Raw genomic sequence first — 57,671 nt, 5'->3', positions numbered from 1 at the left:
CAAGCTTTTTTAGAAAAAATTATTAATTTATGTTTTATCTGGGTATCGATTTTGGGACTTCTGGTGCTAGGGGTGTGGTGATTTCCTTGGAAGGCAATATGCTTTTAGAGGTGCGGTATCCTTGGGAAATGTCAAATGAAGGTAACTTGACGACTTGTTGGCAAACAGCTTTGTTTACCTTATTAGAACAAATCCCCTCAGAATTGCGGCTTAAAATCAAGGCGATCGCCATCAATGGAACTTCCTCTACCGTCTTGCTCTGCGATGCCGCTGGAAAGCCTGTAGACGCCCCGCTGTTGTACAATGATGCGCGGGGTGCAGTCATGCTGGAACGCTTACGTAACGTTGCACCCGCAAATAACACCGTATTAAGCGCTACTTCTAGTTTGGTTAAACTTTTGTGGATGTCTTTACAACCATCTTTCGCAGAAGCTAGATATTTCATGCATCAGGCAGATTGGTTGGCGTTTCTTTTGCATGGAAAGTTGGGTATAAGCGATTACCACAACGCTTTGAAGTTGGGTTATGACGTGGAAAATTTTAGATACCCAGAATGGTTAGAAGAACTGCAAATACCAATTCATCTACCTAAAGTAGTAACTCCAGGAAGTGCGATCGCTCAATTACTTCCAGAAGTCGCGGCTAAATTCGGTTTCAGAGAAGATTGTTTAGTGTGTGCTGGTACAACTGATAGTATTGCCGCTTTTATCGCCAGTGGTGCAAAATTACCCGGTGATGCGGTGACTTCTCTGGGTTCCACGTTGGTGTTAAAGCTGTTGAGTCGTACCCGTGTGGAAGATGCGCGATATGGAATTTACAGCCACCGTTTAGGCAATTTGTGGTTAACTGGGGGTGCTTCCAATACTGGAGGTGCGGTGCTACGGAAATTTTTTACGGTTGCTGAGTTAGAAAGATACAGTCGTGAAATTGATGTAAGCAAATATTGCGGGTTGGATTATTATCCCTTATTGAAAACTGGCGATCGCTTTCCAATTAATGACCCAAATTTACCACCGCGATTAGAACCGCGTCCAGATAATCCTGTGGAATTTTTACATGGATTATTGGAAAGTATGGCACGCATAGAAGGGCGGGGGTATGAATTACTACAGCAACTTGGAGCAGATAAGTTAAACCGTGTTTACACCGCTGGAGGTGGTGCGGCAAATGACACTTGGACGGCAATTAGGAAACGGTATTTAAAGGTTAGAGTGATGCGTTCTGATAATACTGAAGCTGCCTATGGGACAGCGCTTTTAGCGATGCGGGGAGTGGAAGAAAGTTGAGAGTTAAGAATTTCGCTCGTGATGTACCGCCAATACGGTTCGGATAAGATTTTCTGATGATGATTATAGATCACAAAGACGCGATAAATCGCCGTCTTTACAATTGTAGAGACGGCGATTTATCGCGTCTCTTGCCTTAACCGAACCGTATTGGATGATATCCTTCCTCGTTAATTGATTAAATTTAGTCAGAACGAACCGCAGAGGCGCCAAGAGCGCAGAGAGAGTTAAGAAGAGAGGATAATGCGTTTGATGCCTTGTTTAAGGATGGGGACGTTGAAGTTGATGAGGAGGGTATAAAAATCAGTAATTCTCGAAATATGCTGAACTCAAGGGGTAGTAATAGAGAAATGTGGTAATAATTATTCCAAGTAAGCTCTGCTCTTGAGTCTCCTACATGAAAAAGCTGCTGAAAAAACCAGTATTTTTGGCTGTTAGCATTGCGATCGCTAGCCTTATCATTGGCTATATCGGCAACCAATTACCAGCGCTGAAAGATTTACTGCAAGCAAAGAATTCCCAGGATGTTGCAAAAATCTTTGCTGAAAACAGGATTGCGATCGCTCTTTTTATTATCATGGCGCTGGTATTTATCTGGCTCACCTACCAGCAAATAAAGCAACAACCGGAAGATGCACCTGCAAATATCGATCCCACAATTCGTCCCAGGTTACTCGAAGCGGAAGCAACTAAGGTAAAACAACGGTTGCACGATTCCTTGCATAATTTGTTAATGCTGGATTTGATGCGGGAGGAGCAACCCCAACAAGTTGGTAGAAAGCCGTTACAAACTTTATATACAGTCTCGGTTAACAATACTACGAGTCAGCCCCAGATACTCGACAAGATGGTGGATGTATTGCGACGGGGTGATATTAGCGGACGTTTATTAATTTTAGGGCAACCGGGAGGCGGAAAAACTACGACTTTGTTGAATTTGGCAAAGGAATTACTCGATATAGCCAAACAGGACGACAAAGAACCGATACCGATGATTTTTGAGCTTTCGACTTGGCGGGATGATAGTGTGAGTATTTTAGATTGGATGATTTTGCAACTCAAGCAGGAATATAACCTCGCACCAGGGATAAGTCGGGTTTGGTTACAACAGGGTGAGATTTTACCCTTGTTGGATGGGTTGGATGAGTTGGGTTTGGAAAAACAGAGAAAATGTATTCGAGCTATTAATCAATATTTGCAGGAAGATGCAACACGGGATTTGGTGGTTTGCTGTCGGCAGGAGGAATATCTTGCGGGGGAGGAAATACTTTCGACGTTACATGGTGCGGTATGTTTGCAAGAATTATCAGATAGACAAATTCAGGATTATTTAACCCAGTTGCAGCGAGGGGATTTGTGGCAAAGTATTCAAAATAATGCGGAGTTTTTGGAGTTGGCAAGGACTCCTCTGTTATTGTCGATGATGTTAGTTGCCTATCAAGGAAGGGCAATACAGACGAAGGAAGAATTATTTGATGCCTATATTGAGCGTAGATTTGAGTTGTTGCCTGTAGGGAAAGGGGAACCACAGCGCAGGAAGATTATGCATTTTTTGGTGTTTTTAGCGAAACAATTGCGAGGGACACAAACGGAGTTTTTAATTGAGAATATGCAGCCGAATTGGTTGCAGAATCGTCAGCAAAAATTGATTTTTTCGCTGATTTCTGGACTGTTTATTGGGCGGATTTTTGGGTTGATTTTTGGGCGGATTTTTGGGTTGATTTTTGGGCTGATTTATGGGCTGATTTTTGGTTTACTGAATCTTGAATTTGAAATGCTGGAAACAATTCAATTTTCATTCACAGTTACGGCACTCAGAGAATTTATTAAAAATTTTATTTCTTGGCTGATTATTGGATTGATTATTGCGTTGACTTATGGACTGATTTATGGACTGATTTATGGGTTGATTTTTGGGCTGATTTATGGGCTAAAAGGTGAGATTGTCAACAAATCAATTCCCAATCAAGGTATTAGGGCTTCTGCTAAAAATATGGTTGTGCTGACAATTTTATTTAGCTTTATTTTTATCTTTGGACAAATTTGGTTAAAACCATTTTTACTTCAAGTTATTTCAGCAAAGGAAGTCACTATAGTTTTAATTCGTTCTCAAACTTTGATAGTTTTTCTGCCATTTTGGCATGGTGGTGGAATTGCCTGTATACAACATTTTTCCCTTCGTTTAGTACTTTGGTATAACCGCTACATTCCCTGGAATTATGCCAAATTCCTTAGTCGTGCGGCAGAACGTCGGATTATCCAACAAATCGGTGGTCGCTATCGTTTTATCCACCGCTTGCTACTCGACCACTTTGCTGACATGCGTGTTTAATCAACTCGTTGATAAAAAGACGAAATATACATATAAATATTAACCTAAATCAACCCCCAATACGGTTCGGTTAGGGCAGGAGACGCGATAAATCGCCGTCTCTACAAAGGGCTTATTATTGTAAAGACGGGGATTTATGGCGTCTTTGTGATCTATAATTTTCATCAAAAAATCTTATCCGAACCGTATTGAATCAACTCCATCATCAAAACTGCGTAGAAGCTCTGCTTCTTGTTGCCAGACATGGCTTATTTGGCAAAGTTGCAAAGTGTGCGATCGCCTTTATGATTTTAAAGCGAGAATTCACTAGGTAAGTTAATAAATTTTGCAAAATTTTCTTGTAAATACAAATTTATAGATAGTAATTGGGATTATCGGTGATGAGTTTTTCGGCTTGAGCAACTGCTAGCAAGCGTTCGTCAGCGGTGAGAAATGTAAATGTTATCGTATTTGTCCCAGAGAGTTGAGGTAAAATGCATAGTGCAGAAGCCAGTTGAACAGCATCATAAGCTCTCAGGGGATGACGAATGACAAGTTGTCCTGCCATTTCAGTCACTACTGGCAACAATTCAACTTTTTGATACTGAGTATCGAAGTGGTAACGAAATGCTTGCAAAATTTGGTTAGTCTGATTAGCAGAAATACTGCCCTCTCGCTGACGACGAGCCAATGCACTAAAAACTTCAACCCAGACAATTCGGGTAACGACCAATAAATTACCAGTTTCTTGAGCAGTTAACGATTGAATCCAAGCAGTTCCTGTCTCTGGAACATATCGTTTAAGCAAAGCACTGGTATCTAAAAAATATGCTGCTACCACTCACCTCGATCCTCAATGATTGTTTCTGAAAGTGGTTGACCAGCAACATGAATAGACTCTACCATTGCTACCAAATCAGCGTCAGAAATCGGGGGAGCATCAGAGGAAGTTGGAGGAGTAAGTAAACCAGACTCGTAGAGAGGTTCAAGCAAAGGCAAAAGTTCAGTCGTGGTTTGTTCGGGTAACACTTGTAGCCAAACAGTTTGGCGCTCAGAAAAATTTACTGGAGCCAAGGGACGCAACACTCCATTTTCGTAAATTGCCGGAATTGCCTTAGCCATTGAAATTAATTGACTTTTAGTTTTAAGGCTATTTTATGCCAAGTCTGTTGGTAGTTGTTAGCCATCCATAAAGTACAAATGTCCGCAATGCCGAAACAGTGGATTGCATTAGAATATTCAAAAGCGATACGCGTAGCGTCAAGCCTCCGGCTTATCGCCTTACGGTGATTGCAAAGGTGTCACTGCCCAAAGGGCGATCGCCTCATTAACCCCATCATCACAAGTGCGATCGCCTAAATCAACCTCATCACCAGAAATGCGATCGCTGATTTGACACATTTGCTAACAATGCGATCGCCCACATCAACTCCATCATCAGAAGTGCGATCGCCTACATTAACCCCATCATCAAAACTGCTGCATCTACGCCCGTTGTAGACATCGCTGATTTGACATAATTGCTAAGAGTGCGATCGCATAAATTTACAGTGATGTATATGATAGATTTTATTGTTGGCAATATGCCGTTCGCGTAGCGTGCGCTTTGCGCTTAGGCATTAAGCTTCGCTTATCGCTTCTTTGCGAGAGTTGGCTACTTACTTTACTCGTAAAAGAATGGGAAAAGTTGTTCTTCAGGAATGTATTTACTTGCCTGTCTAAAAATAGCTTTGCAAGTTCCTGTATCTAACTGCCGATGTAATGGTACTGTTAAAGTCTCTTTTTGTTCTACACCAGAACGACGCAACTTAATATGACTACCCTTTTGGCTGTGTACCTCAAAGCCAAACTCGCCCAAAATTCCAACAACCTCAGCACTTGATAATCTTTTGAGTCTAGGCATATTCTAGTTGGAGTTCAAAAGTTACCAGTAGAGAAGGTTTATCTACTAAGCCAAATTGAGTTGGATCTTCGTCTTCTAAATGCAAAGCAACTGCTTCACGAAGGTTATGAACAACTTCATCCAGAGTCTCTCCCTGAGTTACCACGGAAACTTCTAGACATTCTGCTACGTATCCGTGTTGTTCACCTGGATGAATGACTGCTCTAATATTCTGCTTCAACTCCATAAGCCATCTTAAAAATCCAAGAAGTCTATTAAGTTAGGTTATGCTTTTATGCTACACCATTAACTATAAATAATTCGTATCCGCAACAAATCAGTGCGATCGCCCACATTAACCTCATCACCAAAAGTGCGATCGCCCACATCACCCCATCATGAGAAGTGCCATAGCATATTTGACAAAGTTGCTTAGAATGCGATCGCCCACATCAACCCCATCACCAGAAGTGCGATCGCAGTTTGTCAATTGGGAATTTAGTTTTGGCGAAAAATTGCAGTGCGATCGCTTTTAAGTCTTTGACTAGGAATTTTATGATAGCGTATATGCTACCATGTATACATGGCGATTAAAATTGTAGTTGATACCAGCGTTTTTATTAGTGCGCTGATTAGCTCTAAAGGTTCTAGTAGAGAACTAATCCGACGCTGTTTGAAAGGAGAATATCAGCCTTTAATGGGGAATGCTTTGTTTTTGGAGTATGAGTCAGTCATTCATCGCTCAGAAATTATCGCCAAATGCTCTTTAACTACTGAAGAAATTTCTGCTTTACTTGCATCATTCATGAGCGTAAGTCAATGGGTTTATATCTATTATTTATGGCGACCTAATTTAAAAGACGAAGCTGACAATCACTTAATTGAATTAGCAGTTGCCGGAAATGCTCAAATGATTGCCACTCACAATGTCAAAGATTTCCAAAATACTGAATTGTTATTTCCTAACTTATCAATATTAAAACCTGAAGAAATTATTAGGAGTTAAACAAAGATGGCAACTTTAACTATTCGTTTACCAGACGATAAGCATAATAGATTGAAAGAACTTGCTCAAGCCAAAGGCATCAGTGTTAATAAATTAATTGAAGAACTTTCTACCATAGCTTTAGCAGAATTTGATGCCCATACAAGATTTAAAGCTATGGCTGCAACTGGCAACGCAGAAGAAGGCTTAAGAATACTGGCTAAACTTGATACTCTTACAGAATAAGGCTTGTAGGACGATTATGTAAATACTAACCGGAAGGTGCTTTAATCCGAAATAAGATAATCCCGCAAGTTGCAGGCAAATGTGAACGAAAGGCAAGTTCACCAAAGTCTTTATCAAAGGTCAAAAGAATGCGCTCGTCACTTTGAGCGCGGTTTAAAACTTCGGGGTCAGTAATCCCAGGAGCATCAGTACGAATCCAAATAATATCGTGACCTCCATTGCAAAGAGCTTCTACAGCAGCGAGTAGCGTCAAGCCTCCGGCTTATCGCCTTACGGTGATTGCAAAGGTGTCATTGCCCAAAGGGCGATCGCCTCATTAACCCCATCATCACAAGTGCGATCGCCTAAATCAACCCCATCATCACAAGTGCGATCGCCTAAATCAACCCCATCATCACAAGTGCGATCGCCGACATCAACCCCATCACCAGAAGTGCGATCGCTTATTTGACACAATTGCGAAGAATGCGATCGCCTAAATCAACCCCATCACCAAAAGTGCGATCGCAGTTTGTCAATTGGGAATTTAGTTTTGGCGAAAAATTGCAGTGCGATCGCTCCCCAATCCATCCCTCAAATTGTAAACGGCTCAATTTCCCGATGTCCCCACCGGCGCTGATACCACTCCGCAACCAAAGGACGGATAATAAACTTAGGAGGATTACCATCTTTAACATCTATGCGTAAACACGAGTAAGGTCTGCGCTTTTGAGAACCTTGACCGTTGCGACCGATGAAAAGATGCGATCGCCCAATCAATCTATCCTCTTCCATCAAATCGGCTCCCTCACTTCGCTGACGTCGCAAGCTATACCCACTTCCCCCACAAATAATCCAGTTAATACCAGAATCAGCACCTCCGGTTTCCACTGTCTGAATGTGTTCCAAACAGTGTGCGTGACCATTTAACACCAAATCTACCAAAGGACGCCCTTGAACGCCATCACCGACCGCTTTAGCTACCGCATTAAACACATTACGCAAACGGCTACGAATCGCTAAAGTCTGTCCCTGTTGCCATTTTGTTGCCTCAGTTACGTAGGGAGGATGATGAAAATAAATTACCCTTCCCCGCACTTCCGTAGTATTCCAAGACTCAATTAATCTCTGCTTCAACCATTCCAATTGTTCGATATCAGTTACCGTCGTGGTTTTATCAGCGGCTAATTGCTTATCAATATCAACAATAATCTCCTCAATTTGTGTCAGCTTGGCTTGCAAATCGTCAAGTTGATCGGCTTCGCTTGGATTCTCAGGATTGAGTTGGGCTATGGTTTCCATGATTTGCTGGTTTTCTTGCTGTAATTCCTCCCGGCGTTTTTGCAAAACTTGGCGATGAACTTCGCCTTCTTTCGTCGAGGCTAGCGGCAGCGGATCGTTAAATGTGTTAGAATCTAAAGCGAAAAAGTCAATACCCCCATAGCGGAAAGTATAGTAACGATTCGGAAGGCGGGTAAATTTTCCAGGCTGGTAGCTAAGACAACGCCCTGTATCCGTCCTTTGGGTATAATGCTCATCTAAATGACGAGCTAAATCACCTGGAAGCTTAAATGCCTGGAGATAGTCCAAAAACGCTTTTGCGTAGGCATCACCTTTTCCTGAACCATGCAAACCCACGTCAATATCTAATTTGGACTGGAGTAGACGACGGATTGGCAGTGTTGTCCAAGAGACTAAGCCTAATAGAATCGGCAAGTTATAATAATCGTGATTTCCTGGTATGGGTAGAATTGGCAGCTTGAAAACCATCTCGTCATAAGCGATATGCTTAGGATGTTCGCCACCTACAAGGAATTCACGATAAGGGTTGATGAAGTTTTGCTGGTAGTACTCGCTCGACCCGACTAAATAGATAACGTCACCGGTATGTAGCATAAAACGGCTTTCGTCGTGATGAGGCAGCATTAGTTCAGCTATCTTTCGTTGGGGATTGTGTCCTCGATGCGATCCGGAACCGCTATCACCTACAACCAAAAATGAGAACTCTCGATCTGTGAAACGATTATCATCCAACACCATGCGAGTTTGGTCAATGCCCCGCTCGACAATTGCCGGATCTTGCCATCGTACCCGCTGATTCATCTTACGAATTTTGTCGGCGATCGCCGTATCGGATACAAGTTTCAAAGCAACTCACTCCCTAATTTTCATGAAGGACGCACCTTTTAAGATAGTCGAAGAGGGTATTTATAATAAATAAAATATTTCTAAGGCAAAACGATTCACGCACGTATAACAGTAATAGAGCGTTTATTTTTTGTCATGACAATTTGCGTTGATAAACGTTCTTCGATTGGTAGTGCATTTTGACGTCGGTCAAACACAAATAACCAACCAAAGTTTAATCCTAACCGTGCTAAATATGATTCTAATTGCTCAATTCCTTCAGCTTGAGGGTCACGTTTTTTATCACGCCATACTTTTAATTCTATTCCTAACGTAACGCTTCTATATCTTAGGCATAGATCCATGCGATCGCTTCCAATTGCATATTCGCGTTCCAGAGTGCCACCACCGTTAACGACACGATGTAAGAAAGCCATTAATACTAAATGTGGTGCTATTTCGTGGTAAGCAGTACTACCTAATAATGGTTCCCCGTGCTGCCGCCAAAATATAATAAAGGCTTTCAGCAAAGCATCTGTGTTTAATTTGCCTGACTGGGTTAACCAACTGGGACTAATGTGGGGTAAGCTGTCCTGGGTGCCTTGGACTAAAACACGGGGAATTACTTCGCGATAAATCGGGTTAGCAATTACGAGTCCCCCAGCAGGATCGCGTCGCAACAATCCTAAATCGATTAAATATTGTCGGTCATCGTTGGGGGTATCGCCTAAAGCAAGTCCAGCTAACATTGGTTCGATAATGTCTTTAACTCGTTTTTCTCGCAGTTTTTCTGCTAGAGAATCGAGATGGGTGTCTTGACGGGCAATTAATATTTCCTTAGCTTGTAAAATATGCTCTTTGGTAATAGCAATATTTCTATCCTTGACCATTTTTTCCACAACTTCCTTGGCAAGGGCATTTACTAACCAAGGCTGTCCTTGAGTTAAATCAAACGCTGTTGCTGTTGCTTCTGGGGTAAAAAGTTGTCCGGTTTCCTCTGTATGTTGCTGGTATAGTTCTTCCACCTCTGCGGCGTTGAAATTTCTGAGGGTGATGGAACTGACTTTAATATTAAAAGGACTGGCTGTATTTAATCTATCACTTCCACCCGATGCAACTTTATAATCGCGTACATCCCGCAATCCAATTAAACCAAGGGATGAAGGGAAGTTTTCCGGACGACTGCGATAACCATCACGTAATTGCCGCAACACGGAAATTAGGGTTTGGTCTTCTAAAGAGTCGATTTCATCAATAAATAGCACCAACGGACGCTCGATTGCTTGTGCCCAGGCTCTTAAATTTTCGTTAATTCTCTGTCCAGGAGCATTATAAATCCAAGTTGGAGGGTGTAGTTCTGGAGGTAAATAATCCTCAATTGTATTTTGCCAAGTTCCCAAAATTGCCAATTCTGCTGCACCAGGGTCATGATTAAATGCACTTCCCACCTCCACCGATACCATCACTGCTGCATAACGTCCAGTTGCGGTAAGCTGTTTTGCTAGGGATAGCATTGCGGTAGTTTTACCTGTTTGTCGGGGTGCATGAAGGACAAAATAACTCTCTTGTTCGATCGCCATTTCCAAGTCGGGTAAGCGACTTGTAGGTGACAGCATGTAGTGTTTGTCTGCTTTACAAGGACCAGCAATGTTGAACCAGCGAGGCATTTAGTGTTTGCTTCTATCGGATACTTTGAGTTTAGTGCGATCGCGCCAGATATTTCAACAATGAAGACTTTGTGAGAATATAGTTTTGTTGCCGAGCAGTTATCACCTATGATTACCACCGAGCGTCGCTACAATTTAGATGAATATCGGGCGATCGCTCGAAAAGCAGAAGGACGCAGCGAATATCGTGATGGAGAATCAGTTGGGATTGAATTAGCGATCGCCGAAATTTATCGCGGAGTTGTTTTTGAGTAACCCTATTAGAAATCTGGTGTGAAAAACAGACTATTCTGTGCTACGTCTAATCAAGGGTTTCAGATAATATTATGTCCTGATATTTAACATTAGTAAAAACATCGTAACCCTCGTAGAGACGTTCCGCCGGAACGTCTTTACAAAGGGTTATGTCCTGATATTTAACATTAGTAAAAACATCGTAACCCTCGTAGAGACGTTCCGGCGGAACGTCTTTACAAGGGATTCCGTATAAAGCATATTTAAATTCGGTCGATGTCTATTTTGCCGATAAAGTGCGGGGTAATTCCACCCGAAAAGTAGAACCCTGCCCTAAACTGCTTTCTACATAGATGGTTCCTTGCATTAATTGCACTAAAGCATCAGTAATTGCCAGTCCTAAACCTGTCCCTCCTTGGCATCTGGCTAAGGACTGATTTGCTTGGCGAAACTCTTGAAAAATCAACTTTAAATCTTTTTCACCGATGCCAATTCCAGTATCGACAACAGCGATCGCTAACTTATCTTTGGGCAGTTCGGTAAGTTCAATAACCACACTACCCGATTCGGTATACTTAATGGCATTATCTAACAAATTGGCAATAATTTGGTGCATCCGGCTGGGGTCATTGACTACAAAAATGCTCGGTTGAGCTAAATAAACCTGCAAATTGATATTTTTGTGTTCCGCTAGCGATCGCATTTCTTCAGCAGTCGTTTTCACCAATTCTGCCAAGTCAAACGTTTCTAACTCCAATTCCAAACGTTTGGCTTTCAGCTTGGTATAATCCAAAATATCTTCAACTAACGACAGCAAGTGCTTACTATTGCTGTATATGTTTTCCACCATGTTGAATGGTTGCTGCTCAACATTCGGGCGAAATCGGCGTAGCAGCACATGAGAAAATCCTAAAATCGCGTTTAAGGGAGTACGCAACTCGTGGGACATTATTGACAAAAATTGTGATTTGAGACGATCTGCTTCTACTAATTGCAAATTTTGCAGTTGCAGTTCCCGTAGTTGTTCTTCAGCTTGCTTGCGTGCGGTAATTTCTCGCAATTGCCAACGCAAAGCGATCGCCTTATTATTTCCATCATATACAGTCACCACCGTCATTGCCGCGTCGCAAACCGTATTGTCTCGTCTAGACAAACGTACTTCCCATTCTTGCAATCGCTTCATACCATAAAGTTGCGTCAGCATAACCCGAAAAGCTTGACGATCTGTCTCTGGAATGAAGCTAATCAGCTTTTTACCTATTAGATACTTTTGGTCGATGTTAAGCAACTTGGCAGCAGCATAATTTGCTTGGGAAATTGTACCCTTAATATCTGTTACTAAATATCCATCCGGTGCAAAGTTAAACAAATCTTGGTAGCGTTGTCGTTCTTCTTCTAAATACTTGTGAGTCGCTATCAATGCCTGATTTGAAGAACGCAATTCTTCCATTGCCGCACACTGTTCTTGTAACGCTGCCCAAAACGTCTTCAGAGTTTGATTCAATAACTGTAATTGTTGCCCGGTGAATACCACAAACTTCTTAGAGAATTGTTTGCCCGGTTGAGGAACTTTTAACTGTAGGTCAAGTGTTTGTTTAGAATTTTTCGCATTCATGAAGCCTCTTGTTAATTTTTTTTATTAATGAACCTAAAAAGTGAAATTTATGCTTAAATTAATTTTTCTTATGAATTTTATAAAAAAAATTAAATTCCCAAGGCAAACAATAAACGAATTAGTTTTTTCTTGTTTTAGTTGTGTTACATAAATTCCTGTTGTATTTGTATCAAACCAAATTTTGACAAACAATCTTTTGCCTGTTTGCTAATTTGTAAAGTACTTATTACAGCATACAAGTAGCAGGCATCACAATTTGATGTAACATTCCAACTTCTATAGTATTAAGCTGTTGTTAAAGTTGTATCTACATTAAGGTTGAGGTAAATTTATCCGAAAGTGGCAAATCAGAATTATCTTCGTTCTTTGCTTTGAAGTGTAAATTTATAATTAATTGGCATGGGTTTAGTAGTAAATTAAAACATATTATGACTCTGCGTTTAAAAAAGCTACGAAATTAATAGACAGAAGAAGTAGAGACGCGAAATTTCGCGTCTCTACAAGGGTTTTGGACAACGCATAGTTCATTTTCACTCCTATGTCAAATCCAAAAAGGTACTAAAGACTTTAACTTAAGTATCAGATGGGGTATCTTGTGTGTTTTTCATCTCAATTATCAAGTTAGGAAGTCCCTCTAATTTTTCCACAGGCACAACTTCTTCTTGCATCGGCACAAAAACCTTCAAACCTGCGGGAACACATTTAATCTCAATGGGAGTTGTTCCAACTAGTTCACCATCTAAGACAACCTTTTGGGGTGGTTCGGTGGTAATTTTGAATTGTTTAGAGCGCAGATAGCCGATGTCATTTCGCTCGACTGGGATACCCGCAGAAGCAGTTTGAAACAGATGAAGTGTTGCCGCGATCGCTCCGGCTTTATTAGCCGGCGCCACTATAGTTAAATCCAGTAACCCATCATCCACAATAATTCCCGCTGCTCCTTGAGCCAAAACTGAAGTAGGAGGTGCAGCATTTGCTACTGTCACCGCTACAGCTGAAGTTTTAATTATCTTCTCATCAGTTTCGATTTCTACATCAAAATTTTCTAAATTGCTTAATTCTTGCAGTCCTGCTAAAACATAAGCCATGATGCCAAAGCGATTTTTTGCATCTCGGTCAGCGCGTTCCACAGTTTCGGCTTCAAAACCAATACCTGCTAGCAAGACCATCGGGCGATCGTTGCAATAAGCTACATCTACACTCCGAGTTCCTCCTTGTAAAATACTCTCACAGGCTGCCGCGATGGAATCAGGAATTCCCAAAGCTGTAGCAAAAGCGTTTGCCGTTCCCCGTGAAATGATGCCAAAAGGAATATTAGTACCGATTACCGCATTAGCAGCAGCGGAGAGGGTGCCATCTCCCCCAGAAGCAATAATCGCATCTACCCCGCGCTCAACTGCTTGCTGTGCAAGCTTGTCAGCACCGATTTCTTCAGTTGTCAAGTAAATATCTAAGTCAATTTCTGGCTCTAATATTTCCCGGATTTGTGCCAGTTCTTGTTCTGGATTACCTTGACCAGCAACCGGATTAAAAATAAGACAAGCGGAACGATTCATAAAAATGAAAAACAGATTCTAAATCATAAGTATCCAATTATTACTAACGTTGCGGCAAAATGCAAACTTCCATCTCACGGCAGGTTTACCGATGATTGTGATTTGGCGTTTTCTTTATCGTCATAATTATCTCAAGTCTGAAAAAATGCGAACATCTGGAATGAGGTTCTATATTATAGCGGTTCTCATTTGAATCACATACATGTTCAAAAAATAAATGTAGAGACTTCGTGCGATCGCGTCTCTACATCGCGTATTGCACGCAACCGAAAAGCGCTATATACTGCGTTGCCCAAAATACGAGCGTAAAGACTAGCAAGTGCTACGTCTAATCAAGGGTTTGGGATAATGCATATTTAAATTCAGTCGATGTGTATCTAATCTGATCCACCTCCTTAAGAGCTAACCAGTTAACAAAAATTCATAAAGAAAAGTAAAAAACAAACTTAACTCGAATCAAGAAAATAGCCACACTTCAAGTCACGCACTGCGGTAGTCTAGATGAGAGTAAAATAATTGCCTGGTTTAACATACTGTATTTATGACATTATCTGTTTCCAGTCCCCCACGCACAATTCGCATCGGTACCCGCAAAAGCCAACTTGCTCTAGTTCAAACTCACTGGGTACAAGAACAACTTCAGAAACTCTTTCCTGATATCACTTTTGAAGTGCATTCCATGTCCACCCAAGGAGATAAAATCTTGGATGTGGCATTAGCCAAGATTGGGGACAAGGGACTTTTTACCAAAGAACTCGAAGTAGGAATGCTCAACCAGGAGATTGATTTTGCCGTTCATTCTCTTAAGGATCTACCGACTCGCTTGCCATCCGGGTTAGTACTGGCAACAATTACAGAACGGGAAAACCCCGCAGATGCTTTGGTAGTGCATGAAAAGCACAAAGATAAGCAGATTGATACTTTACCAGAGGGTGCGGTCATCGGTACATCTTCCCTGCGTCGGTTAGCACAATTGCGGCATCATTTTCCCCATTTTACATTTAAAGATATTCGAGGCAACTTGAATACCCGCATGGCAAAATTAGATGGGGGTGAATATGATGCGATAATTTTGGCGGTAGCAGGTTTAGAGCGATTGGGAATGAGCGATCGCATTCATCAAATTCTCCCCAAAGAAATTTCTCTCCACGCAGTTGGACAAGGTGCATTAGGTATCGAATGCCGTGCTGATGATACTGAGTTGATCTCGCTGCTTAAAGGTATTGAACATTCTCAAACACGCGATCGCTGTTTAGCTGAACGCTCTTTCTTACGTGAATTAGAAGGCGGTTGTCAAGTACCCATTGGTGTAAATACTGAATTAAATGGTGACGATTTAACATTATCTGGCATAGTTGCCAGCGTCGATGGCAAAAATTTGGTCAAAGATACCGTCACAGGTTCAGCATCCCAAGCCGAACAACTAGGCATCCAACTAGCACAACTGTTGCGGCAACAGGGAGCGCAGGAAATTTTGGATAAAATATTTACCGAGATTCAACGCGGTTCCTGAGCTGTTGTACAAGCAGATGTGATTAGATGAAGAAGTGCGATTCGTTGTACATAAGTAGGGTGGACGCCCATCCTACAGTGGAATTTTGATGTAGGCACGGGGAAAACAGAAATTACCATGCGGATTCTATTTGTTGCAGCAGAGGCAGCTCCCATTGCGAAAGTTGGTGGAATGGGTGATGTTGTCGGTGCTTTACCCAAATTCCTCAGACAAATGGGGCATGATGTGCGAATATTCATGCCCTACTATGGCATGTTGCCAGATAAAATGGAGATCCCCAAAGAACCGATTTGGTGGGGAGATGCGATGTTTCAGCACTTTGCAGTTTATGAAACAATTCTGCCCGGTACTGATGTTCCCTTGTATTTATTTGGACATCCAGCATTCATGCCTCGGCGCATTTATTCTGGAAATGATGAAGATTGGCGGTTTACATTGTTTGCTAACGGTGCAGCCGAGTTTTGCTGGAATTATTGGAAGCCAGAAATAATACACTGTCACGATTGGCACACGGGGATGATTCCGGTGTGGATGAATCAAGACCCTGATATTACCACGGTTTTCACGATTCATAACTTAGCGTATCAAGGTCCGTGGCGTTGGTATTTAGAGAAAATTACTTGGTGTCCTTGGTATATGCAAGGACATAACACGATGGCAGCAGCTGTACAATTTGCCAACAAGGTAAATACAGTTTCTCCCACCTATGCCGCGCAAATCAAAACACTTGAATACGGTGAAAAGTTAGAAGGTTTGCTGTCTTTTATTAGCGGGAAGTTATCTGGGATTATTAATGGGGTAGATACCGAGATGTATAACCCAGCAGATGATAAATACATCGCCCAAACTTTTACTCCCGACACATTAGAAAAACGCAAAGCGAATAAAATTGCTTTGCAAGAAGAAGTGGGATTAGAAGTTAATAGTAATGCCTTTTTAGTCGGGATGGTGACACGGTTAGTCGATCAAAAAGGCATTGATTTAACATTGCAAATTATGGATCGGTTTTTAGCATATACAGATGCCCAATTTGTATTGCTAGGAACAGGCGATCGCAATTATGAAACTCAAATGTGGCAAATGGCATCGCGTTATCCCGGACGCATGGCAACTTACCTACTTTATAACGATGCTTTAGCTCGCCGCATCTACGCCGGGTCTGATGCTTTCTTAATGCCAAGCCGTTTTGAACCTTGCGGTATTAGCCAAATGTTATCCTTGCGCTATGGTTGCGTGCCAATTGTCCGTCGCACTGGGGGATTAGTTGACACTGTAACCCACCACGACCCCACAAATGGAGCAGGCACTGGTTATTGTTTTGACCGCTATGAAGCGTTAGATTTATTTACCTGCATGATTCGCGCTTGGGAAGGCTATCGCTATAAACCGCAATGGCTGGAATTGCAAAAACGCGGTATGAATGAAGACTTCAGTTGGCATCAATCTGCGAAGCAGTATGTCAAATTGTACCGCTCAATTTACGGCTTGCCAGAAGAAGAGGAAGAAACCCAACAACTGGAGTCAAGCGTAAATGAACCAGTAGCTACTTCTAAATAATTGTTGCAAAACACTTGTTGCCTTCCCCTAGCTCTCTATCTTGTGGTACAGAGTTAGGGGATATATTTTTTGTTCAAATCTGAGACGTTCCGCCGGGTAGAGACGTTCCGCCGGAACGTCTCTACGTATATTTAATCACAACAAAATCTGCTGTATATTCCAACTTGCTGTTAAAGGTAAATGCGATCGCACTCTTTAGCTTTGATTAATTCCTGATACTACTGAGTTAAACCTGAAACAGCAAATAACTAGACTTATTGCGTTTATGTGCGTCAATAACCCCACCAAGCGCAAAAGTCTAATATAGGCTTTTTGAACCATTGTTCACTCAGGTATTTCAACTCATGAAAAAAGTTCCCATTGTTCGATTCTCTAGTTATACTTTGATGGGGTTAATCTGCTTAATTGCCGTACTCAGTACAAATACTTTCGCCTTAACTCAGACAGCAAGTAATTCTTCAATTCAACCAACTGATACTTCTTCTGAATTTATTTGGTCTGCTCAAGGTATTGTTTCTCAAGGCTTCCGTAAATATCAACATGAAGGAATTGATATTGCCAACGCATCTGGAACTCCTATTTTTGCGGCAGCAGCTGGTGAAGTGATAAAAGCTGGTTGGGATGATTGGGGATTAGGTAACGCCATACAAATTAAGCATCCCAATGGTAGTATGACAGTCTACGGTCACAATCGCCGTCTGTTAGTGAGTAAGGGTCAACAGGTTAGTCAAAATCAAATGATTGCTGAGATGGGATCTACTGGTAATAGTACAGCACCTCACCTACACTTTGAAATTCATCCCGATGGTCGTGTGGCAGTTAATCCCTTAAATATTTTGCCATCAACAGTTGCAGGTAAGATACCAGCACCGCAGATAACAACCCGCGCTTCTAGAGGTTCTCAAGAAAATAACCCTAACCAAGTTTCACCCCCGCAACCAATTTCCGTTAGTGTTGGCAATACCAAATGTAATGGAGTCACTGTCATACAAGGTGAGACAGCAAACGTTTGGGTCAAAGTTTGTCAAGAAAATGGTCAGATATTTTATATCGGGCAGTTAAAACAAGATCCAACCAAGTTAGTAAAAATACCCGCTTTCAATGAAGGTAATTATCGATACCGTGCTGATAATGGTAGTTTTTCTTACTACGTTAGCCCGGATAAAGTCGAAGTTTGGCGAAATGGTCGGCAGCTTCGTTCAGATATTTTTTACACTGTTAAGCAGTCTTAGAATTGCTTGAAAAAGCTGAACTGCTTTATTTGCAAGTATTTGAGTTATTTTTGTGGGAGCGATCGCGCCACCAATTTTGGTCTTTAATTATGCGATCGCCCTTCATCCGGAAAATTATCATAATTTTATCTTTTTTTAATTATTACTTAAGTAATAATTCTGTATTATTGTATGTAACCTAAAATACATTAGGTAAAAATTCGAGAAAAGCAAAGACTTTCTCGGCTAACACTCAACTTTCGATAAAAAGGAGACAATCATGGATTATCTTGCTTATTCCCACATGGCTATTGCCAATGAAGAGGGAACCGGAAGTACTGAATTAAATCTCCCTAAGTTTAAATTTAATTGGAAAAAGCATTTTAAATCTGCTTGCTTGGCAATAGCCGGAGTTGGTGTGTTATTTTCCGCTACTGTCAGCCAAGCTCATGCAGCTTATTCAGTGTTAGGATATGCCAGGACAAATGGCAATTGTTTAAGAGTGCGATCGGCTCCCAGCATCAAGGCACCCGTTGTCGGATGTCTTACCAATGGCTCACGATTAGCAATAGTTGTAGATACTGAGAACGGATTTTCTCGACTTTCATCGGGTAATTATGTAGCTACCAGGTGGATTGGCAACCGTCCTGGTACAGGGACTAGTAATTCTAATCTTGGCGTTGGTGGTCCAGTAATTCTCGGTTTAGGCTCTCAAGGTCCGGCTGTTGCCCAAGCTCAAAGAGCTATGGGAACCGTTGCATCTACTGGATTTTATGGCTATACCACAGAAAGAGCAGTGCGAAATTTTCAAGCAAGCAATGGCTTGATTGTTGATGGTAAAATTGGACCGCAAACTCGACTTGCTTTAGGATTGTAAAAAAATTCACCCAGAAGCTGTTTTAAGGCTCAGATTTTACATTGAAAGCCCACGCAGGTGGGCTTTGTACGTGTAGCCTCAGGCTTATAGCCTGTAGGCGTTTAATAAATTGGCGAACATATTACACAGCAGATTGCTTGCGTTGTTATTAAATACACGTAGAGACGTTCCGACGGAACGTCTCAGAGCGGGTTTTGGGTTTGACCCATGTACATCAACCTGAAATCTGCTGTAGTCAAATCAGGCGATAATTTTTCTTAACTGATACTCAAATAATTTTGCACAATTTGCAAGATGCGCTCTGCTGCATGACCATCCCCAAAGGGATTAATCGCATTTGCCATTGCTTCATAAGCGGTTGAGTTACTCAGCAACTCACTTGCAGCAGCAAAAATGTCTTTGCTGTTTGTTCCGACAAGTTTAGCTGTACCTGCAGCGACTGCTTCTGGTCTTTCGGTAGTTTCTCGCAAAACGAGTACTGGTTTGCCGAGACTGGGTGCTTCTTCTTGCAAACCACCGGAATCTGTGAGGAGAAGATGCGATCGCCCAATTGCCCCCACTAACTCAGCATAATCTAGCGGTTCTGTCAAGAAAATTCGCGGATGATTTCCTAAAAGCGCTTGTAATGGTTCTCGCACTGTGGGGTTACGGTGTAATGGCAACAATAAAGCTGTATCAGGAAACTTATCTAAAATCTGTAAAAATCCCTGCGCGATTCCTTGTAATGGTTCTCCCCAATTTTCCCGACGATGCACTGTTGCTAAAAGTGTGCGATGTGAATCCCAGTTTAAACCAGGTATATTGCAAGCAGGTTTCCGACTTGCCACATTTAACAATGCATCAATTACCGTATTACCCGTGTGGTGAATTTCACCCAAAACCCCAGAACGTTGCAAGTTTTCCACAGCCAAAGGAGTTGGGGCAAAGTGCAACTGAGTAAGTTGCGAAATCAACCGTCGATTAGCTTCTTCTGGATAAGGATTAAATAATTCATCAGTTCTTAAACCCGCTTCTACATGACCTACAGGAATTTTTTGATAAAAAGCTGCCAAAGTCGCGGCAAAAGCCGTTGTGGTATCTCCCTGCACTAATACTAAATCTGGCTTGCTTACTTGAAATAACGTTTCTAAACCTCGTAAACTACGACAGGTAATGTCACTCAGAGATTGTTGAGGCTGCATAATCTCTAAGTCATGATCTGCCTTCAAGTTGAACAGTTGCATCACTTGCTCAACCATTTCGCGATGCTGTCCAGTCAAAATTATTTGCGTGTCGAAGCTATCTGAGCGCTGGAATACCTGAATCACCGGAGCTAGTTTAATTGCTTCCGGACGAGTACCCAAGATAATGTAAACTCGCTTTTGATTAGTCATTAAGTAGGTTGGGAAAAAAAATCGCCATTGCTCAATTAAGGCATAAAATCTCTAATCCGTGAACAACAAGATCCCCGACTTCTCAAAGAAGTCGGGGATCTAAGCCTCTCGATTTTCACCGGGAAAGGCAGAGGGCAGAAGGCAGGAGGCAGAAGGAATGTATAAGTGTCCTCTGCCCACGACTGAAAGGAGTAAGGGTCTGAAGCCCCTCCCAAATGCAACGATATTGGGAGCCTCCAATTGGGAGGGGTCACAATCCCCTCCCAATTGGTTCCTTCTGCCCTCAGCACGAATGCCTTCTGCCTTCTTGAAAACTCCTCCACGGATTGCGTGTGTTAAATATTTTTAAACGTATTTTTTAAGTACTTTCACTTATAAAAAAGTTAATACATTAACATATCATCAAAGAAATTTTATGGTTTGTCTTACATTAAACATAGGTAACATTATATACCTAAGTTACAATTGAATTATATTACATTCAAAAAATAGACAAGATTAGATGTATTACATACAAAAAATGACTTTAAGAGATATGTCAGAGTGTGGATTAGCACTGCGTGGCTTGGGTGATAATGCTCTGAGTATGGAAGAAGTCAGTAATAATATAATTGAATATCTTTATCAAAATTTTGTTGAGAGCTACTCTGGTGAAAAAGCTTGTGCATTAATTCGTTTTTTCAAAACCCATTCTTATAGTGAATTAACACCAAATTTACAAGAATATGCGAGTGGAATATTAAGCGATCGCATTTTAGCCGATAACCTCAAATGTTTGACACTAATGGCAACTGCGGGAGAACTGCCCGAATGGAATTCACGACATCAATCTGTGGGACATAAAGCAATTCCCCTGGCAAATGAAGATGCGATCGCACGTATACCAATGATGTCTCAACTTATGCAGCAATTAGGTTTAAATCCGGGTATTGTCGTGCAACCAGACCCTAATTTATTAGCTGACTTAGAACAAAAAATGTATAACGTCTTTTACGTTCCTGATGCATTAAATAGTCCTTATATTCCTTCACAAGCATCATTTGTAGTTCCGTTTAATGTCAAATCGGTCTTAGGGTTTGGGGGGTTATTGCCTTCAGGAAATATGTTTACCATCTTGATGTTTTTGAAGGTTGCGATTTCTCCAATGGTAATTAATTTATTTCGTCCTTTAGCATTAAATGTGAAAATGGCAATTCTCCCCTTTGATGATGGCTGTATTTTTAAAGACGATTTGAAATCAATTATAAACACAGAAATTATTGACAATCATCAAAATAAATCTTTACGATACCTTAATTCTAAAAATGCCACATTAAATCAGTTATTGGATGTTTCCGAACAATCTACTATCATTCAGTCAGATAGACTTGAAGAAGCGATCGCTAATCTTCATCAAACCTTAGATAAGTTAAAAAAAACTCAAGTTCAACTAATTCAAAATGAAAAAATGTCAAGTTTGGGTCATATGATAGCAGGAATTGCTCATGAAATTAATAATCCTGTAAATTTTCTTCATGGTAATATCAATTTTGCCGAAGATTATACTCAGAAATTATTAAACTTATTACAACTGTATCAAATTAATTATCCAAATACTCCAGGAGCGATTGAACAACTAATAGAAGAAATTGAACTTGATTTCATCACCTCAGATATGAATAAAATATTCAAGTCTATGAAAGTGGGAACTGAGCGAATTAGAGAAATTGTACTTTCATTACGAAATTTTTCTCGTCTTGATGAATCAGAATTAAAACAAGCAGATATTCATTCAGGAATTGATAGTACATTAATGATTTTACAGCACCAATTTAAGACAATAAAAAACAAGTACCCCGAAATTAAAGTTGTTAAAAAATATGGCAATTTACCACTGATAGAATGCTATCCAGGTCAATTGAACCAAGTATTTATGAATATTCTCACTAATGCAATTGATGCATTGGAATTGCGAATTGACGCAGAAAGTAAATTGCAAAGACCTCAGATTTCAATTTGTACCCAAGTAATAGATGAAGAATGGGTAGCCATAAATATTGCTGATAATGGTGTGGGGATGACAGAAGAAGTACGTTCTAAATTATTTGACCCATTTTTTACCACAAAACCTATAGGGAAAGGTACAGGTTTAGGTTTATCTATTAGTCATCAAATTGTGGTGGAAAAACATTGCGGACAAATTATTTGCAATTCTCAGCCAGGACAAGGTTCAGAATTTACAATTAAGATTCCTGTAAAAATTGAAGAATGCAGAATAGGGGTTCAGGATACACGCATTCAGGGAACACGTTGTAAATAAATGTTGCAGAGTGTATTTTATTGATTTACGCGCCTTGCCCATAAATAATATGTATGGTAAAAAACTATTGACTCTTGGCGGGTTAGGAGACTGGGGATGAAGTTTTTTATGCGATCGCAATAATATCGCTTCCAAGCTGGGTACAGTGTATTAAACAGTTCCACCCATCTGATTGCATCATGGGATAAGATCGAAGAACTGGCAGTTTATATGGAAAGTGCTACATGCTCCATCCTGACATCAGTAGCCAAGAGATTGCTCAACGCGGCAAGCTTATTTATGAGAATCGTATCCGTCCTCAAGTCGAAACACCAGACAACATCGGCAAAATTGTTTCAATTGATATCGAAACAGGCGAGTATGAAATTGCAGATGATTTAGTCGTTACAAGTCTTCGATTGCAAGCCAAACATCCTGGTGCAGCAATTTGGACAGAAAGAATTGGCTTTAATGCTGTCTATGCGATTGGTGGTACTTTGGTTAGAACTGCAAAATGATACATGGGACTGTAGTTGGACTTCAGGCACGAATTGGCGTTATTCTTCGTCTTCCAGGACACTCAGATGCAGAGCTTGAATGTGTTGTTGATACTGGTTTTGAAGGATACTTAACTTTACCACCCTCTGTGATTGCTGAACTTGGCTTGCCATATCTTAGCGAAATCAATGCCAATCTCGCTGACAATACTGATATCGTAGCCAATGCTTATTTAGCGACCATTGTATGGAGGGGGGTAGAGCGCAACATTGCAGTTCTGGCTATGGGTCGTCGTCCATTGGTCGGAACCGCCCTGCTTGAAGATTATCACCTCAGTATAGATTTTTGTGAGGGTGGCTCAGTTCTGATCGATGACATTTTGTGACTCTAAATAACAGTAATATTGATCGCACTCACCTCAGTCTTTTCACTCATCAGGGGTAAAGTTTTTTATGCGATCGCCCAAAGAATGGAAATATTGTTGTACTCCCGTAAACAGTGTCAATCGATAAACTGTTGCAAAGAGGGTGCAAGTTCCCGATTCAATCGACCTGAGCGGACAAATTCAGCATAAGTATCTGCTTCAATAGCCAGAAGTTCTGAGCGCAACTGCTCAAGTGTAAAGTCCCGTATATTCGGATATTCATCTTGTAATTTCTCGATTTCTGTTTGCAGACGCTCAAGCTCTCCTTTAATCAGCGCTTTCTGGTAGTCGCAAAACTCTGGTTCAATCCCAGGACGCTGCTCAAGTTTTTCTAAGTGTTGCAGTACTCGATTGAGGGCAGTTTGACGGGCAATTATCTCTAAATATTGCTGCCGCAGAGGTCCATCTCCGAGCAATTGCAACTTTTTTAACAAAGGTTGAATGGTCAATCCTTGTACGAGCAGCGTAAACAATACTCCGCCAAAGACTGTAGCAATCAATGCTTCGCGATTTGGTAAACTAGTTGACACGCTCAAAGCCAAGGCAATGGAAACAGCACCACGCAATCCACCCCACCAAAGCACGGTTTGCTTTGATGTGGTAATTTCCGAATTAACGAGACGATTGCTGACAAAGCTTAGTGCATAGATAGCGATCGCTCGTGTCATAATCATCGCTGCAACTGTGATGGCGATCGCACCTAAGTTTTCTCTCAAAATCGCAAACTGTATCTGATCCCCAATCAACAAAAATACAATCGAATTGACAAAAAATGCCAAAAATTCCCAAAATTCCGTGACAATCACTCGTGTACGCGGGTTCATACCAATGCGAGAGCCAAAGTTACCCAGAATTAAACCACAAGTAACGACTCCAATCACTCCAGAACCGCCTAAATCCTCAGTTATGAGGTAAGTAGCGTAAGCGGAAACCAAGGTTAATGACTGCTCCACCAAGGGCAAATCGAAACGCTGAGTTAGGTAGGAGATGCCAAACCCAATTAAAGCTCCCACCGCTACACCGATGCCCACAACTGTAAAAAACTGTACCAAAATTGTTTGGAATCCCCATTCAGCGGTTCCCAACGACAGCGCGACTAAAAAACCAAAGGCAACAACTGCCATGCCATCATTAAATAAACTTTCCCCCTCCATTAAAGTTGTGAGTCGTTTTTCTACTCCCAATTCCCGAAATAACGCTGTGACTGAAACCGGATCGGTGGCAGAAAGGCAAGCTCCAATTAGCAAAGCAGTGAAGAGAGAAATTCCGGCAAATTGATTTAAACCAAAGGCAACTCCGGCAATGGAAATTACCACCCCAATTACCGCATACAAACAAATTGGCACTAAATCCCGCTTTAAGTCTGCCCATTTTAAGTTCCAAGCAGCTTCAAACAACAAGGGAGGTAGAAAAATCGACAAAATTAAGCCAGGGGAAAGGTACACTAATCTGACATCTACCAGTGCCAGCATTAACCCCACAATTACTAACAGTAAAGTGTAGGGAATATGACGAAACCAGCTAAATATTTGTGGTAAGGTTGCCACACTCAGAGAAACTGAAAGTACCAGAAGAAATTGCTTGAGATTTTCTTCAATTGCAGCTTCTCCAATTGCTGATTCAATCGCCATGTTAAAATTCTCGTTAAACTTATGCGTTAATTTTAATCAAATTATTGTTATATAAAACATCCCTTGGGACGATATTGTGATTAAAAGATTAAAGCTAAAGTAAAAATTTTAGGAAAGTGCAATGCTTGATATTCGCCATCGCTTCCGAAACTTTAGGCAACGTAGCTTAGAACCAACCCAGGTAGAGCAGTTAAAAACAGACTTATTAGAAGAATCTACCCCGAACACAACTTATCTGATTTTAATTGTTAGTTCTTGTGCGATCGCTACATTTGGGTTACTCACCAACAGCGCTGCTGTCATCATCGGTGCAATGATTATTGCACCTTTGATGCTGCCAATTCGGGGTTTAGCCTTTGGAGCGTTGGCAGGTAATGTTAGGTTGTTTCGTCTCGGTTTAATTGCGTTAGTCATAGGAACATTGCTAGCAGTTGCGATCGCTTATACTCTGGGTTCGCTCGTCGGCATTTCTGACTTTGGTAGTGAAGTGCTATCCCGATCTAAACCGACTTTGCTAGATTTAGGTATAGCGGTGGTAGCTGGTGGCATTAGTGGTTATGCGAAGGTGCAACTCAAAATTTCTACTAGTTTAGCAGGAACTGCGATCGCAGTTGCTTTAATGCCGCCAGTTTGTGTCATCGGTTTAGGATTGTCCCAAGCAAACTGGGCACTTAGTCAGGGAGCAACTCTACTTTACCTTACCAACCTCTTAGGCATTACTTTAGCCTGTATGCTGACATTTCTAGCGATCGGCTATTCTCCCATGAAAACCGCACGAACCCCGTTAATTTGGGCACTGACTTTAACAGGTGCTTTACTGATTCCTTTGAGCGTCAGTTTTAGCCAGTTAGTCACACAAGCACGGTTGGAAAGCAGTCTCAGAAAGGTTCTGCTAAACCGAACCGTGACCTTCCAACGCTTGAACTTAGTTAAAAGCGATACTAACTGGCTAACTAATCCTCCACAAGTTAGATTAAGCGTGCGGGCAAAAGAACCTATTACCCCCAAGCAGGTGAGGTTGTTAGAAGCTTTTTTGGCAAAAGAGATGGAGCAACCTTTTAAGCTAATATTTGAAGTCAGCCAAGTTGAAGAAGTCATAGGAGATCCAACTATCTCTAATATGCCTTGGAAGAATTCAACAAAAGCTAATTGATTAACGCTCCTTCAGATAGAGTCAAATTTTCTCACTTTTTATTATTATCATCGGTGTTGGTAATTAAGCAATTAACATGAATGCAGAGATATACGCAGTTTGGGACACAATTCAAGGAATGATTAACGGCTTGATTGTCCTATTGCCTAATATTGTGCTAGCGTTAATCGTCTTTGCTATCTTCTTTTACGTTGCGAGAACAATTAAGAAAGTCGTTAAACGCTTGACCCGTAACCGTCGTCAAGCCCGAAATTTAGGAATGGTATTGGGAAGATTGGCACAAGGTACAACAATTTTGGTCGGTTTATTTGTAGCTTTGTCAATAGTAATTCCCACATTCAAAGCAGGCGATTTAATCCAATTATTAGGAATTAGCGGTGTGGCAATTGGTTTTGCCTTCCGCGATATTTTGCAAAATTTCTTAGCAGGTATTTTAATTCTGCTCACCGAACCCTTTCAAATTGATGACCAAATTGTGTTTAAAAACTTTGAGGGAACAGTCGAAAATATTGAGACACGCGCTACAACTATTAAAACTTACGATGGTCGTCGGATTGTCATTCCTAATTCTGAGTTGTTCACCAATTCCATAACCGTAAATACTGCTTTTGATAATCGCCGATTGGAATACGATGTTGGTATTGGCTACGGCGATGATATAGACAGAGCAAAGCAGTTAATTATGGAGGCAATGCATAGCGTAAATGAAGTTTTGAAAGACCCCGCTCCCGATGTGCTGGTGATGGATTTAGCACAAAGTACTGTTAATATCCGCGCACGTTGGTGGATTAATCCGCCACGTCGTGTAGACGATCTTACCTCACGCGATCGCGTGCTATCTGCAATCAAGAAAAAGCTCACAGAAAATGGCATTGATTTACCCTTCCCAACGCAACAAATTTTGTTTCACGACCAAACAGAAGAGACAGATGGCAACAGATCGCGTCAGCGTGAAGGTTGGTCCGCAGGTAAAGGTGAAGTACCAAAATCGCGTCGCATCAGCGATTCGCTTAGGTTGTTGGCTGAGTTACAAACGCAAGGAAATGGCAAGTCTGAAAAACCTTAAGTTGAGCAAGTTTTGGGATGCACTCCACTCTAACTATTGGTTTATATCAATAGTAATGGCTTCTTAATATATTTAAATTTGTAATATATATCAATTCCAATCAAGTTAAAATTTTCTGTAATACCAATTATTTGTGAAGCTGCATAGAATTTGACCCCACCCCGCGAAGTCCCTACCCGCTCTTCGTGGAGGGGAAAATCCGGTTCCCTAAGAGCTTGCGTTTTGCCAATGGTTTTGTCATGTACAGTCATAATGCTTCGTGGAGGGGAAAATCCGGTTCCCTAAGAGCTTGCGGGGAGGGTTAGGGTGGGGTTCTTTCTATGCGTCTTCACAAATAATTGGTATAAGCACATAAATATTACCTGGAGGTGCATATGTTAGATAATCTAGAATCATTGTCACATCCGCCAAGCAAACAGCAATTCCTCACTACTTTTCGTTTAGTAAGTCGCATTAGCTTCTGGGTACAGTTGACGCTAGGTGGTGTTTCTGGCATTGCTTTGTTATTTGCTTGGTTTAGCCGTAACGTCACTATACAAACGAACAATACAGCTATTGGGTTCGGTGTCTTTTTAGGTACTGTTGGTATTTTGTTGCTGTGCTTCCGTGTATATTGGGCTTTACGTTACAGGCATTTGGCTAAACTTATACAAACATCAAATTCTCAAATCCATCTCAAGAAGGAAGACGTAATTAAAGCTTTACGTCTGGGACTAATTATTAGTTTAATCGGGCTATTAATATCTTTTGTTGCATCGGAAGCGACGGTTGCAGTTATATTAGGAAAAACATTGGCTCAACCTCAAGGAGTCGCGGTTTATCGACCGGAAAATCTGATTCGTTCACTAGACATTTTTGTTATGCTCGCAAACGTCAACATGATTGGCGCTCACTTTTTTGGTGCCGTTACTTCTTTGGGTCTACTATATTGGGTAGAAGATTAAAATTGGCGCATGATGATCGCTCTTGTAAAGCTAAGGTAAACAAATGTCCTATAGCGATTTTACGTTACGACGTGTCAAACAAGATTTTAATTTAACAATCGTTGAAGAAACAACTTTTTTAACATCTATCGAATTACAACAACCAAGTCCTTTTTTGGCAGAATTTTTGCAGAAATATTTACCTCTAGCTCTAGCGTTAAATACTGAAAAAGCTAGGTCAGAAATGCTTATATGTCCTATTTTGTTGGAACTTAAAGATATTTTTCCACAGAAAATTAGTTTATTTTCTGGAAATGATTTTTCTGTAGACCAATCAGTAGGGCTAAATGGTGTTTGCGATTTTTTGATCAGTCGTTCTCCCGAACAGTTGTTTATTAATGCACCTGCGGTAGTTGTGGTGGAAGCAAAAAAAGAAGATTTGAATGGAGGGTTAGGTCAGTGCGTTGCAGAAATGATTGCAGCACAGCGTTTTAATGAACAAAATAATCAGTCGGTTCCGATTATTTTTGGTACAGTTACTACCGGGGACAGATGGAAGTTTCTCAAGCTGGAATCTAATACGGTAACTATTGGACTTTTAGAATACAATCTTCCTCCAGTTGAGCAAGTTCTTGGTATTTTGGTCAGTTTTGTTGCACATTATTAGGTAGAAAAGTAAACATGAAAAAACCCGGCAAGACCGGGCAGATGCACTGTTTGTCGAATATGGTAGTGATAATTAAACTTCGACATCACAAGTTAAAGGACAAGCAGCGTAGACGGTCGTTTGTGTTTCATCTGCCTCTCCATGTAGCCAGCTTAACCAGCTGACTTGACTTGGATGAACACCCTTGAGAGTTAACATCCCAGCAGCGAAAACAATAGCCATTACATTAAACAAAATCAAACCACCAGCAACTAACAAAACAGCACTAACAGGCATCACAGATTGTAAGACAATCGACAATAAACATCCGACCGTAGCCATCAAGACAACTAAAGGAAAGCCAACAACCAGCAAGCATACTGCCAAAGTGAAAGACCAGATTAAAAAGCTTTTGATCATCAACAAAGACTGAGTTTTGCTTAAATTAGAGCTTTGAACTGCAACCATGAATTTTCCTCCCAAGAAAGTCTGAAAAATTTTTTTTGCTTGTTTAAAGCAAATTCGATATCTCAATGAACTTTAGTATATAAAACCCAATCGGGTAAATGAGCATTTAGTTAATAAACTTTACAGTTAAGCTTTGGGGATCATGGATAAATGTCCTGATAAGCATTTTCTTGACTATTCCTCCTTAGTATCTGCCTTAAGGAGTAGAAGCCAAAATGTATTAGTTATAGAATTCGTTACCAGCGCTACAGATAATTTTGGCTTAACATAACTTATCAAAAACAAGGCTGACTCTCATAATCGCTCTTATTAGGCTGAACAATTTATCTGCATTTGTTTTCGCTGTTATTTGCTAGCTAGGTGTATAAATGCTTAACACAAGTTTCTCATCTTTAGATGAGTATATTTACATTTAAGTATTAGCTATATTAAATACAACCTTTTGTATGTGTATATGCTGAAAGACTCTCTCCTGTTGATGTGTTAAACCAGTCTATATCAGGAATAATAATTTTTTTTGAACTGATAGGTAGTCGAAGTAATAAAAAACGGATACAAGTGAAGGCAGAAAAGAGAGAACTGGTGATAGACATTTATTTGCCTTATCCCATTACCAAGTGAGTAAGTAGGCTGCGGTGCGATCGCTCCGCGATCGCGCTTTAATTGCACGCCTGCTTCATTAAAAGCCGATTTTTAGAACCAAAACTAGCCGCTAATTCCACCTATGAAACAAAACGCAAATTAATTTGAAGATATATGACAGAATCACAGCATCCAGCAAATTCGACACCGATCGCAGCCCGTAATATCCCACCACTGCCCCCACCACCACCAGCAAGCTTAAGCACCCAGCGTCAAGCTACCCAAACCCTGGACATGACACCAGAAAAGACTGCCAACCGTGCCGCGATGAATGCTGCACCACCTCCCCCACCAAGTTCTGCACCTGTTGCCTCTCATCGTCCGGGTACTCCACCCCCAATGCCCGGTGCAGTTCAAAAAAAAAGCAGTCCGGGAATGACTTTATCCCAGTTGATAAAAGAAGCTTTCGATAAAGGTTTTTCTGATATTCATTTGGGTGTCGGTGAAGTGCCTCGCTTCCGCAGCCGAGGAGAAATGATGCAAACAGAATATCCAGAAACGGATAAAGAGACTTTTGTCAGTTGGGTGCGGGAGGTGCTGACAGAAGCCGAAATGAAGCAGTTTGAAGAAAATCTCGAATTTGATGGAGCAACTCAGTACGACTTTGCCCGCGTGCGGATTAATATCTTTGACTCTCTCAAAGGCTATGCGATGGTGATGCGGTTAATTCCGCTGAAGATCCTGACTATGGAACAACTGAACTTGCCTACAGTTTTTCGCGATCTTTGCCATTACCATAAAGGTTTGATTTTGGTGACGGGTCCCACTGGTTCTGGTAAATCCACTACAATGGCGGCGATGGTTGATTACATTAATAGGGAGATGGCTAAACACATCATCACCATCGAAGATCCAATAGAATTTGTCCACAAAAGCCAAAAATCGTTGGTTAAACAACGGGAAGTAGGAATGCATACCCGAAAATTTGACAACGCTTTAAAAGCAGCTTTGCGGGAAGACCCAGATTTGATTCTGGTCGGGGAAATGCGGGATAAAGAAACGGTGAACACTGCCCTGAAAGCCGCTCAAACAGGTCACTTGGTTATGGGAACCCTCCACACCAACAGCGCTGTGAAAACCATTGAGCGGATTCTTAATCTTTTCTCTGCTGGAGAACAGGATGCGATGCGGGTAGCGCTTGCTGAGTCTTTGGTGACAGTCATTGCTCAAGGTTTGTGTCGCACGACTGATGGCAAGCGTGCTGCTTTCCACGATATCCTAATTAATACGGACGCTGTTAAAGAATGGATAAAAGACGGTAAATATGATGAAATTGGCGAGTTGATGAAACAAGCTGGTTTTGACGGCATGATTACAATGAATCAGTCTCTGCTCAACCTTTATCAAGAAGGTCGCATTACTGAAGAAACAGCTTTGGAGATGTCACCAACTCCTAACGAAATGGCACAGTTTCTCCGAGGTCGAGTATAGGGGCTAGGGACTAGGGACTAGGGACTAGGGACTAGGGACTAGGGACTAGTACAGCACGGCGTAAATAAACCACCCATTCTCAATCGTTAAAAAGCTTACTCCATATTACTTTTGACTTTTGACTTTTGACTTCCGCCTTGCGGTACTAGGGACTAGGGACTGGAAAAAGAATTATTACTGATGCCGGATGCCCGATGCCCGATGCCCGATGCCCGATGCCCAATCCCCATCCCCCAATCCCCAATCCCTTGAATCCAGATAAACCACTTTTACCCCAGTTGTTTAAGGGCATTGCGCTATTTACACCTGGAGGAGATTTAATTTATTGCATCGACCCTGCCAAAAAAGGTCGATGGCATTTGCATTTGTGCGCTTTTTTACAAGAAATTTTAGACTTACCAGAACCGCCTCATTTTTTAGTGCCTTGCTATACGGCAACTATTGACCATTGGTTAGATCCGCGCACTCAGCAAGTGCGAACTTTTGCCGAAGCTTATCCGTTAGTAATGCGACATCAGGCTGTGCTAAATGCTGTTTTTGGCACGGGGGATTTAGTTTGGCATTCCTCTCCGTGGCAAGAGGGATTGTGCGATCGCATGGTACTATCTAGTTATCGATCTTCATTTGAGCAACTTTGGCAAGACCATGATTTAATTGTGCGTTTAGAGTTCTCTGAAGCTAAAGTATCTCCAATACCGATCGCCGCAATCCAAAAAACCGAACCGAAAACTCAAGGCTTTGTTCTTCGCTTATTTGTTGCCGGACATAGTGCCAACACTGAACGCATTCTTCAAAATTTACACGAATTGTTAGAGCGATCGCTTAAATATCCTTACACTTTAAAAGTTGTCGATGTTTTGACAAATCCTGAACAAGCAGAACTCGATCAGGTTTCAGCAACTCCCACTTTAGTTAAAGTTTGGCCCCACCCAATTCGGCGAATGGTTGGTAATCTGGATAATGTGGAAAAAATCTTGCAAATGTTAGAAACTAAAAAAGGCACATTGTAGAGACGAAGCATGTGGAACGTCTTACGACTTCCTTCTCATTGAGTGCGATCGCTTCAACGTTTTAGGGACTTCCAGAAGGAGAAAATTATATTGGGCAAACGATCGCTTGATAAAATGGAGAGCTAGAATATCTCAAAACTAACCGTCACTTGAGCTGCACAAACCCCTCCAGTCTACTTACTCAGTCAGTTAGCTGGAACTTAAATGCTTTCGGATGCGACACTTTCCTAGAATCATAAGTAGTTAGTGTTTCAGATGGAAAAAGTTGGTTTTGGATATTTACACAAATCAACAGATACGCTCCGGCTGCACGCAAGGCGAGAAAGTAGGATGGGATAATAGTGAAATTGCGACCAAAAGAACCATTAGAGCGATCGTGGATTGTACGCTTTGGAGCTGCTATGCTGCTTTTTGGTCAAGTTTGGCTGCATTTACTCCAAGGAAAAATGCACAACCGTCATATTATGGAACATATGGTCAAAGTAGGACCTGGTTCTATGTTTCCAGTTTTGCTAGTGAGTGGTTTTGCCGGGATGATTTTTACCATTCAGACGGCAAGAGAATTAGTCCAATTTGGTGCGGAAAATGCTGTTGGTGGTGCTTTTGCTTTAGCCTTTTGCCGAGAATTAGCTCCCATTTTGACAGGTTGTATAGTTGCCGGACAAGTCGGTTCTGCTTTTGCGGCAGAAATTGGTGCAATGCGAGTCACAGAGCAAATTGATGCACTTTATATGCTGAGAACCGATCCAATTGATTATTTAGTTCTTCCCAGAGTCATTGCTTGCTGCTTGATGGTACCGTTATTAACCATTTTTGCCTTAGTTACCGGCATAGGTGGGGGAGTTTTTGCCGCCTTACAATTTTACCAGATAGCGCCGGAAACATTTTTAGAGTCAGTTAGAAGTTTTTTAGAACCGTCAGATTTGGTGATTATTGTACTGAAAGGATTTCTCTTCGGTTCAATGGTTGCTATCGTCGGTTGTAGTTGGGGACTAACTACCAAAGGAGGAGTAAAGCAAGTAGGAGAATCAGCAACAGCGGCAGTTGTGACTACTTGGGTATCAATTTTTATAATTGACTTTGTTTTATCTTTGCTGCTATTTGACAAACCTATATTTTAGGCGATCGCTCTTTGAAAAGTCATCCTCAGAAAACTTTAAGTAACTACAGTGAGAATGTCTACCTTATTTTATTTAACTGCTAAAAACTACAGATACAAAAAAGGTAAGTTGATTTCCGAATTATATCGATTTTTTCAATAATATCTTTAATTTTAGTATCAGCATTATTCAATAAAGATTCAATATCATCTTTAATCTTGGTTTCGAGTTTTTCTGTTTCCTTTATTGCTTGTTTAATACGTTCTTTAGCTATGTAATCGAACTTATTAGCTAAGGGATAGATTTTTTTATCAAATAAGTAACCTATCTCTTTACTATTCTGTTTGGCAAAATCTCGCGAAACATTCTTTGTAGAACGCTCTAATTTTTTTACAAAATCCCTAAATACCCATTCGAGCATTTTTATTATCCTTTTATTGCTTATTAAAAAAACCAAATTCTCTTAAAAGCGTTGGTGGGCATTGCCCACCCTACGTTTATTAGGAATGATCTAAGATATTAGTTGTCAGTTTACAGAAAACACGCGCTTGTCTATGCTAAAAGCAGCCTCTTATAAAAGCGACCTTCCTACACATTAAAGCGGAATAACATCACATCTCCTTCTTGCACAATATACTCTTTACCCTCACTTCTAACTAATCCTTTTTCTTTTGCCGCAGTCATCGAACCAGTCGTCACCAAATCATTGTAAGCAACAGTTTCAGCGCGAATAAATCCCCGCTCAAAATCAGTGTGAATTACACCAGCAGCTTGAGGTGCAGACATTCCAGCATGAATTGTCCAAGCACGGGTTTCTTTTTCACCAGATGTGAAATAAGTTCTTAAACCCAAAAGCGCGTAAGTTGCACGAATCAAAGATTTTAAGCCACCTTCTTCTACACCTAAAGATGCGAGAAAATCAGCTTTATCTTCTTCTGGCAAGTCAATTAATTCTGATTCAACTTGAGCCGAAACTACCACAACTTGAGCATTTTCTTGGCTGGCAATTTGGCGGACTTTCTCCACAAAATCATTGCCTGTTGCTAAGTCATCTTCCGAGACATTAGCAGCATATATAATCGGTTTCCCTGTGAGTAATCCCAATCCTTTTATTATCTCGGTTTCTTCTTCTGTCAAAGTAAGTTGACGGACTGATTTGCCTTCATTTAAGGTTGCAGCTATATTTTCTAAGAGTGCTAATTCTAACTGTCCTTCTTTGTTAGTACGCGCTAGTTTGCGAGTGCGTTCAATACGGCGTTCAATTTGTGACAAATCAGCTAAACCGAGTTCTAAATTGACGATTTCAATATCCCGCACTGGATCTACTGAACCGGCAACGTGGATAATATCATCATTCTCAAAACAGCGCACTACATGAACGATCGCATCCACTTCTCGAATGTGGGAGAGAAATTGATTTCCCATTCCCTCACCTTTACTTGCACCTTTAATTAAACCGGCTATATCGACAAATTCCACCTGAGCCGGGACAATCTTTTTAGCAACAGAAATCTTTGCCAAAACATTTAAACGTTCATCTGGCACAGAAACAATGCCCACATTTGGGTCTTTTGTACAAAAAGGGAAATTAGCAGCTTCAGCCTTGGCATTTTCCACCAAGGCATTGAACAAAGTAGATTTTCCCACGTTGGGAAGTCCAACAATTCCGGCTCTTAGCATTTTGGATTTTAGATTTTGGATTTTGGATTAAAGTCCAATCACTATCTTACAAACTACCAAGAATTAGTTTTAAACAGGTTCAGGAATTGTTTGAGGAATTGGACTGGGAACCGGCTGGGGAATCGGAGCAGGTACAGTTTGTGGTATCGGCTCAGGTATTGGTTGGGGAATCGTTGGTGCGGGACTAGGTAGCGGATTCGTTTCTGGGGTGGGAATCTGTGGTTCGGGTATAGATATAGCAGTGGGATAAATCATGGTAAGTCTAATTAGATTATTCAACTTTCCCAACCTAGATGACAAGCAATACTGCTGACATCTCCCTAAAGGCTACACCGAAGGAATGGGGAGAGGGGGAGTTAAAATTACCAATGCCCCATGCCCCATGCCCCATGCCCCATGCCCAATGCCCAATGCCCAATGCCCAATACCCAAAAATGCTCGATCAAAACCAAACACCTTTATTAGATACCTTAAAAGCCAATACAACACGTCCTCACGCGGCTTTTTACACGCCAGGACACAAGGGAGGACAAGGAATTTCACCACGCTTAGTTGATTTGTTTGGTGAAGCTGTATTTCGCGCTGATTTAACTGAGTTATCAGAGTTAGATAATTTATTTGCACCCCAAGGAGTGATTCAGCAAGCGCAACAATTAGCGGCTGAAGCTTTTGGTGCTGCACAAACATGGTTTCTTGTCAATGGCTCTACGTGTGGTATTGAGGCGGCAATTCTCGCGACTTGTGGCATGGGCGATAAAATTATTTTGCCGCGAAATGTGCATTCTTCTGCGATCGCTGGTTTAATTCTTTCTGGTGCGATGCCAATTTTTGTTAATCCTGAATATGACCCAATTTTAGATATTGCTCACAGTATCACCCCTGCATCTGTGGAAGCAGCATTAGAACAGCATCCCGATGCGAAAGCGGTGATGATAGTTTATCCCACATATTACGGCGTTTGTGCAGATGTGGAGGCGATCGCTCGCATTACCCATCAATACAATATCCCTTTGCTGGTAGACGAAGCACACGGCGCACACTTCGCATTTCATCCCCAACTACCCATCGCAGCTTTAGCCGCAGGTGCAGATTTAAGCGTACAATCGATTCATAAAACACTTGGGGCAATGACTCAAGCATCAATGTTGCACGTTCAAGGCGATAGGATAAACATTAACCGTGTAACTAAAGCTTTGCAATTAGTACAATCTACCAGTCCTAGTTATATACTTCTTGCTTCCTTAGATGCAGCACGTCAGCAAATGGCTTTGCATGGCAAAGAGTTAATGTTTCGCACTTTGGAACTTGCAGATGAAGCTAGAACCCACATCAGCCAAATTCCCGGATTGTCAGTTTTGGAAATCTCCCCCACAAACCTAACCCCCCCTAACCCCCCTTCCCTTGTAGGGAAGGGGGGAATTCTTAGCCCCTCCCCTCGTAGGGGAGGGGTTGGGGAGAGGTTCATTTTAGATAAAACAGGGAAGGGGGGAATTCTTAGCCCCTCCCCTCGTAGGGGAGGGGTTGGGGAGAGGTTCATTTTAGATAAAACTAAAACAGGGAAGGGTAGAATTCTTAGCCCCTCCCCTCGTAGGGGAGGGGTTGGGGAGAGGTTCACTTTAGATAAAACGCGGTTAACTGTTACGGTTTCTGGCTTAGGTTTAACTGGCTTTGAAGCTGAGGAAATTCTTGATCAACTAGGCATTACAGCAGAATTTGCATCATTGCAACATCTCACCTTTATTATCAGTTTGGGTAACAGTGCGGAGGATATTCAGCAATTGGTGCAAGGTTTTATGACTCTTGCTCAGATGATGTCAGTTAACAAAAATAAACAAGACTTGAGATTGTCCAAGCTTGTGTGGGATGATTTCATTAGTGTGGATAATTCTGTGTATATGTCTCCTAGAGAAGCTTTTTTTGCTGAAAGTGAAACAAGGCACATAGAAGAAACTAGGGAATGCATTTGTGCGGAAATTGTCTGCCCTTATCCCCCAGGAATTCCGGTTTTGATGCCAGGAGAAATCATTACCGCAAATGCGATCGCCTACTTACAACAGATTTTAGCAATGGGTGGGATGATTAGTGGTTGTGCAGATAGTAGTTTAAAAAGTCTCAAAGTTGTTAAGGATTGAACATCGATTGCTGTTTTATTATGCGTTGCCCGAAACCCTTGTAGAGACGTTCCACCGGAACGTCTCTACGTCTTTACGACTTAGGCGAGTGTGATTTTTCCGGCATGGTAATATTGTTATGATTTACCTTACCGTTTTTACCGTTGGTGTGTGCGTTATTATTGCGGGGATGAATCACACCATACCCACCGTGATTGCGTTCGTAAATTACATTAATTTCGTCGGTTTCGCTATTGCGGAACATATAAAAGTCGTGTCCCACCAGTTGCAATTGTTCTAAAGCTTCAGCAACTGTCATTGGTAGCATGGAAAAATATTTAGTACGAACAACTTCGTTGGGTAATTCCGGAGTGCGATCGCCTATTAAATCTGTAACTACCTCTGGTTGCACTACTCCTTCTATGGTTATTTGAGCATTAGTTTTCTGATCTTGACGCCGTTCTTTGTATTTTCGCAGTTGACGGGCAATTTTATCTGCCACTAAATCAATACTGGCATACAAATTTTCGCTGCTTTCCTCGGCACGGATGACGCTACCATTTGCATAAATAGTCACTTCAGCCGATTGTCTAGTATTAATTCGGGGATTGCGAGCAACACTAAGGTGAACATCCACTTCGTTTGTTAAGTTTTGAAAATGACTTGCTGCTTTTTCAATCTTTTGATGCACATATTCCCGAATTCCATCGGTGATTTCAATATTTTTGCCGTGGATGACAAGCTTCATTTGATATCTCCCGCTCAATGTTTGATATTTATTGTATTTGGTTTGTTTGCAAGGAAATGAGACTAAGGTTTATCACTGACACCAGAATATTTTCTGAACAGATTTTTGCCGACTCTATCACAATCGTGCATTTGTTCGTTTTTTTCGTGGCGTGATGATTATTGCAGAGAATTCCTCCGAACACCATTGAGGTTATATATTCAAGCTAGCACTTTGTATTTTCTAAAGTGGAAACCCTTGACTTTCCTTTAAAATCCTTTGCAAAGCTTGACATTTATTGACTTTATATTGTGCCTTTAAACACTTTTTATTTGTTATATTAGTTAATTTTGGCAATGATCCGTAGTAATCCTCAGCCATATAACCGTTGTTTGGTATATAACCAAGCGTTGATGCCATACTCAGATGCTTTACTGTGGCAGCGATCGCTTTTAAATGAACGCATATCAAACCCAAATCTTGATGACGTGTTAATCTTGCTGGAGCATCCACCCGTCTACACCTTAGGACAGGGAGCCACCACAGAATTTCTCAAGTTTGATATTGACAAAAGCCCCTACGATGTGCATCGAATCGAAAGAGGCGGCGAAGTTACTTATCATTGTCCCGGTCAATTGGTCGGGTATCCAATTTTAAATCTGCAACGTTATTGTAAAGACTTGCACTGGTATTTGCGACAACTTGAATCCGTATTAATTCGCGTACTGGCAGTTTATGGATTACAGGGCGATCGCATTCCCGGTTTCACTGGTGTTTGGTTAGAAGGACGCAAAGTAGCCGCCATTGGCATTAAAGTGAGTCGTTGGATTACTATGCACGGCTTTGCATTAAACGTTTGTCCCGATCTGACAGGCTTTGAGCGGATTGTACCTTGCGGTATTGCTGATAAATCTGTAGGCAGTTTAGCTCAATTCATTCCTGATATAACTTGTCAAGAAATACGCTCTTGTGTGGCAAAATCTTTTGCAGAAGTATTTAATGTGGAATTGATAGAAGCATAGTCAATTAAGAAGTAAAAATTCAGAAGGCAGAAGGCAGGAGGCAGAAGGCAGAAGGCAACCCACCCTTACTCATAGTGGGATTGAAACAAGGACGTTTTATACCTCGCTGCAAGCCATCTTGAGTATAATTATTTGTTTAAACTGGGCTTTAAACCCACAAAGTAAGTTTTAATTGATACTCCTAACATAAGTGCCTTCTGCCCTCGAACTTCTGCCTTTCTTGTAAAAAGTAAAAAGTAAAAAGATAATCCCCATAAATAAATTTAGGGGATTTGTAATGAACGTCTTCTTTTTTGCACTACGTGTCTCGAAACAAATGTTTTTACTTCGTTCCATAAATAAATTTAGGGGCTTTTAACCATTTTTCTTTTTCTTTATGAGTGCCTTTTAACTTTTTACTTTTGCCTTTTTTGGTAAATTTTTGAGATCAACACAGCGGACTGTTATGTTGAATAGCTTTATATCCTCAGTTTAGTGGTGCAAGTGAGCGCGATCGCCTACTTCATCAAATTATTCAACGTCTTTACCAAAACTTGATTTTGCTCATCAGTACCCACAGTAATCCGTAATTTATCATTAATTCCAGGCTGGGGAAAATAACGTACCAAAATTCCCTTTGACTTCAAGCTTTGATAAAGATATTCGGCATTTTTTTCTTTTGGCTGTACCAGCAAAAAGTTAGCTTGAGAATCCCATACTTGAAAATTCAACCCTCTCAAGTCTGCTGCTAACTTTGTGCGCGATCGCTTCACTTTTTCTGCACAAGCATTTTTATAAGCTTGATCGCTCATGGCTGCTGCGCCAATTTTACAGGCGATCGCATCAATATTATAGCTATCCTTCACCTTATACAATCCACTCAGCAACTGCGGATTTGCGATGGCAAAACCCAAGCGCAATCCTGCTAGCGAGTATCCTTTAGAAAGTGTGCGAATTGCGATGACATTCTCAAATTCTTCCACCAAAGAGAGTGCATTCTCCTGTGCAAAATCTACATAAGCTTCGTCAATCACCAAAACCCCAGATAAACTACTTGCTAATTTCCGCAGTTCCGAAGTTGAAACCACATGTCCCGAAGGACTGTTAGGAGAAGCAATAAATGTTACAGAACCATTAGCGCTGATTAGTTCTGCTAAAGGTAAGCGGTAGTCTTCAGTGTACGGAATCTCGACAATTTCCGCTGATTGCATCTGTGTCAGCGTACTATATAATACGTAAGTGGGCGTAGGATAAACTACTTTCCGTCCTGGTTCTGCACAAGCGCGAATCACCAAATTTAACACTTCATCACTGCCATTTCCGACAATAATCCAATCAGCAGGAACTTTTAAAGCTTCACTTACTGCGCTTCTAAACTCCTGTGCAAAAGGATTTGGATAGCGTCGCAACCATTCCGCATCAAAATTACGCAGCACTTCCAACACCAACGGTGAGGGAGGATAAGGGTTTTCATTGCTATTGAGTTTGATGATTTGGCTATTAGGTTGAGGCTGTTCACCAGGAACATAGCCAGCCATTGCATCAATATTCGCACGGAAGTATTCGTTCATTAGACTTCTTACAGAAGTAGGGGAAAGGGGTTCATGGGAAAGGGGTTCATGGGTAAGAAAAAACATGCATCCCTTACCATCCTTGTTCAGTTGGTCGAATGAGGATTTCGTTAACGTTAACGCGCTGCGGTTGCGTTACAGCATAAACGATCGCCCCTGCAACATCTTCGCTTTGTAATGGTGTGATAGAGTTGCGCCTTTCTATGGTACGCTGTTTAGCGATCGCATCAGTAATGTGAGTGTCTATTTCTGTGTCTACCATCCCAGGCTCAACAATCGTAACCCGTATGTTGTTTTTATACTCTTCCTGGCGTAATGCTTCTGAGAAACCGTTGATACCCCATTTTGTTAAATTATAGATGCCGATGCCCGCTCGCGCTGTTCTACCCGCCACTGAGGAGATGTTGACGATATGCCCCACTCCTTGGGCTTTAAATACTGGTAAAGTAGCATGAGTAACATAAAGCACTCCTAAAAGGTTAATGTCTATCATCCGCCGCCAATCTGAGGTATCCGCACCATCAATGTCACCAGCTAATGCCAAGCCTGCATTATTTATCAGTATATCTACGCGACCATAGTGAGCATGTACCTTCTGCACCAAATTCTTCGCTTGAGTTTCGTCAGTCAAATCGGCAACAATTGGCAAAACCTCGCCACCACTAGCTTCAATGCGTTGTGCCAATTGATCCAAGAGAAGTCCACGTCTCGCGGCGATCGCTACTTTTGCTCCTTCTGCGGAAAGTGCGATCGCTGTGGCTTCACCAATACCTGATGATGCTCCGGTGATAATTGCTACTTTCGAGTCTAATTTACCTGCCATAAATACCTCTTTGGGAATGGGACAAGGGGGACAAGGGGGAGAGTATTAAATTTTGAATTCTCCTTATCCCCTTGTTCCATTGTCCCCCTCTTCAAAAATACCTTTCCCCTTTCCCCTTTTCCCCTCCTCAAATAGATATCAGTTTTAAAACTAAAATCTGGAAATATTGCGAGTATGAAGAATGCGAAATATTGCACTTTCTTGAGATTATCACGATACCTTGACATATTTTTCAGAAATTACTTTATTTATGATATTTTCCTGACTTAAATAAAGAGCGAAAATCGTAATGCTAAGTAACAGTTAATTCAAGAATCAGTAAGAAATATCAATTCATTAAAGCTATACTTATGACTGATGAAAAAATATGTCAACATAGCTTAAGTTAAATCTAGTTAAAAGGAGTATAAGTAAAAATGGTTTTCACAACATCCAAATATGCTGTAGGTATATTCTCAATTCGCCAAGATGTCGAAGCTGCCCTTCGTGAACTGAAAAACGCAGGTTTTTCTTTAGAGAAAGTATCGCTTTTGACTAATGCCTGGATTAAAAGCACAATGGGTGAAGAAGAAAGTATCAGTAGTGCTTTAGCAAAAAGGGGTATACCTAAAGAAAGAGCCAAATTTTATAAATCTCAATTGTTCGAGGGTAATTTTTTACTTGTATTAGAAAATGTCAAGGATGAAATAGACGATGCGAAAGCGATTCTTCAGCAACGGGGTATTCAAGAGTGGGGTGTTTATCATAAGAAAGTTAGATCCGGATGGGGGAAGAAAGGTAACAAAGTAAGCGCCTAACAAAAAATTTTAAGTAGTTACATTGAAAAAACATAGGAATGGTATAGTTAAATATATGCCATTGCAAAAGTGCGTAAATTAAGGAATTCACTAAAATATTAGAAAGACGGGTTAGTGAAGCATTTTTAGTTGAGTTGAAAAGAAATTTAACAAAAGCGATATCGGACTTTGAGTTAATTTGAGTTAGTTTGGTTCTATTTGATCAACCTGGAACCAGAGCAAGAGGTGAATTGTGTTTATTGATTACATCACACTAATGCTGATCAACATGGTAGCCGGATTGTTTTTACTGGCTTACTACTTGTATGAGGGGATAGATAACCCTCGTCAAAAACAGTGGATTCCGGGTTTTGGAATTGTGGGTGCGATCGCTCTGACCACTGGTTTGCACATGATCTTGACTTGGCCCGTAATTGGTAGCTTTAATATAGCTTTTGGTGAAACTACTGTTTTATTTGGTGCGTTGTTCATGGCGACGGCGATCGCACTTTCTCAAGGATGGGAACTATTAACAATAGCGATTTACGCTTTTTTCGTTGGTTTAGTGGCGATCGTCATCGGTTCACGCATTATCAGCTTGGGGTTAACAAAACAACCACTAATATCAGGCATTGGCTTTATTTTAACAGGGTTGGGCGCCATGTGTGCCGCACCAACACTCTATTGGAAAAATCGAACTTGGCAATTAATTGGTGTAGCTGTGCTGATATTAGCCGGTTTGATTTGGGGATTTGTTGGCTATAACGCTTACTGGATTCATCTTGAAGCTTTCCAGAAATGGGTTCCCACACGAATGCGTTAATTGAATCCCCAAAGCCTTTATAAGGTAGATGCCGAAAGGCATACTGGAACCTTTGCACTGCTCTAATAAACTTACTCAAACTTAGCTAAAGCTGAATTTGATGTTATCTTCCCGTTTCAACCAAGGATGCCGGCATCTTCTTGTCCACGGGCGTTTAGTTCCGACTAAGCCAGTCGTACTTTGCTGTCAGGGGCACGCTCAAGGTTTATCGCAGCATTCGCATCGCGGTCTTGACTTACCCCACACTTGCTACATTTGAACACTCGTTCTGATAGCTTCATAGGTTGAATGTGTTGACACTCTTGACACATCTTAGAAGATGGATACCACCTATCAACCAACTCAACTTTCGTTCCATAGTGCGCCTGTTTATAAGTTAACTGACGACGAATTTCGTAGAAGCAGTTGTTACTTACAGCGGCAGCTAACTTCTGGTTAGCTATCATGCCCTGAACGTTCAAATCCAAGGGTCCGAATAACATAAGCTTTTCGGCTTAAATCAGTCGTCATATGAGTGGGTTGTATCTTGCCGAATATTTGCAATTCGAGCATGAAGAGTTGCGACTTTGCTATAGAAGCCAAGGGCATTTTTTGAAGCCTTAACTCCCAGCTTTTTATTTCCCAATACTTTGGAACGATTGTGCCACTGAATCTTACTTAGCTTGATTTTCGCTTGTTTTGTAGTCAGAGGCATAGAATTACGTATTTCCGTCATTGCGACGCAAGGAAGCAATCTCAAAGTCTTGTTTTCTCGTGACTGAGTGCGTAAGTCCTAAAGTGTTTCGGCATTAAATCTTACTCTTCTGAGGCAGATGGGGGGAGATTAATTCTTCCCCCAGACTGCCGTGCTCTTCCCCGCTTCTGGAGAAATCGCCTCTACTCTAATTGGAGCAATCCTGTCAACTTGACACACTAGATGCGGGCTTTGAACGCTGCTGGTAAAAACCCACTACTTTCTGCACATAAGCAGCCGTAAAGCCACTGTTGCAGCCTGTATAATTGCCAGTCATCCACCAACAGGCAACACCACGTACAGCTGCCGTTTCGTTGTTCTTAGTTGCGGCAAACTGCTTGTTTAACTCCCGACGGGTGATGCAAGAGACAATTTGACGTGCAGTTGTAGGGCTGTTTTCAAACTCCGCTGGCGTGAGTTCCTTTTTTAGGCATGTTCTTGACCAACCTTTGAGGGTTTCTGGTTTGACTTGCCATTCGCTATAAAGTCCATCATTGGCAGAGCCGGTTTTCGGTGCAGCTTGTCGCAATGCTTCTACCATCGCCGTTATTTGGGTATCAGATGCTGCCTGTTGTGCTTGTGCTGGCAATGAGAACAGTCCCAAACTGATAATAACTCCAGTGAGTACCGATCGCATGAATTTCCTCCTCATGACCTTAAACTTAATTCACACCCTAGCTTACTGTGGCTATTAAATTTGCCCTGAAAACACTATCTCTACCTATAAGTATTTGTTATAGTTTTTATAGACAATTCCGTTTTCATTACCATTGACCGTTTTTCACAAAATTGTTATATTTATTTACACGCTATCATAAATCACTATTTACCATAGACATTTGAACTTCTCCTATAAGCCTCGGTTCATCCCACCGAGGTTTTTTATTGCAAAGGATAATTTAGAAGATCATGCGATCGCATCACCCCCAAACCGCACATATATAAAGCTTTGATTATTTCTCCAAACTTTTCCCACCCATGGAGATTTTTTTGCTAATATAGTAGTACACTTGTTCTAGTTTAAATATAGATGACAAATGAGTTCATGCGATCGCCATCTGTCAATACCTCAGATTATTTTATAAAAAAATCTTTGTTTTAACCACCCCTATTAAGAGCAGGGGTAAAGCTTCACATCAAATCAATCATCTCACACCTACCTAAATATTTAGTCTCATGTTACTGAAGACACAAGAGAAAGGTGCAATTGCAACCAAAGTTGATCGAGCTCGCGTTGAGCAATACACTGAAGAAAATAGAAGCGTTGACCCGAAAAACTTTTACTTTCTAGCGCTGTCTGATGCCACCGAAACGATTCTACGTTATGCTTTCTTTTTAGCTGACTTAAAAAAGACGCACTCGAAAAAAGAGTATAAACAAATACTTTTACACTATGGTTTTTCAGGTGAAGAGAAAAAATATCTGAAGGTAGCAGCAGCTTTTGAGAAGTTTTCTCCAGATAATTTAGCACCCATTGAGCCAGCAACCATATTTCAATTAGCACAAAATAGCAATAAATACCAGCCAGTACTCGATCAATTGCTGGATTTAGCAGAAATTTCCCAAACTGCTGTACGTGACTTAATTAAAAAGCACCGCACTCCCAAACAAGCAAAAACGCAAAAACCCAGTATTTGGCGTCGCACAAAAAATGGCGCTAGATATTGTCAAATTCCCCCGATTCATGAAGTAGATGAAACAACCGGAACCACGCTACAAAAAATGATTGATGAAGAGGGATTATTACCCCAACAAATTGTCGCGGAAGCTATAGCTTTACGTTTAGCATATCAGCAAGGGCGGTTAAAATTCGTTTAATTAACAGTAATAAAAACATCCTAACCATCGTAGAGACGTTCCGCTGGAACGTCTTTACCTTTATCGGACAAGTTGATCGAATAGCTTTAAAAACTGTTCGGTATCAACATCTAAACAGGCTTCTACATTAGGTGGATTGGTTAATTCATCTCGGCGATCGCGCCGATCTGCCAGTGATAAACCAGTGGTAAATCGTCCTTGTGTTTCAACCATCATATAGAGTGATTCAGTCTTTACCAGACTCGGATCGATAGCGACTGCCATCGCCAAAGGATCGTGTAAATAACAACCATAAAAGCCTTCATTATCTCGATAGAAAGCCATATAAATTCCAGTGCAATCCGCAATAAACTGGGTGACTTTTGAAGGATGACGCTGTAAATTATCTTCAACAACTTGGCGGGGTAAAGGGGCTTTCATTGCAACATCCAAACCTACTAAAGTGAGGGGAATCCCTGACTCCATTACCATTTGTGCCGCATCAGGATCTACAAAAAAATTAAATTCAGCCGCAGCCGTAATATTTCCAGGTACAGTAACAGCCCCACCCATAATGATAATTCGCCCTATTTTTTTCATCGTGGCGGCATCTTTTTGAATTGCTGTTGCTAAATTCGTTAGTGGTCCTAAAGCCACAATATTCAGACTGTCACCGTACTCTTGCGCTGCCTTGAGAATGACATCAATTGCATTCTCTGTAGATGCTTCAATTGTTAGTTTGGGATAGCGGGCTGTACCATCAGCTTCTTTAAATTGATCTAATTCACCAAGCCCATCTGCACCATGAATGCCTGCGGCATTAAACGGTTGTTTAAACAGTGGTTTTTCACAACCTTTAGCTACAATGGGTAAGGTATTGGGTTGGACAATACTCAGTACCCGCAATACATTATTAGTCGCTTGGTCTACATGGATATTACCAGCTAAAACGGTAATTGCTTTCAGGTCTAATTGCGGTGAGTTCAATGCCATAATCAATGCCAAGGCATCATCAACACCTCCGTCTGTATCCACAAGCACGGGGATGGGCTGATTTTTAAGGATTGTCATTTTGGTTATTGCTCTTGTTTAAGAATGCTAAATCTTTTTAATAGAAAGAATTCAGAATTATGGGAAAATTAAACCTGTTATAGCGATTCCCACATTCATGAGGTACAGAATATTGAATTAACCGCAGATAAACGCCGATGGACGCAGATAAATTTGTACCTCAACAGATTAGGAAATGCTATATTACTTCTTAATTTCTCGTTAATTATTGGCTTGGATATCAAGGTCTTCTGGATTCTGAATCTTTACTCAAATTCTGTTATTTGTATAGCAATCTTCCTTCGATCTGGCTGTTAATATTTTGATGATGTCCAAAGAATTCTTCCAGGACATCTTGGCAGGATGTTGTGATTACCTTTGAGATGCCTAACTCTTCATGCGTTATACCTAAATTACGCTCGGAATTTTGGTAACGATAGCCATCCATACATATAGTGTATTGATGCTCTTCTTGTATGGATTCTCCATTAATAGTTAAAGATTCAACCCTATGCAGGGCATCATTATAAACCGCTTTAATACCTTGATTTAGCTGGAAATACTCACTACCACCTGATATTCGATTTTCCGCTCTCATAATATGTGCAAATATCTTGATCAGATGTTCCCCGCTAACTGTAAACTTATGAAGAATATCGTCGTAAGGATAAACCTTTTTTAAATCGCTCAATGTAACTAGAGGTCCTAATTCTGATCCACGTATTGCACCACTCGCTACAAAAACCACATCTAACATATCATCTTGTTGGGCAATAATATCAGCGATTAAGTTACCCAATTCAGTTTCTTGTTCACGCTTAGGATGGGTTAGTTTACGTGCTAATCGTCCAACCAGTCGATTATACTTGCGGTCAACTTCTTCTTTGAAGGTAGCAATCAGTTTTTCGATATTGGGATCTGGTTGTGCCAAATTGTTATCCACAGGCAGAAGTTGCCACTTCCATTCCACAATGCTGTTAGTATCGTCATCCACTACAATATCGAAACGTCCAATCTGATCTGTGCCAACTCCAGCTTGTGCAATCAAAATATTGTTGACTTCGGCAGGTTGTTCTAAAAATGTATGGGAGTGTCCCCCTATTATCATATCCACACCCCATTCTGGGTTTAGCATTGCTGCTAATTTTTTATCCTCTTCAAAACCGATGTGCGTCAGAATAATTGTTAGGTCAATGTCATCATTTTTGTAGGCATTACAAATTTTACCAACTTCTGATGCCGCATCTTCAAGGCTGACAAAGGTGCCAATACTACTATCACGTTTTAATGTCCTCAGAGCTTCTTCAGTCACAATTCCGATGAACATGATATCGAATCCATCTACATTTAAGATTAGATAGGGATTCATCAAGCGTCTGTTATACTTTTTAATATAGAGGTTGGCATTGACGATAGGAAAATTCGCCATCTTTTCCAGGAAAAGTAAGTGAGGCAACCCATAATCTAATTCGTGGTTCCCCAAAGTTACTACGTCAGGAGCCAAGTAATTCATAACTTCTATGGTTGAAATACCTTTATATTCGGTATCAATCATAGAACCTTGGAGCATATCACCTGATATGACGAAGAGTACGTTTTTCTCTTCTTGCCGAACTTTATTTATATATCCAGAAAGCAACGACATTCCACCAATAACATGACCTTCAGCTAAACCTGTCGCTTCTGCTAAAAAGTCTCCATGCATATCATTTGAATGTAAGATGGTAAACTTTTTAAATCGCTCGTTAGTTATCATGATTTTTTACTTCCAAAAAATAAGTTAATTTAAGTTCAAAACTCATTATCTTATATTTTTGATCAAAGATCAAAAATTTGACTCTGGATAAATCTGATTTTTTTCTTTCAGTAATTAGCGATGGTGACACCTCCGGGTGCGGAATCTGCAATTAAATCGAATAATAAAGCGGGAAAGACTTTGCATCCTTTGGTTTCACATACACTCGCTGTTGTGGTTCCAAGTGCAATTGGTCAAAGCGATCGCGTGTTAAATGCGCTGTCACCACTTGTCCATCATCTAAAGTTAATTCTACCTGAATTTCCCAACCCAAATGTATCAACCGACTTACCCTAGCTGGTACACTTGAGCCGTTAGGAGAAGTTTCTATAATTACATCTTGCGGACGTAAAAACATTTCTGGGTTTGCCGAATCAAATCCGTTACCTTGGAAAATCCGCGAAGAACTTGGCAACACATTCACAGGTCCAATAAAGCTCATCACAAAAGCTGAAGCTGGATGATCGTAAATTTGCGCTGGTGTTCCTACTTGTTCCACACGTCCTTTATTCATCACCACAATCTCATCTGAAACTTCCATCGCTTCTTCTTGGTCGTGGGTGACAAAAACTGTGGTAACATGAACTTCATCATGGAGGCGTCGTAACCATGCGCGTAAATCTTTACGAACTTTCGCATCAAGTGCGCCAAAAGGTTCATCAAGTAATAAAACGTTAGGTTCAACAGCTAGCGCTCTTGCCAATGCTACCCGTTGTCGTTGACCACCAGAAAGTTGCGAAGGATAGCGATCGCCTAATCCACTTAATTGTACCAACTCCAATAACTGCTCCACCCGTGCCTTAATTTTCGCTTTTGGTGCTTTACGAAGCTCCAAACCAAAGGCTACATTTTTCCGCACAGTTAGATGCTTGAACAAAGCATAATGCTGAAATACAAACCCAATATTGCGATCTTGCACGCTTTGATATGTGGCATCCTTCCCAGTGAGAAATATTTTACCACTATCCGGCATTTCCAAACCCGAAATTAACCGCAGCAATGTAGACTTTCCCGAACCTGATGGTCCGAGCAAAGCGACAAGAGAGCCACTTTCAATTTCCAGATTGACATCATCAACCGCTTTAAAACTACCGAATTGCTTGGATACGTTTTCAACTACAATGCCCACTGATTCTGCACCTCTGTAACTAAATATATCTAGCCATTTTAATACATATATCACAGACTGTTGCTTTTCGATTAATAAGATTGATCGTGGTTATTGTTACCTCATTGGTGCAAGTGAAGCCTATATGCCTTTTATCAAAGAATTGTTGAAAAAAAATCAGACCCTCGTTGAATTTCAAGAAAACGAGCGACAATTAATTTGACGTTCGGTTTTCGCTTCTGTTTGATTATGCAACAATTATCTTCAACAACAACATCTCCCACCCAATTTTATACTTGGGAAAACTACAAATGTGCTTACGAAGTTCATCAACCAATTAATGCAACACCAGAGGGGGTTTCCTTGCTGTTAATTCATCCTATCGGTGTTGGGTTATCGCGGCAATTTTGGCAGCGTTTTTGCCGGGAATGGTATAATACAGGTCGTCGCAATTTAATTTATAATCCTGATTTACTAGGATGCGGTGAGAGCGATATGCCTCATGTGGCTTATACTCCTAATGATTGGGCAAAGCAGTTGCAACACTTTTTACAAACAGTGGTACAAAAACCTGTAATTTTAGTGGTGCAAGGTGCTTTATTTCCTGTTGCTATAGAATTAGTTCAAAGAGAAGCAAATCTAATTGCTGGACTTGTGCTTTGTGGTCCTCCAGCTTGGGCAGTAATTACCAAAGAATCACCAAAATGGCAGAATAAACTAACTTGGAATCTGTTAGATTCGCCTTTTGGTAATCTATTTTATCGATATGCGCGTCGTCAAGAGTTTTTACGTTCTTTCTCAACTCGGCAACTTTTTGCTAATGGTGATGCTGTTGATCAAGAATGGTTAAATACTTTAATTGCAGGTGCAGAAAATATCCAAACTCGTTATGCGGTGTTTTCTTTTTTAGCTGGATTTTGGCGGCAAAATTATAGTAATGCGATCGCTTCCATTAAACAACCCACTTTGGTAGTAGTTGGTGAAATTGCTTCCAGCATCAGCAAAGCAGGTAAAAAAGAATCACCTGATGAACGCTTGGCTGACTATCTCGCTTATTTACCTCAAGGTAAAGGAATCAAAATGACTGGGCGAAATGTCCTACCATATGAGTCTACCCCTGAATTTGTTCAGGCGATTGCCCCATTTATCGATGAAGTTTCTCAAAGCGGGAAAATAGCTTAATTTCGGGTAATTTCGCTTTTTAACCTAGTTTTTTGGTTTTGTTTAACAAAACTACGCTTTTAGTACCCTTGACATGTCATAATCATTATGACTACGCTTCAGGTGGACTGTTATTCAAGGAGCTAAATTGATGTTGTCTAATCACGAAGGACAAAAAGTACCACAAGTTACCTTCCGTACACGTCAGAACAACCAGTGGGTGGATGTAACTACTGATGAGTTGTTTGCTAATAAGACAGTGGTTGTCTTCTCCTTACCAGGTGCTTTTACACCAACTTGTTCATCTACGCATTTACCTGGTTACAACCAAATGGCAAAAGCCTTTAAGGAAAATGGAGTAGATAGCATCGTTTGTATTTCTGTAAATGACACCTTTGTCATGAACGAATGGGCAAAAGACCAAGAGGCAGATAATGTCATCTTAATTCCCGATGGCAACGGTGAATTCACTGAAGGCATGGGAATGCTAGTAGATAAGACAGATTTAGGTTTTGGTAAGCGATCATGGCGCTATTCTATGTTAGTCAAGAATGGCGTGGTGGAAAAGATGTTTATTGAGCCAGACGAACCAGGAGATCCCTTTAAAGTGTCGGATGCAGACACAATGCTCAATTACATCAACCCCCAAGCTGCAAAACCCAAGTGTGTTTCTCTGTTTACAAAAGTGGGTTGTCCTTTCTGCGCTCGTGCGAAGGACATGCTGAAGCAGAATGGTATTGATTATGAAGAAATTGTTTTAGGTAAAGATGCTTCCACACGCTCTCTTAAAGCGGTTACAGGAGCGACAACAGTTCCCCAAGTATTTATCGATGGTAAATTAATTGGCGGTTCTGAAGCGCTAGAAGCTTATTTGAGTGTTAAATAAGCTTCCTGCTAGGGTTACAGCTATTTTCAGGTAAATAGACCACACGTAGGGGCAATTCATGAATTGCCCCTACGACAGATGTGGTTCAAATACATGAAAATTGCTGTAATTAACAGTAATAAAAATATACCTACGTCGTAGAGACGTTCCGGCGGAACGTCTTTACAATTGTAGAGACGTTCCGGCGGAACGTCTTTACAATCGAACATGATATTATGTGATTATTCGTCAATTTCACCGACGCGATGAATGTTGATAATGTCGCTCATTTTCTTGATTTGGATAAATACTTGCTCAAGCTGAGAGCGATCGCATATATCTATTCCTAAATCTATTAACGCAGGTTGTCCGAAAGCGGTTTTGACTTGAGCGTGACGGACGTTGATTGCGTGGTCGCTCAATCGTGATAAAATATCTTTCAAAACTCCCACTCGATCCAGCGCTTCAATTTGAATACTCACTGGGTAAGTTTGCGGACGATTACGATTTTCTTTGGCAGAATTCCACCTAACTGGTACTAAGCGATCGCACTCCACAGGCTCTAAATTATGACATCCTTGGCGATGGATGGAAATCCCCCTACCTCGTGTCACCACACCAATAATCGACTCACCGGGAATTGGCGTACAACACCCAGATAAATGATACATTAATCCTTCTACCCCGACAATTGGCGAATCGCTAGCACGTCCAGTTGTTGCAGGTACGTCTCGTAAAGCTTTTAACGAACTTGGTAGGGACGGAAGTTCTAAGACGTTGGTTGCAGGTTGTTCCGCCTTGACTATTTCTCGCCAACGATTTAATACTAAGTTCAAGGTGATTTCACCGTAACCTAAAGCCGCCAACAAATCGTCCACACTATGATAATTACACTTTTCGGCTACAGCTTCCATTGCGTCTGATTTGAGCAAACTTTCAAAACCTGTTTTACCGAGTTCTTTTTCTAACAAGTCTCGTCCACGAGCGAGATTTTCTTCCCGACGCGATCGCTTGTACCATTGTTTTATCCGATTTTTCGCCGCAGAAGTCCTGACAAAGTTCAACCAATCTAAACTAGGATGGCTGTTCTTTTGGGTCAAAATCTCGACAATATCGCCATTTTGCAAGCGCGTTGACAGTGGAATCATTCTCCCATTCACCCGCGCCCCCGCACAATGATTTCCGACCTCTGTATGTATCCGATAAGCAAAATCTACTGTTGTCGAACCAGGACTTAAGGAAACTAAATCCCCCTTAGGGGTGAAGACATAAACATCATCTTCAAATAAATTATCCTTGATGCTTTCTAGATATTCTTGAGCATCTTTCAGGTCACTTTGCCATTCCAACAACTGCCGCAACCAAGTGAACTTCTCATCTTGGGCTGTTGTCTGGACGTTAGAACCCCCTGTTTCCTTGTATTTCCAATGAGCAGCAATTCCATACTCGGCTATTCGATGCATTTCCTGCGTTCGGATTTGCACTTCCAAAGGACGACCTGTAAAACCCATCACACCAGTATGCAAGGATTGGTAATGATTTGCCTTGGGCAGTCCAATATAGTCTTTAAATCTACCAGGAATTGGGCGAAAGGCATCGTGAACTATAGCCAAAGCGCGATAACATTCTTCATTGGTTTTAACAATAATTCGCAATGCAGCCAAATCGTAAATTTCGTGAAATTCTTTTTGCTGCCGGTGCATTTTTTGGTAAATACTATAAAGATGCTTCGGGCGTCCGCTGATGTCGATGACTTCAATACCAGTTTGCTGCAAGCGATCGCGCAAAGTTTTCGTAATTTTATCCAGTCTTTCTTCTCGTGCTGCCCGTTTTTCGGCAACATATGTTTGAATTTGGCGAAAAGACTCTGGTTCGAGATACTTAAAAGCCAAATCCTCCAATTCCCACTTAATTTGCCAAATCCCCAACCGATTGGCTAAAGGAGCAAAAATATCTCGCGTTTCTTGAGCGTTGCTACGACGACTTTCTTCGGACATAAACTGCAAAGTTCGCATATTATGCAGCCGATCTGCCAACTTCACTACAATTACTCGGATATCTTTTGCCATTGCCAAAAACATTCGTCGGAAGTTTTCTGCTTGGCTTTCGGTTTTGCTTTTAAAGTTAAATTTAGAGAGCTTGGTAACACCTTCTACCAATTGTCTAACTTCTGCGCCAAAATGCTCTTCTATTTCCTCAATTGTAATATCTGTATCCTCGACGACATCATGGAGAAATCCAGCTGCTATCATGGCAGAACTCCCCCCCAAGTCGCGTAACAATCCGGCAACAGCTACGGGATGACAAATATATGGTTCTCCCGATTTGCGGTATTGACCTTGATGCAACTTATAAGCAAATTTAAATGCTCGACAAATCAAAGTTGTATCATGACGCTTTTTGTCATCTTCTGGGGCAAGAAGTGCGGATGACTCTTGTAAACATTTTTTTAGCCAATCCGGAAGAGTGATTTCAACTGGGGAATTTATAAGTATACCGCTCATAAAATCGAAATTAAGCTAATTTGTGGTTAAGTGGATGTACTCTGACAATGGGATTACCGACATAAGTTGCCATAATTAGGCGGTAAAAGCAGTGTTAGAAGGTTTTGCAGGCAATAAGAATTGCGATATTATCCGGCTTGAGTGTCAACAATCATAGTTGGGAAAATCGAATTATGGCAGTGTGCAGCCCCCTAGCATCATTTGAGGCGAGTAATTATAATAAAAGTTTAAAAAGTTTGTTTTATAAGAAAATCTTGACATTAATAGTATCTCAAGAAGCAGTTAATGTCTCTAAATCGCGAGAAGTATCACAGCCTAGCAACATTGCTCCTGCAATTACGTGACTATATCACGACTACTGAACTAAATGCGCCCGGACTGCGGCTGCGTGTGGCATCTTTGCAGCAAATGTTTGTTGTTCAGATTGTGCCTTTGGCTGATGAAGATACTCAGATGCCTCATAATTCAAGGGAACAGTCTTATCAAACCGAGATGAGCAAGCAACTGCGCTTATTGGAATTGGATGTAATATTTTTCCAAGGAGCGAGGCAATCAGCTACTGCTCAAGCTAGACTCCAGACAATTAGCGATCGCTTGACAACTCTAATGCAATACTGCGAGGCAATACTGCAACAAGAATAACAAGCATGAAAAGGTAAAAATTAAAAGAAGTTTTTCTTTTTGTTTTTACCTTGTCTATTCCTATTGTAAAGAAACTTTATCCACAACAATAATATATTTCATCTGCCTAAGTGTGGAAAATTTGACATTTGCCAGTACTTAGCTTGGAATTTGTTCAGTTTTTTATCGGATACCAGAACGAATGCAGGACTTACGCACGGACTACGAATTTCTGTCATTGCGACGTAAGGAAGCAATCTCAAAGTCTTGTTTTTTCGTAACAAGTGCGTAAGTCCTAGAATGGTAAAATTGAGATGTGTACATTGAGTGCTTCGGATGCCTACTGAAGCACGAGTTAGAAAGCTCGTATCGTGTTTGCTATCAGTTAACATATTTCATGCTCCAACCCCTACACCTTATTTGTATCGATAATCGAACTTATCGGAATACAGATACAGTGTGAGCCTTCTTGGTGTTAAAGGTAAAGACGTTCCGCCGGAACGTCTCTACTGTGGTCTACTTTTAGCTAAGTGGTTATTTTTCATCATATTTTTTACTTGCAAGTTTTGATAGACTACGAAGTCGCGCTTATTGGACAAGCGCTCTTCTTATCCGAGAAACTTGAAATCTTCTGTAATTATTTATTATTGAGTATTACAGTAAAAATACTGCCATTTGGATGATTATCTTCGATGGAAATTGTACCGCAATGTGCCTCGATCGCCATTTTGCAGAAAGCCAATCCTAAACCAATTTGCGAAACTTCTGGCATCTGAGTTGCAACTTCATATTTCTCGAAAATGATTTTTTGTAAGTCTTCAGGGATTCCCGGTCCTGCATCCGCAACTTGCACTTTAGCACCACCTTCTGCCAAATACTCTCCCCGCAGGATAACTTCAGAGTTTGACGGTGAGAACTTAATGGCATTGGTCAGCAAATTATCTAGCACTCGACGAAAAATAACTGCATCTACTTCAACCATACCGCCAAGTTCGGGTAATTCACGTATCAGGGTCAGGTTCTTTTGGGCAGCCATCGCTTCAGCATCTGCCAATGCTGACATACATACCTGACAAAGGTCTTGTTTTGTGTAGTTGAGAACGATTTTGCCGGATTCCAGCTTTGCCATAATCAGCAAGCTATCAATCAACGATTGTAGTTGTTGTCCAGCAAGTAAAATTTGCTCGACTTTTCCTTGCTGTTGTTGAGGTGATAAGCCTGGAAACTGAAGAATCTTTGCACCTAAGACAACACTGGCAAGTGGATTTCGCAAATCGTGCACAATCATATTTACCATATCTTCTCGCAGTTTGAGCAATACTTGCATACTGTCGTAGTGCTGCTTAATCCGCAACATGGAATTAACTCTGGCTCGTAATTCTACGCCATTGACGGGTTTACTAATGAAGTCATCCGCACCGGTTGCTAAACATTGAGCTAAATCTTCTTTAGCTGTTAGTGCTGTCACCATGATGATCGGAACCGCTTGCCATTGTGGATCGGCTTTGATACGCTGGCATACTTCCATCCCATCTAGATCGGGCATCATCACATCTAATAAAATCAGATCAGGCTGAAAACTATCGAGGCGATTTAGAGCTTGTTCACCACTAGAAGCGTAGTATAACTGGTAGTTTTTGCCATCCAGCAACGTTTCAACAACATCAAAGTTATCGGGTTCATCATCGATCACTAAAATAGAGGGTTGATTGTCCATCGAGAATTTCCGCTACCTTTTTAAAAGTTGTTGAATTTTGGCTACAAGTTGTTTAAGTTTTACAGGTTTGGTGAGATATTCGTTGGCTCCCGCTGCTAAACAAGTTTCGCGATCGCCCGGCATAGCTAGTGCCGTTAGTGCAATAATCGGCACATCCAAAAATTGCTGATCATCACGGATGCACCGAATCGCTTCCAACCCATCCATTCCCGGCATTTGAATATCCATTACAATTAAGTCGGGACGTTGAATTCTAACAAGGTCAATGGCTTGTTGTCCATTGTTTGCCAAAATCAGATCGTATCCTTTGCTTTCAAGATAACCGGACATGGTATCAATATTAGCTTGATTATCTTCTACCAGCAAAATCAAAGGAGTATCCAGAACCGCTTCTGGCACTACAATTAGATTTGCCGAGTCAGGACGGGTAGAATGTTGCAATTTCTCTATAGTTGCCTGAAGTTGAGCGCGGGTAATGGGTTTAACCAAATATTCAAACGCTCCCTGAGCCAGTCCTTTGCTACGCTCATCCACGACTGAAATGATGATGACTGGAATATCTTTGGTTTTTGGGTTGGTTTTAAGTTGATTCAGCACGTTCCAACCCGATAGGTTCGGTAGTTGCAGATCCAGCATAACAAGAGCAGGCTGAACGCGCAGCACTTGTTCTACCGCTCCTTCACCTTGGGGATAGATCATGGGTTGCATTTGCATTTCGCGGAAGTAGCGAGTAACTTGGTCAGCAGCCGCAACAGAATCTTCGATAATCAAAACTTGAGCATTCGACCCAGGTAAGCGATAGGTAGGTAATGAAGTCCTTACCTGCGTTGTTGGCACATTATCGCCGGTAAGGTAGGGAATGCGGACAGTGAAACAACTTCCTTGTCCGATTTTACTGCTAACTGATACTGTTCCTCCGTGCAGGGTCGCAATCCGCCGTACCAGTGCCAAACCTAGACCAGTGCCACTGTACTGGCGGTTGAGGCTGCTGTCAAGCTGGATAAAAGGCTGAAACAGCTTGCCGATTTCTTCAGGAGCAATACCAATGCCGGTGTCAGTGATATGGAAGGAAAGGAGATGGGGGGATGAGGGGGATGAGGGGGATGAGGGGGATGAGGG

At 41.1% G+C, this 57,671-nt stretch carries 58 protein-coding genes and 1 pseudogene; 29 read left to right on the top strand and 30 right to left on the bottom strand.

The genetic code is table 11. From position 1 onward, the window contains the following. Positions 1-29 precede the first annotated feature (29 nt). The 3 genes from TOL9009_RS0107215 (at position 30) to TOL9009_RS49090 (ending at position 3,932) form a co-directional block, all read left to right on the top strand. The gene (locus TOL9009_RS0107215; protein ID WP_029632183.1) at positions 30-1,286 is read left to right on the top strand and encodes an FGGY-family carbohydrate kinase; all 1,257 of its coding nucleotides are present in this window, start codon (positions 30-32) and stop codon (positions 1,284-1,286) included. A gap of 397 nt (positions 1,287-1,683) precedes the next feature. Continuing rightward, a complete protein-coding gene (locus tag TOL9009_RS0107210) occupies positions 1,684-3,618 on the top strand; it encodes an NACHT domain-containing protein (protein WP_029632181.1) in 1,935 nt (644 codons plus the stop codon). Between the two features lie 188 nt (positions 3,619-3,806). Beyond that, positions 3,807-3,932, top strand: a complete 126-nt coding sequence (locus TOL9009_RS49090; RefSeq protein ID WP_260675857.1) for a hypothetical protein — start codon at positions 3,807-3,809, stop codon at positions 3,930-3,932. Between the two features lie 38 nt (positions 3,933-3,970). Here the strand turns inward: TOL9009_RS49090 and TOL9009_RS0107205 are convergent, their stop codons facing one another. From TOL9009_RS0107205 to TOL9009_RS0107185, 4 genes are all read right to left on the bottom strand, one after another. Further along, complete coding sequence (locus tag TOL9009_RS0107205; protein WP_029632180.1) at positions 3,971-4,438, bottom strand: type II toxin-antitoxin system VapC family toxin; 468 nt, start codon at positions 4,436-4,438, stop codon at positions 3,971-3,973. Beyond that, the gene (locus tag TOL9009_RS0107200) at positions 4,432-4,719 is read right to left on the bottom strand and encodes an antitoxin family protein (protein WP_029632179.1); all 288 of its coding nucleotides are present in this window, start codon (positions 4,717-4,719) and stop codon (positions 4,432-4,434) included. Before TOL9009_RS0107200 ends, TOL9009_RS0107205 begins: the two co-directional genes overlap by 7 nt. A 541-nt stretch (positions 4,720-5,260) precedes the next feature. After that, positions 5,261-5,500, bottom strand: coding sequence for a type II toxin-antitoxin system HicA family toxin (locus tag TOL9009_RS0107190; protein ID WP_029632178.1), 240 nt, complete (start codon positions 5,498-5,500; stop codon positions 5,261-5,263). Continuing rightward, the gene (locus TOL9009_RS0107185; protein WP_029632177.1) at positions 5,493-5,726 is read right to left on the bottom strand and encodes a type II toxin-antitoxin system HicB family antitoxin; all 234 of its coding nucleotides are present in this window, start codon (positions 5,724-5,726) and stop codon (positions 5,493-5,495) included. Before TOL9009_RS0107185 ends, TOL9009_RS0107190 begins: the two co-directional genes overlap by 8 nt. A gap of 336 nt (positions 5,727-6,062) precedes the next feature. On the opposite strand from TOL9009_RS0107185, the gene TOL9009_RS0107180 reads away from it, so the two are divergent. Both TOL9009_RS0107180 and TOL9009_RS0107175 read left to right on the top strand, forming a co-directional pair. Continuing rightward, complete coding sequence (locus tag TOL9009_RS0107180; protein ID WP_029632176.1) at positions 6,063-6,485, top strand: putative toxin-antitoxin system toxin component, PIN family; 423 nt, start codon at positions 6,063-6,065, stop codon at positions 6,483-6,485. Positions 6,486-6,491: 6 nt separating this feature from the next. After that, on the top strand, positions 6,492-6,710 hold the full coding sequence (locus tag TOL9009_RS0107175; protein ID WP_029632175.1) for a toxin-antitoxin system HicB family antitoxin: 219 nt from the start codon (positions 6,492-6,494) through the stop codon (positions 6,708-6,710). 25 nt (positions 6,711-6,735) lie between these two features. On the opposite strand, the gene TOL9009_RS38445 is transcribed toward TOL9009_RS0107175, so the two are convergent. From TOL9009_RS38445 to TOL9009_RS0107155, 5 genes are all read right to left on the bottom strand, one after another. Then, a complete protein-coding gene (locus tag TOL9009_RS38445) occupies positions 6,736-6,963 on the bottom strand; it encodes a DUF5615 family PIN-like protein (RefSeq protein ID WP_038296786.1) in 228 nt (75 codons plus the stop codon). A gap of 17 nt (positions 6,964-6,980) precedes the next feature. Next, positions 6,981-7,166 (bottom strand): hypothetical protein, encoded by a 186-nt coding sequence (locus TOL9009_RS0107165; RefSeq protein WP_029632173.1) that lies wholly within the window; start codon positions 7,164-7,166, stop codon positions 6,981-6,983. Beyond that, complete coding sequence (locus TOL9009_RS46985) at positions 7,154-7,303, bottom strand: hypothetical protein (RefSeq protein ID WP_186227499.1); 150 nt, start codon at positions 7,301-7,303, stop codon at positions 7,154-7,156. Before TOL9009_RS46985 ends, TOL9009_RS0107165 begins: the two co-directional genes overlap by 13 nt. Beyond that, complete coding sequence (locus TOL9009_RS0107160) at positions 7,284-8,837, bottom strand: metallophosphoesterase (RefSeq protein WP_029632171.1); 1,554 nt, start codon at positions 8,835-8,837, stop codon at positions 7,284-7,286. Before TOL9009_RS0107160 ends, TOL9009_RS46985 begins: the two co-directional genes overlap by 20 nt. Positions 8,838-8,932: 95 nt before the next feature. Next, positions 8,933-10,483, bottom strand: a complete 1,551-nt coding sequence (locus TOL9009_RS0107155; RefSeq protein WP_029632170.1) for an ATP-binding protein — start codon at positions 10,481-10,483, stop codon at positions 8,933-8,935. A gap of 108 nt (positions 10,484-10,591) precedes the next feature. On the opposite strand from TOL9009_RS0107155, the pseudogene TOL9009_RS45265 reads away from it, so the two are divergent. Then, positions 10,592-10,687: pseudogene (locus TOL9009_RS45265) on the top strand (Uma2 family endonuclease); the annotation flags it as partial. Positions 10,688-10,997: 310 nt separating this feature from the next. On the opposite strand, the gene TOL9009_RS0107145 reads toward TOL9009_RS45265, so the two are convergent. Further along, complete coding sequence (locus TOL9009_RS0107145; RefSeq protein ID WP_029632168.1) at positions 10,998-12,332, bottom strand: PAS domain-containing sensor histidine kinase; 1,335 nt, start codon at positions 12,330-12,332, stop codon at positions 10,998-11,000. Between the two features lie 572 nt (positions 12,333-12,904). Next, positions 12,905-13,888, bottom strand: a complete 984-nt coding sequence (locus TOL9009_RS0107140) for a YegS/Rv2252/BmrU family lipid kinase (RefSeq protein ID WP_029632165.1) — start codon at positions 13,886-13,888, stop codon at positions 12,905-12,907. 541 nt (positions 13,889-14,429) lie between these two features. Here TOL9009_RS0107140 and hemC point away from each other — a divergent pair. The 4 genes from hemC to TOL9009_RS0107120 all read left to right on the top strand — a co-directional run bounded on the left by hemC (position 14,430) and on the right by TOL9009_RS0107120 (position 19,046). Further along, on the top strand, positions 14,430-15,401 hold the full coding sequence (hemC, locus tag TOL9009_RS0107135) for a hydroxymethylbilane synthase (protein WP_029632163.1): 972 nt from the start codon (positions 14,430-14,432) through the stop codon (positions 15,399-15,401). Between the two features lie 117 nt (positions 15,402-15,518). Next, on the top strand, positions 15,519-16,958 hold the full coding sequence (glgA, locus tag TOL9009_RS0107130; protein ID WP_029632162.1) for a glycogen synthase GlgA: 1,440 nt from the start codon (positions 15,519-15,521) through the stop codon (positions 16,956-16,958). 344 nt (positions 16,959-17,302) lie between these two features. Continuing rightward, positions 17,303-18,190, top strand: a complete 888-nt coding sequence (locus tag TOL9009_RS0107125; protein WP_029632160.1) for a peptidoglycan DD-metalloendopeptidase family protein — start codon at positions 17,303-17,305, stop codon at positions 18,188-18,190. Positions 18,191-18,449: 259 nt separating this feature from the next. Further along, on the top strand, positions 18,450-19,046 hold the full coding sequence (locus tag TOL9009_RS0107120) for a peptidoglycan-binding protein (RefSeq protein ID WP_029632158.1): 597 nt from the start codon (positions 18,450-18,452) through the stop codon (positions 19,044-19,046). A gap of 257 nt (positions 19,047-19,303) precedes the next feature. Here the strand turns inward: TOL9009_RS0107120 and wecB are convergent, their stop codons facing one another. Beyond that, the gene (gene wecB / locus TOL9009_RS0107115; RefSeq protein WP_029632156.1) at positions 19,304-20,419 is read right to left on the bottom strand and encodes a non-hydrolyzing UDP-N-acetylglucosamine 2-epimerase; all 1,116 of its coding nucleotides are present in this window, start codon (positions 20,417-20,419) and stop codon (positions 19,304-19,306) included. Between the two features lie 520 nt (positions 20,420-20,939). Between wecB and TOL9009_RS38435 the strand changes: the two genes are divergently transcribed. The 3 genes from TOL9009_RS38435 to TOL9009_RS0107100 all read left to right on the top strand — a co-directional run bounded on the left by TOL9009_RS38435 (position 20,940) and on the right by TOL9009_RS0107100 (position 23,580). Next, on the top strand, positions 20,940-22,718 hold the full coding sequence (locus tag TOL9009_RS38435; protein ID WP_398344173.1) for a sensor histidine kinase: 1,779 nt from the start codon (positions 20,940-20,942) through the stop codon (positions 22,716-22,718). A gap of 224 nt (positions 22,719-22,942) precedes the next feature. Next, the gene (locus TOL9009_RS0107105) at positions 22,943-23,215 is read left to right on the top strand and encodes a hypothetical protein (RefSeq protein WP_029632154.1); all 273 of its coding nucleotides are present in this window, start codon (positions 22,943-22,945) and stop codon (positions 23,213-23,215) included. Beyond that, complete coding sequence (locus TOL9009_RS0107100) at positions 23,212-23,580, top strand: clan AA aspartic protease (protein WP_029632152.1); 369 nt, start codon at positions 23,212-23,214, stop codon at positions 23,578-23,580. Before TOL9009_RS0107105 ends, TOL9009_RS0107100 begins: the two co-directional genes overlap by 4 nt. Before the next feature lie 116 nt (positions 23,581-23,696). Here the strand turns inward: TOL9009_RS0107100 and TOL9009_RS0107095 are convergent, their stop codons facing one another. Further along, positions 23,697-25,250 (bottom strand): Na+/H+ antiporter, encoded by a 1,554-nt coding sequence (locus TOL9009_RS0107095; RefSeq protein ID WP_029632151.1) that lies wholly within the window; start codon positions 25,248-25,250, stop codon positions 23,697-23,699. Positions 25,251-25,371: 121 nt separating this feature from the next. Between TOL9009_RS0107095 and TOL9009_RS0107090 the strand changes: the two genes are divergently transcribed. From TOL9009_RS0107090 to TOL9009_RS0107070, 4 genes are all read left to right on the top strand, one after another. Beyond that, the gene (locus TOL9009_RS0107090; protein WP_029632149.1) at positions 25,372-26,403 is read left to right on the top strand and encodes a DUF389 domain-containing protein; all 1,032 of its coding nucleotides are present in this window, start codon (positions 25,372-25,374) and stop codon (positions 26,401-26,403) included. Between the two features lie 76 nt (positions 26,404-26,479). Next, positions 26,480-27,469 carry a mechanosensitive ion channel family protein gene (locus TOL9009_RS0107085; RefSeq protein WP_029632147.1) on the top strand — a complete coding sequence of 330 codons (990 nt, stop codon included), beginning with the start codon at positions 26,480-26,482 and terminating at the stop codon, positions 27,467-27,469. A 374-nt stretch (positions 27,470-27,843) separates the two neighbouring features. Beyond that, positions 27,844-28,413, top strand: coding sequence for a DUF3611 family protein (locus TOL9009_RS0107075; RefSeq protein ID WP_029632143.1), 570 nt, complete (start codon positions 27,844-27,846; stop codon positions 28,411-28,413). Between the two features lie 43 nt (positions 28,414-28,456). Next, a complete protein-coding gene (locus TOL9009_RS0107070) occupies positions 28,457-29,059 on the top strand; it encodes a hypothetical protein (RefSeq protein WP_029632141.1) in 603 nt (200 codons plus the stop codon). 72 nt (positions 29,060-29,131) lie between these two features. Here the strand turns inward: TOL9009_RS0107070 and TOL9009_RS0107065 are convergent, their stop codons facing one another. Further along, complete coding sequence (locus TOL9009_RS0107065; RefSeq protein WP_029632139.1) at positions 29,132-29,506, bottom strand: hypothetical protein; 375 nt, start codon at positions 29,504-29,506, stop codon at positions 29,132-29,134. Between the two features lie 756 nt (positions 29,507-30,262). On the opposite strand from TOL9009_RS0107065, the gene TOL9009_RS0107060 reads away from it, so the two are divergent. From TOL9009_RS0107060 to TOL9009_RS0107050, 3 genes are all read left to right on the top strand, one after another. After that, on the top strand, positions 30,263-31,579 hold the full coding sequence (locus tag TOL9009_RS0107060; RefSeq protein ID WP_029632137.1) for a type IV pilus twitching motility protein PilT: 1,317 nt from the start codon (positions 30,263-30,265) through the stop codon (positions 31,577-31,579). A 215-nt stretch (positions 31,580-31,794) separates the two neighbouring features. Next, positions 31,795-32,589: a circadian clock KaiB family protein gene (locus tag TOL9009_RS0107055; RefSeq protein ID WP_029632136.1), complete on the top strand. Its 795-nt coding sequence runs from the start codon at positions 31,795-31,797 to the stop codon at positions 32,587-32,589. Positions 32,590-32,924: 335 nt separating this feature from the next. Continuing rightward, positions 32,925-33,710, top strand: a complete 786-nt coding sequence (locus TOL9009_RS0107050) for an MlaE family ABC transporter permease (protein ID WP_398344920.1) — start codon at positions 32,925-32,927, stop codon at positions 33,708-33,710. A gap of 79 nt (positions 33,711-33,789) precedes the next feature. On the opposite strand, the gene TOL9009_RS0107045 is transcribed toward TOL9009_RS0107050, so the two are convergent. From TOL9009_RS0107045 to TOL9009_RS0107035, 3 genes are all read right to left on the bottom strand, one after another. Then, entirely contained in the window at positions 33,790-34,110 is a 321-nt protein-coding gene (locus TOL9009_RS0107045; RefSeq protein WP_029632133.1) for a hypothetical protein, read from the bottom strand. 167 nt (positions 34,111-34,277) lie between these two features. Further along, on the bottom strand, positions 34,278-35,369 hold the full coding sequence (gene ychF, locus TOL9009_RS0107040) for a redox-regulated ATPase YchF (protein WP_029632132.1): 1,092 nt from the start codon (positions 35,367-35,369) through the stop codon (positions 34,278-34,280). Positions 35,370-35,438: 69 nt separating this feature from the next. Further along, positions 35,439-35,624 (bottom strand): hypothetical protein, encoded by a 186-nt coding sequence (locus TOL9009_RS0107035; protein WP_029632131.1) that lies wholly within the window; start codon positions 35,622-35,624, stop codon positions 35,439-35,441. Between the two features lie 179 nt (positions 35,625-35,803). Here TOL9009_RS0107035 and TOL9009_RS0107030 point away from each other — a divergent pair, with 179 nt between their 5' ends. Further along, positions 35,804-37,501: an aminotransferase class I/II-fold pyridoxal phosphate-dependent enzyme gene (locus tag TOL9009_RS0107030; RefSeq protein WP_029632130.1), complete on the top strand. Its 1,698-nt coding sequence runs from the start codon at positions 35,804-35,806 to the stop codon at positions 37,499-37,501. 73 nt (positions 37,502-37,574) lie between these two features. On the opposite strand, the gene hpf is transcribed toward TOL9009_RS0107030, so the two are convergent. Further along, positions 37,575-38,228 carry a ribosome hibernation-promoting factor, HPF/YfiA family gene (gene hpf, locus TOL9009_RS0107025; protein WP_029632129.1) on the bottom strand — a complete coding sequence of 218 codons (654 nt, stop codon included), beginning with the start codon at positions 38,226-38,228 and terminating at the stop codon, positions 37,575-37,577. A 335-nt stretch (positions 38,229-38,563) separates the two neighbouring features. Here hpf and lipB point away from each other — a divergent pair, with 335 nt between their 5' ends. After that, a complete protein-coding gene (gene lipB / locus TOL9009_RS0107020) occupies positions 38,564-39,229 on the top strand; it encodes a lipoyl(octanoyl) transferase LipB (RefSeq protein ID WP_029632127.1) in 666 nt (221 codons plus the stop codon). Between the two features lie 497 nt (positions 39,230-39,726). On the opposite strand, the gene hisC is transcribed toward lipB, so the two are convergent. From hisC to TOL9009_RS0107005, 3 genes are all read right to left on the bottom strand, one after another. Beyond that, positions 39,727-40,779, bottom strand: a complete 1,053-nt coding sequence (gene hisC, locus TOL9009_RS0107015; protein WP_029632125.1) for a histidinol-phosphate transaminase — start codon at positions 40,777-40,779, stop codon at positions 39,727-39,729. A gap of 73 nt (positions 40,780-40,852) precedes the next feature. Then, positions 40,853-41,602, bottom strand: coding sequence for an SDR family NAD(P)-dependent oxidoreductase (locus TOL9009_RS0107010; protein ID WP_029632123.1), 750 nt, complete (start codon positions 41,600-41,602; stop codon positions 40,853-40,855). Beyond that, positions 41,587-41,829, bottom strand: coding sequence for a hypothetical protein (locus TOL9009_RS0107005; protein ID WP_029632122.1), 243 nt, complete (start codon positions 41,827-41,829; stop codon positions 41,587-41,589). Before TOL9009_RS0107005 ends, TOL9009_RS0107010 begins: the two co-directional genes overlap by 16 nt. Positions 41,830-42,018: 189 nt before the next feature. On the opposite strand from TOL9009_RS0107005, the gene TOL9009_RS0107000 reads away from it, so the two are divergent. Further along, positions 42,019-42,399, top strand: a complete 381-nt coding sequence (locus tag TOL9009_RS0107000) for a hypothetical protein (protein WP_029632120.1) — start codon at positions 42,019-42,021, stop codon at positions 42,397-42,399. Between the two features lie 232 nt (positions 42,400-42,631). Then, on the top strand, positions 42,632-43,201 hold the full coding sequence (locus TOL9009_RS0106995) for a DUF981 family protein (protein WP_029632118.1): 570 nt from the start codon (positions 42,632-42,634) through the stop codon (positions 43,199-43,201). Positions 43,202-43,365: 164 nt separating this feature from the next. Here the strand turns inward: TOL9009_RS0106995 and TOL9009_RS42090 are convergent, their stop codons facing one another. The 3 genes from TOL9009_RS42090 to TOL9009_RS0106980 all read right to left on the bottom strand — a co-directional run bounded on the left by TOL9009_RS42090 (position 43,366) and on the right by TOL9009_RS0106980 (position 44,571). Then, on the bottom strand, positions 43,366-43,683 hold the full coding sequence (locus TOL9009_RS42090) for a zinc ribbon domain-containing protein (protein ID WP_029632116.1): 318 nt from the start codon (positions 43,681-43,683) through the stop codon (positions 43,366-43,368). Positions 43,684-43,700: 17 nt separating this feature from the next. Further along, positions 43,701-43,895, bottom strand: a complete 195-nt coding sequence (locus tag TOL9009_RS42085; RefSeq protein ID WP_029632114.1) for a hypothetical protein — start codon at positions 43,893-43,895, stop codon at positions 43,701-43,703. Positions 43,896-44,100: 205 nt separating this feature from the next. Next, complete coding sequence (locus TOL9009_RS0106980; protein WP_029632112.1) at positions 44,101-44,571, bottom strand: hypothetical protein; 471 nt, start codon at positions 44,569-44,571, stop codon at positions 44,101-44,103. 545 nt (positions 44,572-45,116) lie between these two features. On the opposite strand from TOL9009_RS0106980, the gene TOL9009_RS0106975 reads away from it, so the two are divergent. After that, complete coding sequence (locus TOL9009_RS0106975; RefSeq protein WP_029632110.1) at positions 45,117-45,752, top strand: hypothetical protein; 636 nt, start codon at positions 45,117-45,119, stop codon at positions 45,750-45,752. A 60-nt stretch (positions 45,753-45,812) separates the two neighbouring features. Here TOL9009_RS0106975 and TOL9009_RS0106970 read toward each other — a convergent pair whose 3' ends face one another. From TOL9009_RS0106970 to TOL9009_RS0106960, 3 genes are all read right to left on the bottom strand, one after another. Further along, a complete protein-coding gene (locus TOL9009_RS0106970; protein ID WP_029632108.1) occupies positions 45,813-46,802 on the bottom strand; it encodes a nucleoside hydrolase in 990 nt (329 codons plus the stop codon). Between the two features lie 259 nt (positions 46,803-47,061). Beyond that, positions 47,062-48,537 (bottom strand): bifunctional metallophosphatase/5'-nucleotidase, encoded by a 1,476-nt coding sequence (locus TOL9009_RS0106965; protein WP_186227498.1) that lies wholly within the window; start codon positions 48,535-48,537, stop codon positions 47,062-47,064. Positions 48,538-48,688: 151 nt separating this feature from the next. After that, positions 48,689-49,705: a sulfate/molybdate ABC transporter ATP-binding protein gene (locus tag TOL9009_RS0106960; protein WP_029632106.1), complete on the bottom strand. Its 1,017-nt coding sequence runs from the start codon at positions 49,703-49,705 to the stop codon at positions 48,689-48,691. 228 nt (positions 49,706-49,933) lie between these two features. Between TOL9009_RS0106960 and TOL9009_RS0106955 the strand changes: the two genes are divergently transcribed. Continuing rightward, positions 49,934-50,866, top strand: coding sequence for an alpha/beta fold hydrolase (locus TOL9009_RS0106955; protein ID WP_029632105.1), 933 nt, complete (start codon positions 49,934-49,936; stop codon positions 50,864-50,866). A gap of 130 nt (positions 50,867-50,996) precedes the next feature. After that, the gene (locus TOL9009_RS0106950; RefSeq protein ID WP_029632103.1) at positions 50,997-51,731 is read left to right on the top strand and encodes a glutathione peroxidase; all 735 of its coding nucleotides are present in this window, start codon (positions 50,997-50,999) and stop codon (positions 51,729-51,731) included. 221 nt (positions 51,732-51,952) lie between these two features. Here the strand turns inward: TOL9009_RS0106950 and TOL9009_RS0106945 are convergent, their stop codons facing one another. Next, positions 51,953-54,214, bottom strand: coding sequence for a RelA/SpoT family protein (locus TOL9009_RS0106945; RefSeq protein ID WP_029632101.1), 2,262 nt, complete (start codon positions 54,212-54,214; stop codon positions 51,953-51,955). 285 nt (positions 54,215-54,499) lie between these two features. On the opposite strand from TOL9009_RS0106945, the gene patD reads away from it, so the two are divergent. Together patD and TOL9009_RS50475 are read left to right on the top strand one after the other, a co-directional pair. After that, positions 54,500-54,856, top strand: coding sequence for a heterocyst frequency control protein PatD (gene patD / locus TOL9009_RS0106940; RefSeq protein ID WP_029632100.1), 357 nt, complete (start codon positions 54,500-54,502; stop codon positions 54,854-54,856). Positions 54,857-55,151: 295 nt separating this feature from the next. Next, complete coding sequence (locus tag TOL9009_RS50475; RefSeq protein ID WP_398344166.1) at positions 55,152-55,298, top strand: DUF6888 family protein; 147 nt, start codon at positions 55,152-55,154, stop codon at positions 55,296-55,298. Positions 55,299-55,472: 174 nt separating this feature from the next. Here TOL9009_RS50475 and TOL9009_RS0106935 read toward each other — a convergent pair whose 3' ends face one another. Next, positions 55,473-56,552, bottom strand: a complete 1,080-nt coding sequence (locus TOL9009_RS0106935) for a hybrid sensor histidine kinase/response regulator (RefSeq protein ID WP_029632099.1) — start codon at positions 56,550-56,552, stop codon at positions 55,473-55,475. A 12-nt stretch (positions 56,553-56,564) separates the two neighbouring features. Beyond that, positions 56,565-57,671: response regulator (locus TOL9009_RS46980; protein ID WP_029632098.1), on the bottom strand; the 1,107-nt coding region annotated here is incomplete at its 5' end.

The sequence above is a fragment of the [Scytonema hofmanni] UTEX 2349 genome, assembly GCF_000582685.1.
Classification (GTDB): Bacteria; Cyanobacteriota; Cyanobacteriia; order Cyanobacteriales; family Nostocaceae; genus Hassallia; species Hassallia hofmanni.
Note: the sequence above shows the minus strand (reverse complement) of the source record. Positions and strands in the feature narration are given on the sequence as shown.

Excerpts from the sequence above, each read along its gene's own strand:
- TOL9009_RS0107215 (WP_029632183.1), top strand. The coding sequence starts at position 30 with ATGTTTTATCTGGGTATCGATTTTGGGACTTCTGGTGCTAGGGGTGTG.
- TOL9009_RS0107210 (WP_029632181.1), top strand. The coding sequence starts at position 1,684 with ATGAAAAAGCTGCTGAAAAAACCAGTATTTTTGGCTGTTAGCATTGCG.
- TOL9009_RS0107200 (WP_029632179.1), bottom strand. The coding sequence starts at position 4,719 with ATGGCTAAGGCAATTCCGGCAATTTACGAAAATGGAGTGTTGCGTCCC.
- TOL9009_RS0107190 (WP_029632178.1), bottom strand. The coding sequence starts at position 5,500 with ATGCCTAGACTCAAAAGATTATCAAGTGCTGAGGTTGTTGGAATTTTG.
- TOL9009_RS0107185 (WP_029632177.1), bottom strand. The coding sequence starts at position 5,726 with ATGGAGTTGAAGCAGAATATTAGAGCAGTCATTCATCCAGGTGAACAA.
- TOL9009_RS0107180 (WP_029632176.1), top strand. The coding sequence starts at position 6,063 with ATGGCGATTAAAATTGTAGTTGATACCAGCGTTTTTATTAGTGCGCTG.
- TOL9009_RS0107175 (WP_029632175.1), top strand. The coding sequence starts at position 6,492 with ATGGCAACTTTAACTATTCGTTTACCAGACGATAAGCATAATAGATTG.
- TOL9009_RS0107155 (WP_029632170.1), bottom strand. The coding sequence starts at position 10,483 with ATGCCTCGCTGGTTCAACATTGCTGGTCCTTGTAAAGCAGACAAACAC.
- TOL9009_RS0107145 (WP_029632168.1), bottom strand. The coding sequence starts at position 12,332 with ATGAATGCGAAAAATTCTAAACAAACACTTGACCTACAGTTAAAAGTT.
- TOL9009_RS0107140 (WP_029632165.1), bottom strand. The coding sequence starts at position 13,888 with ATGAATCGTTCCGCTTGTCTTATTTTTAATCCGGTTGCTGGTCAAGGT.
- hemC (WP_029632163.1), top strand. The coding sequence starts at position 14,430 with ATGACATTATCTGTTTCCAGTCCCCCACGCACAATTCGCATCGGTACC.
- glgA (WP_029632162.1), top strand. The coding sequence starts at position 15,519 with ATGCGGATTCTATTTGTTGCAGCAGAGGCAGCTCCCATTGCGAAAGTT.
- TOL9009_RS0107125 (WP_029632160.1), top strand. The coding sequence starts at position 17,303 with ATGAAAAAAGTTCCCATTGTTCGATTCTCTAGTTATACTTTGATGGGG.
- TOL9009_RS0107120 (WP_029632158.1), top strand. The coding sequence starts at position 18,450 with ATGGATTATCTTGCTTATTCCCACATGGCTATTGCCAATGAAGAGGGA.
- wecB (WP_029632156.1), bottom strand. The coding sequence starts at position 20,419 with ATGACTAATCAAAAGCGAGTTTACATTATCTTGGGTACTCGTCCGGAA.
- TOL9009_RS38435 (WP_398344173.1), top strand. The coding sequence starts at position 20,940 with ATGACTTTAAGAGATATGTCAGAGTGTGGATTAGCACTGCGTGGCTTG.
- TOL9009_RS0107105 (WP_029632154.1), top strand. The coding sequence starts at position 22,943 with ATGCTCCATCCTGACATCAGTAGCCAAGAGATTGCTCAACGCGGCAAG.
- TOL9009_RS0107100 (WP_029632152.1), top strand. The coding sequence starts at position 23,212 with ATGATACATGGGACTGTAGTTGGACTTCAGGCACGAATTGGCGTTATT.
- TOL9009_RS0107095 (WP_029632151.1), bottom strand. The coding sequence starts at position 25,250 with ATGGCGATTGAATCAGCAATTGGAGAAGCTGCAATTGAAGAAAATCTC.
- TOL9009_RS0107090 (WP_029632149.1), top strand. The coding sequence starts at position 25,372 with ATGCTTGATATTCGCCATCGCTTCCGAAACTTTAGGCAACGTAGCTTA.
- TOL9009_RS0107085 (WP_029632147.1), top strand. The coding sequence starts at position 26,480 with ATGAATGCAGAGATATACGCAGTTTGGGACACAATTCAAGGAATGATT.
- TOL9009_RS0107075 (WP_029632143.1), top strand. The coding sequence starts at position 27,844 with ATGTTAGATAATCTAGAATCATTGTCACATCCGCCAAGCAAACAGCAA.
- TOL9009_RS0107070 (WP_029632141.1), top strand. The coding sequence starts at position 28,457 with ATGTCCTATAGCGATTTTACGTTACGACGTGTCAAACAAGATTTTAAT.
- TOL9009_RS0107065 (WP_029632139.1), bottom strand. The coding sequence starts at position 29,506 with ATGGTTGCAGTTCAAAGCTCTAATTTAAGCAAAACTCAGTCTTTGTTG.
- TOL9009_RS0107060 (WP_029632137.1), top strand. The coding sequence starts at position 30,263 with ATGACAGAATCACAGCATCCAGCAAATTCGACACCGATCGCAGCCCGT.
- TOL9009_RS0107055 (WP_029632136.1), top strand. The coding sequence starts at position 31,795 with ATGCCCAATCCCCATCCCCCAATCCCCAATCCCTTGAATCCAGATAAA.
- TOL9009_RS0107045 (WP_029632133.1), bottom strand. The coding sequence starts at position 34,110 with ATGCTCGAATGGGTATTTAGGGATTTTGTAAAAAAATTAGAGCGTTCT.
- ychF (WP_029632132.1), bottom strand. The coding sequence starts at position 35,369 with ATGCTAAGAGCCGGAATTGTTGGACTTCCCAACGTGGGAAAATCTACT.
- TOL9009_RS0107035 (WP_029632131.1), bottom strand. The coding sequence starts at position 35,624 with ATGATTTATCCCACTGCTATATCTATACCCGAACCACAGATTCCCACC.
- TOL9009_RS0107030 (WP_029632130.1), top strand. The coding sequence starts at position 35,804 with ATGCTCGATCAAAACCAAACACCTTTATTAGATACCTTAAAAGCCAAT.
- hpf (WP_029632129.1), bottom strand. The coding sequence starts at position 38,228 with ATGAAGCTTGTCATCCACGGCAAAAATATTGAAATCACCGATGGAATT.
- lipB (WP_029632127.1), top strand. The coding sequence starts at position 38,564 with ATGATCCGTAGTAATCCTCAGCCATATAACCGTTGTTTGGTATATAAC.
- hisC (WP_029632125.1), bottom strand. The coding sequence starts at position 40,779 with ATGAACGAATACTTCCGTGCGAATATTGATGCAATGGCTGGCTATGTT.
- TOL9009_RS0107010 (WP_029632123.1), bottom strand. The coding sequence starts at position 41,602 with ATGGCAGGTAAATTAGACTCGAAAGTAGCAATTATCACCGGAGCATCA.
- TOL9009_RS0107005 (WP_029632122.1), bottom strand. The coding sequence starts at position 41,829 with ATGTCAAGGTATCGTGATAATCTCAAGAAAGTGCAATATTTCGCATTC.
- TOL9009_RS0107000 (WP_029632120.1), top strand. The coding sequence starts at position 42,019 with ATGGTTTTCACAACATCCAAATATGCTGTAGGTATATTCTCAATTCGC.
- TOL9009_RS42090 (WP_029632116.1), bottom strand. The coding sequence starts at position 43,683 with ATGTTATTCGGACCCTTGGATTTGAACGTTCAGGGCATGATAGCTAAC.
- TOL9009_RS42085 (WP_029632114.1), bottom strand. The coding sequence starts at position 43,895 with ATGCCTCTGACTACAAAACAAGCGAAAATCAAGCTAAGTAAGATTCAG.
- TOL9009_RS0106980 (WP_029632112.1), bottom strand. The coding sequence starts at position 44,571 with ATGCGATCGGTACTCACTGGAGTTATTATCAGTTTGGGACTGTTCTCA.
- TOL9009_RS0106970 (WP_029632108.1), bottom strand. The coding sequence starts at position 46,802 with ATGACAATCCTTAAAAATCAGCCCATCCCCGTGCTTGTGGATACAGAC.
- TOL9009_RS0106965 (WP_186227498.1), bottom strand. The coding sequence starts at position 48,537 with ATGATAACTAACGAGCGATTTAAAAAGTTTACCATCTTACATTCAAAT.
- TOL9009_RS0106955 (WP_029632105.1), top strand. The coding sequence starts at position 49,934 with ATGCAACAATTATCTTCAACAACAACATCTCCCACCCAATTTTATACT.
- TOL9009_RS0106950 (WP_029632103.1), top strand. The coding sequence starts at position 50,997 with ATGTTGTCTAATCACGAAGGACAAAAAGTACCACAAGTTACCTTCCGT.
- TOL9009_RS0106945 (WP_029632101.1), bottom strand. The coding sequence starts at position 54,214 with ATGAGCGGTATACTTATAAATTCCCCAGTTGAAATCACTCTTCCGGAT.
- patD (WP_029632100.1), top strand. The coding sequence starts at position 54,500 with ATGTCTCTAAATCGCGAGAAGTATCACAGCCTAGCAACATTGCTCCTG.
- TOL9009_RS0106935 (WP_029632099.1), bottom strand. The coding sequence starts at position 56,552 with ATGGACAATCAACCCTCTATTTTAGTGATCGATGATGAACCCGATAAC.